This window comes from Phenylobacterium sp. CCH9-H3 (genome assembly GCF_001557235.1).
In the GTDB taxonomy this organism is placed as follows: domain Bacteria; phylum Pseudomonadota; class Alphaproteobacteria; order Caulobacterales; family Caulobacteraceae; genus Phenylobacterium.
This window is the reverse complement of sequence record NZ_LSJI01000139.1, coordinates 1-57,671: the sequence shown is the minus strand read 5'-3', so window position 1 is coordinate 57,671 and position 57,671 is coordinate 1. Positions and strand designations below refer to the sequence as shown.

General features: G+C 69.3%; 44 protein-coding genes (1 of these 44 running past the window's edge). 21 read left to right on the top strand and 23 right to left on the bottom strand.

Going from position 1 to position 57,671, the window contains the following annotated elements:
- The 3 genes from AX721_RS13325 to AX721_RS13315 form a co-directional block, all read left to right on the top strand.
- Positions 1–644: the 3' portion of a bifunctional precorrin-2 dehydrogenase/sirohydrochlorin ferrochelatase gene (locus tag AX721_RS13325; RefSeq protein WP_068876482.1), read on the top strand. 241 nt of this gene lie to the left of the window's left edge; the window shows 644 of its 885 coding nt (coding positions 242–885); its start codon lies off the left edge, out of view; the stop codon is at positions 642–644.
- Between the two features lie 159 nt (positions 645–803).
- A complete protein-coding gene (locus AX721_RS13320) occupies positions 804–3,134 on the top strand; it encodes a TonB-dependent receptor (RefSeq protein ID WP_231733447.1) in 2,331 nt (776 codons plus the stop codon).
- 45 nt (positions 3,135–3,179) lie between these two features.
- A complete protein-coding gene (locus AX721_RS13315; protein ID WP_231733448.1) occupies positions 3,180–4,535 on the top strand; it encodes a dipeptidase in 1,356 nt (451 codons plus the stop codon).
- A gap of 92 nt (positions 4,536–4,627) precedes the next feature.
- Here the strand turns inward: AX721_RS13315 and AX721_RS13310 are convergent, their stop codons facing one another.
- The 3 genes from AX721_RS13310 to AX721_RS13300 all read right to left on the bottom strand — a co-directional run bounded on the left by AX721_RS13310 (position 4,628) and on the right by AX721_RS13300 (position 8,889).
- Positions 4,628–6,283 carry an MFS transporter gene (locus AX721_RS13310; protein ID WP_068876480.1) on the bottom strand — a complete coding sequence of 552 codons (1,656 nt, stop codon included), beginning with the start codon at positions 6,281–6,283 and terminating at the stop codon, positions 4,628–4,630.
- 57 nt (positions 6,284–6,340) lie between these two features.
- Positions 6,341–8,152, bottom strand: a complete 1,812-nt coding sequence (locus AX721_RS13305; RefSeq protein ID WP_068876479.1) for a DUF885 family protein — start codon at positions 8,150–8,152, stop codon at positions 6,341–6,343.
- 77 nt (positions 8,153–8,229) lie between these two features.
- A complete protein-coding gene (locus tag AX721_RS13300) occupies positions 8,230–8,889 on the bottom strand; it encodes a PEPxxWA-CTERM sorting domain-containing protein (RefSeq protein WP_068876478.1) in 660 nt (219 codons plus the stop codon).
- Positions 8,890–9,157: 268 nt separating this feature from the next.
- On the opposite strand from AX721_RS13300, the gene AX721_RS13295 reads away from it, so the two are divergent.
- Together AX721_RS13295 and AX721_RS13290 are read left to right on the top strand one after the other, a co-directional pair.
- Positions 9,158–10,786, top strand: coding sequence for a histidine kinase (locus AX721_RS13295; RefSeq protein ID WP_156467163.1), 1,629 nt, complete (start codon positions 9,158–9,160; stop codon positions 10,784–10,786).
- Positions 10,786–11,409 carry a response regulator transcription factor gene (locus AX721_RS13290; protein ID WP_068876476.1) on the top strand — a complete coding sequence of 208 codons (624 nt, stop codon included), beginning with the start codon at positions 10,786–10,788 and terminating at the stop codon, positions 11,407–11,409. The genes AX721_RS13295 and AX721_RS13290 overlap by 1 nt, the downstream gene beginning before the upstream one ends.
- On the opposite strand, the gene AX721_RS13285 is transcribed toward AX721_RS13290, so the two are convergent.
- The 4 genes from AX721_RS13285 to AX721_RS13270 all read right to left on the bottom strand — a co-directional run bounded on the left by AX721_RS13285 (position 11,410) and on the right by AX721_RS13270 (position 18,340).
- Positions 11,410–13,764, bottom strand: a complete 2,355-nt coding sequence (locus AX721_RS13285) for a PAS domain-containing hybrid sensor histidine kinase/response regulator (protein ID WP_082765782.1) — start codon at positions 13,762–13,764, stop codon at positions 11,410–11,412.
- Positions 13,765–13,896: 132 nt separating this feature from the next.
- Entirely contained in the window at positions 13,897–15,087 is a 1,191-nt protein-coding gene (locus tag AX721_RS13280) for an acyl-CoA dehydrogenase (protein ID WP_068876474.1), read from the bottom strand.
- A 91-nt stretch (positions 15,088–15,178) separates the two neighbouring features.
- On the bottom strand, positions 15,179–15,862 hold the full coding sequence (locus AX721_RS13275) for a Fe2+-dependent dioxygenase (RefSeq protein ID WP_068876473.1): 684 nt from the start codon (positions 15,860–15,862) through the stop codon (positions 15,179–15,181).
- Between the two features lie 108 nt (positions 15,863–15,970).
- Positions 15,971–18,340, bottom strand: coding sequence for a TonB-dependent siderophore receptor (locus tag AX721_RS13270; RefSeq protein ID WP_156467162.1), 2,370 nt, complete (start codon positions 18,338–18,340; stop codon positions 15,971–15,973).
- A gap of 374 nt (positions 18,341–18,714) precedes the next feature.
- On the opposite strand from AX721_RS13270, the gene AX721_RS13265 reads away from it, so the two are divergent.
- On the top strand, positions 18,715–18,897 hold the full coding sequence (locus AX721_RS13265) for a hypothetical protein (protein WP_068876471.1): 183 nt from the start codon (positions 18,715–18,717) through the stop codon (positions 18,895–18,897).
- 108 nt (positions 18,898–19,005) lie between these two features.
- Here AX721_RS13265 and AX721_RS13260 read toward each other — a convergent pair whose 3' ends face one another.
- The 4 genes from AX721_RS13260 to AX721_RS26880 all read right to left on the bottom strand — a co-directional run bounded on the left by AX721_RS13260 (position 19,006) and on the right by AX721_RS26880 (position 21,126).
- Positions 19,006–19,425: a DUF5990 family protein gene (locus AX721_RS13260; RefSeq protein ID WP_068876470.1), complete on the bottom strand. Its 420-nt coding sequence runs from the start codon at positions 19,423–19,425 to the stop codon at positions 19,006–19,008.
- A gap of 204 nt (positions 19,426–19,629) precedes the next feature.
- The gene (locus AX721_RS13255; protein ID WP_068876469.1) at positions 19,630–20,379 is read right to left on the bottom strand and encodes a hypothetical protein; all 750 of its coding nucleotides are present in this window, start codon (positions 20,377–20,379) and stop codon (positions 19,630–19,632) included.
- 76 nt (positions 20,380–20,455) lie between these two features.
- Positions 20,456–20,767, bottom strand: coding sequence for a hypothetical protein (locus tag AX721_RS13250; protein ID WP_068876468.1), 312 nt, complete (start codon positions 20,765–20,767; stop codon positions 20,456–20,458).
- Positions 20,764–21,126, bottom strand: a complete 363-nt coding sequence (locus tag AX721_RS26880) for a hypothetical protein (RefSeq protein WP_068876467.1) — start codon at positions 21,124–21,126, stop codon at positions 20,764–20,766. Before AX721_RS26880 ends, AX721_RS13250 begins: the two co-directional genes overlap by 4 nt.
- Positions 21,127–21,261: 135 nt before the next feature.
- On the opposite strand from AX721_RS26880, the gene AX721_RS27925 reads away from it, so the two are divergent.
- Positions 21,262–21,735: a GNAT family N-acetyltransferase gene (locus AX721_RS27925; RefSeq protein WP_068876466.1), complete on the top strand. Its 474-nt coding sequence runs from the start codon at positions 21,262–21,264 to the stop codon at positions 21,733–21,735.
- A 347-nt stretch (positions 21,736–22,082) separates the two neighbouring features.
- Here the strand turns inward: AX721_RS27925 and AX721_RS13235 are convergent, their stop codons facing one another.
- The gene (locus AX721_RS13235) at positions 22,083–23,216 is read right to left on the bottom strand and encodes an AraC family transcriptional regulator (protein WP_068876465.1); all 1,134 of its coding nucleotides are present in this window, start codon (positions 23,214–23,216) and stop codon (positions 22,083–22,085) included.
- A gap of 208 nt (positions 23,217–23,424) precedes the next feature.
- Here AX721_RS13235 and AX721_RS13230 point away from each other — a divergent pair, with 208 nt between their 5' ends.
- Together AX721_RS13230 and AX721_RS13225 are read left to right on the top strand one after the other, a co-directional pair.
- Positions 23,425–25,638 (top strand): TonB-dependent receptor, encoded by a 2,214-nt coding sequence (locus tag AX721_RS13230; RefSeq protein WP_068876464.1) that lies wholly within the window; start codon positions 23,425–23,427, stop codon positions 25,636–25,638.
- An 11-nt stretch (positions 25,639–25,649) separates the two neighbouring features.
- Positions 25,650–26,864, top strand: coding sequence for a serine hydrolase domain-containing protein (locus AX721_RS13225; RefSeq protein WP_068876463.1), 1,215 nt, complete (start codon positions 25,650–25,652; stop codon positions 26,862–26,864).
- Positions 26,865–26,978: 114 nt separating this feature from the next.
- On the opposite strand, the gene AX721_RS13220 is transcribed toward AX721_RS13225, so the two are convergent.
- The 4 genes from AX721_RS13220 to AX721_RS13205 form a co-directional block, all read right to left on the bottom strand.
- Positions 26,979–27,875: an NAD(P)/FAD-dependent oxidoreductase gene (locus AX721_RS13220; protein ID WP_068876462.1), complete on the bottom strand. Its 897-nt coding sequence runs from the start codon at positions 27,873–27,875 to the stop codon at positions 26,979–26,981.
- Positions 27,868–30,972, bottom strand: a complete 3,105-nt coding sequence (locus tag AX721_RS13215; protein WP_068876461.1) for an efflux RND transporter permease subunit — start codon at positions 30,970–30,972, stop codon at positions 27,868–27,870. The genes AX721_RS13220 and AX721_RS13215 overlap by 8 nt, the downstream gene beginning before the upstream one ends.
- On the bottom strand, positions 30,969–32,030 hold the full coding sequence (locus tag AX721_RS13210; protein ID WP_068876460.1) for an efflux RND transporter periplasmic adaptor subunit: 1,062 nt from the start codon (positions 32,028–32,030) through the stop codon (positions 30,969–30,971). The genes AX721_RS13215 and AX721_RS13210 overlap by 4 nt, the downstream gene beginning before the upstream one ends.
- A gap of 86 nt (positions 32,031–32,116) precedes the next feature.
- On the bottom strand, positions 32,117–32,743 hold the full coding sequence (locus tag AX721_RS13205; RefSeq protein WP_068876459.1) for a TetR/AcrR family transcriptional regulator: 627 nt from the start codon (positions 32,741–32,743) through the stop codon (positions 32,117–32,119).
- Positions 32,744–32,790: 47 nt separating this feature from the next.
- On the opposite strand from AX721_RS13205, the gene AX721_RS13200 reads away from it, so the two are divergent.
- The gene (locus tag AX721_RS13200) at positions 32,791–34,239 is read left to right on the top strand and encodes an efflux transporter outer membrane subunit (protein WP_068876458.1); all 1,449 of its coding nucleotides are present in this window, start codon (positions 32,791–32,793) and stop codon (positions 34,237–34,239) included.
- Between the two features lie 351 nt (positions 34,240–34,590).
- Here the strand turns inward: AX721_RS13200 and AX721_RS13195 are convergent, their stop codons facing one another.
- The 3 genes from AX721_RS13195 to AX721_RS13185 are packed head-to-tail and all read right to left on the bottom strand — an operon-like array spanning position 34,591 to position 37,739.
- Positions 34,591–35,022: a GFA family protein gene (locus tag AX721_RS13195; protein WP_068876457.1), complete on the bottom strand. Its 432-nt coding sequence runs from the start codon at positions 35,020–35,022 to the stop codon at positions 34,591–34,593.
- A gap of 33 nt (positions 35,023–35,055) precedes the next feature.
- Positions 35,056–36,288 (bottom strand): acyl-CoA dehydrogenase family protein, encoded by a 1,233-nt coding sequence (locus AX721_RS13190; protein ID WP_068876456.1) that lies wholly within the window; start codon positions 36,286–36,288, stop codon positions 35,056–35,058.
- A gap of 5 nt (positions 36,289–36,293) precedes the next feature.
- Complete coding sequence (locus tag AX721_RS13185) at positions 36,294–37,739, bottom strand: aldehyde dehydrogenase family protein (RefSeq protein ID WP_068876455.1); 1,446 nt, start codon at positions 37,737–37,739, stop codon at positions 36,294–36,296.
- A 191-nt stretch (positions 37,740–37,930) separates the two neighbouring features.
- Between AX721_RS13185 and AX721_RS13180 the strand changes: the two genes are divergently transcribed.
- On the top strand, positions 37,931–38,563 hold the full coding sequence (locus AX721_RS13180; protein WP_068876454.1) for a TetR/AcrR family transcriptional regulator: 633 nt from the start codon (positions 37,931–37,933) through the stop codon (positions 38,561–38,563).
- A gap of 3 nt (positions 38,564–38,566) precedes the next feature.
- Here the strand turns inward: AX721_RS13180 and AX721_RS13175 are convergent, their stop codons facing one another.
- Positions 38,567–40,168, bottom strand: coding sequence for a GMC family oxidoreductase (locus AX721_RS13175; RefSeq protein WP_068876453.1), 1,602 nt, complete (start codon positions 40,166–40,168; stop codon positions 38,567–38,569).
- Positions 40,169–40,289: 121 nt separating this feature from the next.
- Here AX721_RS13175 and AX721_RS13170 point away from each other — a divergent pair, with 121 nt between their 5' ends.
- The 5 genes from AX721_RS13170 (at position 40,290) to AX721_RS13150 (ending at position 46,047) form a co-directional block, all read left to right on the top strand.
- Positions 40,290–41,786, top strand: coding sequence for a class I adenylate-forming enzyme family protein (locus AX721_RS13170; protein ID WP_197422563.1), 1,497 nt, complete (start codon positions 40,290–40,292; stop codon positions 41,784–41,786).
- Positions 41,787–41,811: 25 nt separating this feature from the next.
- On the top strand, positions 41,812–42,219 hold the full coding sequence (locus tag AX721_RS13165) for a Zn-ribbon domain-containing OB-fold protein (protein ID WP_156467160.1): 408 nt from the start codon (positions 41,812–41,814) through the stop codon (positions 42,217–42,219).
- On the top strand, positions 42,216–43,382 hold the full coding sequence (locus AX721_RS13160) for a transporter (RefSeq protein WP_231733245.1): 1,167 nt from the start codon (positions 42,216–42,218) through the stop codon (positions 43,380–43,382). The genes AX721_RS13165 and AX721_RS13160 overlap by 4 nt, the downstream gene beginning before the upstream one ends.
- Positions 43,383–43,607: 225 nt before the next feature.
- Positions 43,608–44,789: an SRPBCC family protein gene (locus AX721_RS13155; protein ID WP_068876450.1), complete on the top strand. Its 1,182-nt coding sequence runs from the start codon at positions 43,608–43,610 to the stop codon at positions 44,787–44,789.
- A gap of 13 nt (positions 44,790–44,802) precedes the next feature.
- Complete coding sequence (locus AX721_RS13150) at positions 44,803–46,047, top strand: cytochrome P450 (RefSeq protein ID WP_068876449.1); 1,245 nt, start codon at positions 44,803–44,805, stop codon at positions 46,045–46,047.
- On the opposite strand, the gene AX721_RS13145 is transcribed toward AX721_RS13150, so the two are convergent.
- Positions 46,044–46,664, bottom strand: coding sequence for a TetR/AcrR family transcriptional regulator (locus tag AX721_RS13145; RefSeq protein ID WP_068876448.1), 621 nt, complete (start codon positions 46,662–46,664; stop codon positions 46,044–46,046). The two genes, AX721_RS13150 and AX721_RS13145, sit on opposite strands and share 4 nt — an antisense overlap.
- A gap of 294 nt (positions 46,665–46,958) precedes the next feature.
- On the opposite strand from AX721_RS13145, the gene AX721_RS13140 reads away from it, so the two are divergent.
- From AX721_RS13140 to AX721_RS13130, 3 genes are all read left to right on the top strand, one after another.
- Complete coding sequence (locus AX721_RS13140) at positions 46,959–49,397, top strand: TonB-dependent receptor (protein WP_082765446.1); 2,439 nt, start codon at positions 46,959–46,961, stop codon at positions 49,395–49,397.
- A 347-nt stretch (positions 49,398–49,744) separates the two neighbouring features.
- Entirely contained in the window at positions 49,745–50,371 is a 627-nt protein-coding gene (locus AX721_RS13135; protein ID WP_197422562.1) for a TetR/AcrR family transcriptional regulator, read from the top strand.
- A 137-nt stretch (positions 50,372–50,508) separates the two neighbouring features.
- Complete coding sequence (locus tag AX721_RS13130; protein ID WP_068876445.1) at positions 50,509–52,278, top strand: NAD(P)/FAD-dependent oxidoreductase; 1,770 nt, start codon at positions 50,509–50,511, stop codon at positions 52,276–52,278.
- A gap of 116 nt (positions 52,279–52,394) precedes the next feature.
- Here the strand turns inward: AX721_RS13130 and AX721_RS13125 are convergent, their stop codons facing one another.
- Together AX721_RS13125 and AX721_RS13120 are read right to left on the bottom strand one after the other, a co-directional pair.
- Positions 52,395–53,204 carry an SDR family oxidoreductase gene (locus AX721_RS13125; RefSeq protein WP_197422561.1) on the bottom strand — a complete coding sequence of 270 codons (810 nt, stop codon included), beginning with the start codon at positions 53,202–53,204 and terminating at the stop codon, positions 52,395–52,397.
- Between the two features lie 197 nt (positions 53,205–53,401).
- Positions 53,402–54,574 (bottom strand): MFS transporter, encoded by a 1,173-nt coding sequence (locus tag AX721_RS13120; protein WP_156467159.1) that lies wholly within the window; start codon positions 54,572–54,574, stop codon positions 53,402–53,404.
- A gap of 146 nt (positions 54,575–54,720) precedes the next feature.
- Here AX721_RS13120 and AX721_RS13115 point away from each other — a divergent pair, with 146 nt between their 5' ends.
- Both AX721_RS13115 and AX721_RS13110 read left to right on the top strand, forming a co-directional pair.
- On the top strand, positions 54,721–55,995 hold the full coding sequence (locus tag AX721_RS13115) for an aminotransferase class III-fold pyridoxal phosphate-dependent enzyme (protein ID WP_068876442.1): 1,275 nt from the start codon (positions 54,721–54,723) through the stop codon (positions 55,993–55,995).
- Between the two features lie 76 nt (positions 55,996–56,071).
- Positions 56,072–57,671, top strand: a 1,600-nt coding sequence (locus AX721_RS13110) for a TonB-dependent receptor (protein WP_068876441.1), incomplete at its 3' end; no start/stop codon positions are given.

The following is a 57,671-nucleotide window of genomic DNA, read 5'->3' as shown; positions in this document are numbered from 1 at the left end:
CGGTGAACGTCGTCGACCGGCCGGCCCTCTGCGACTTCACGACCCCGGCGGTCATCGACCGCGGCGAGGTGGTGGCCGCCATCGGCACCGGCGGCGCCTCGCCCATGCTGGCCACCATGCTCCGCCACGACATCGAGGCGCGCGTGCCCGAGGGAACGGGCCGGATCGCCGCCCTCTTCCGCTCGATGCAGGACGAGGTGCGCGGGGCGCTCCCCGACGCCAACGCCCGCCGGCGCTTCCTGCGCGCGGCCCTGGCCGGCCCCGCCGCCGAGGCGGCCATGGAGGGCGACATGGACGGCGCGCGCGAGCGCCTCCGCGCCGCCCTGTTCGACACGCCCACCCTGGCGGGACGGGTGCAGTACGTTGACGCCCGCGGTCCCGCCGACCTTCTGACCCTGCGGGCGGTTCGGGCGCTGGCGGCCGCCGACGTGCTGGTCTGCGACCCGGAAGCCCACCCCGACGTCCTCAGCCTGGCCCGGCGCGACGCCGAGCGGTTCGAGGGGCGCACCCACGACCAGTTGGCCGGGTTCGCCGCCGAAGGCCTGACGGTCGCGCGACTGATCACCGGCTCGTCCTGGCGCACCGAACAGGCCGCCTTGCAAGCCGCCGGCGTCACGACCGAGATCCTGCCGATCGCCTCCTGAAGTCGCGGGCGCCAACGAACGCGGCGCCCGCCGGTCATCTCTTGCTCATCAGCGACCGACCGTGCCTTTTTCGGCGCGGACCGGCCGTCATGTCCTTGTCGCAATGGCGAGGCCTCACCCCTTGTCCCCTGAGACAACAAGCGCGAGGGGGCGATGGATATGACGTTCAAGGCATATGCGGCGCGGCGGCTGGTGAGCGTGGGCGCGCTGCTCGGGGCGCTGGCCGCCTCGGAGGCGACGGCTCAGACCCGCCCGCCCGAGATCGAGGAGCTGGTGGTCACCGGTTCGCGGGTGTCCGAGGCGACGGTCGCCATCGGCACGGACCACGCCACCGCCACGGTCTCGATCACCAGCGACGCCCTGCTGTCGGCGCCGGCGGGCATCACCGGCCTGAAGATGCTGGAGAGCCTGCCGGGCTTCAACGTCCAGGCCAACGACGCCCTCGGCATGTACGAGTTCGGCAACTCCGTCTCCGTCCGGGCCTTCAACTTCCAGCAGATCGGCTTCCTGCTGGACGACGTGCCCATGGGGCGTTCGGACCAGTTCGGGGGCTCGCCGATCTATCGCTACGTGGACAACGAGAACCTGGCCCGGGTGACCGCGTCGGCCGGCTCGGGCGACGTGTCGCTCGCCAGCTACGCCTCGCTGGGCCCGATCGTCAGCTACATCAGCCGCGGGCCGGCCGAAGAGTTCGGCGGTCGCGTCAGCTACAGCCGCGGCAGCGACGAGCTGCTGCGCGCCTTCGTCCGCCTCGATACCGGCGAGCACAACGGCTTCTCCGCCTTCGGCAGCTTCTCGACCGTCTCCGGCGAGCTGTGGCGCGGGCCCGGCACCATCGACCGCGACCACTACGAAGGCCAGCTCCGCTACCGGTTCGGCGAAGGCTCCGTGACCTTCCAGACCGTCCACAACAAGTACTTCGACTACGACAGCCCCTCGATCACCAAGGCCCAGTACGCCGGCACGGCAGGGGACATCTTCGGCCGCAGCGGGCGGGACTTCGCCTACCTCGGCTACATCCCGGTCCCCGGGGCGCTGGGCTCGGCGGCCACGGCCACGTCCCTGCCGATCACCGCGGCGGGGGTGCCGTACTCGAACAGCAACTACAGCCAGTACTACAAGTTCGCGATCAACAGCCGCGAGGACCACCTCTACGCCCTGACGCTGAAGACGCCGCTGGGCGAGGCGGTCGACGTCTCCGTCACGGGCTACTACGAGGACAAGGAAGGCTACGGCGTCTCGCCCGAGGCCTACGCGACCTCGCTGGCCAACCACAACGCCGAGCGCCTGATCGTGCCGGGCCTCTTCGCGCCGCGTGGCATCCAGTATGGCCTGTCCACCATCGACGGCACGCGCAAGGGCGTGACCGGCAATCTGACTTGGCGTTGGGGGATCAACACGATCCAGGCCGGCGCCTGGTACGAGGACGACGACTATCACCGCACCCAGCAGCGCTATAACGTCGAAAACGGTCACCCCGACGGCGCGCCGCTCTTCAACGAGCCGGTCCACCTGCAGCGCAACTACACCTCGAACCGCAAGACCCTGCAGGTCTTCGTCAAGGACACCATCAGCCTGTTGGACGATCGCCTGAAGGTCGACGTGGGCTTCAAGGGCCTGGACATCGACTACGAGATCAGCGGCTACCGGAACCCCGCCGACTTCATCAACCGGCGCACCCCCACCATCACCGACAGCTGGAAGGACTACTTCCTGCCCCAGGTCGGCGCGGTGTGGTCGGTCACCGACCGCGACCAGGTCTTCGCCTCCTACTCCGAGAACATGGCCCTGCCGCGCGGCGCGGACGACATCTTCTCGGCGGCCAGCCCCCTGGCGCCCGGCCCCGACGCCGAGAAGGCCAAGAACTACGAGCTGGGCGTGCGCACCAACCGGCCGACGTTCAACGCCTCGCTGGTCGCCTACTTCACCAAGTTCGACAACCGGCTGCAGTCCTTCGCCTCGCCGGTGCCCGGCAGCACCACCACCGAAACCTTCTTCCAGAACGTGGGGGCGGTGGAGGCCAAGGGCGCCGAGTTCAGCGGCCAGTGGAAGCCCGAGCTGTTCGGCGGCAAGGTCTATTTCAACGCCAACGTCTCGTACAACATCTCGGAATTCAAAGACAATTTCTCGACGTTCCTGATCGCCGGCAACAAGGTGCCCGACTTCCCGAAATGGCTGTTCCAGGGCGGCGTAACCTTCGAGCCGGTCCAGGGGGCGATCTTCAACCTGTCGGCGCGGACCATCTCCAAGCGCTACACCAACTTCACCAACACCGAGGCGACGGGCGGCTACACCATCCTGGCCGCCTACCTCGACCTGGGCGACGGGGTGGACTGGGGCTACCTCAAGAACGTCAAGGCCCGGGTCAATGTCGACAACCTGCTGGACGAGGATTACCTCGGCACGATCAGCACCACGGTGAACACGCCGGCCTTCTTCCGCCCGGGGCCGCGGCGGACGGTGCAGGTGACGTTGTCGACGGAGTTCTGATGCTCGCCGGGCCGGCCGCGCGTTGACCGGCCCGGCGACCTCTGCATGCTGGTGGTCTGGATCGAGGGGCGTATTCCGATGGCGTTGAAAAGGGCGGCGGCCTGCGGGGCCGCGATGGCGGTGCTGGCGTGGGCCGGCTCGGCGGGGGCTCAGACGGTCGATCCCAAGATCGCCGCGCGGGTCGACAGGGTGCTGGCCAGGACGCCGCTGATCGACGGCCACAACGACCTGCCGGGCGAGATCCGGGGCCGGGCCGGCGGCGACGTCGGCAAGATCGACCTGCGCTCCGACACCTCCCAGCTCAAGGGGCCCCGTCCGGGCTCCATCGGCCTGATGACCGACATCCCGCGCCTGAAGAAGGGCCGGGTCGGCGGCCAGTTCTGGTCTGTATTCATATCCCCGCAGTATGACGGCCCCATCGCCGTGCAGATGACGATGGAACAGATCGACATCGTGAAGGGTATGGCGACACGTTATCCCGACGTGTTCGAGATGGCCTACACCGCCGACGACGTGGTCCGCGTCCACAAGGCCGGCAAGGTCGCCTCGCTGATCGGCATCGAGGGCGGGCACCAGATCAACGACAGCCTGCCGGTGCTGCGCCAGATGTACGCCGCCGGGGCCCGGTACATGACGCTCACCCACGCCATCAACAACCGCTGGGCCGACAGCGCCACGGCCAATCCCACCCATAACGGCCTGACTCCCTTCGGCAAGGCGGTGGTGGCCGAGATGAACCGGCTGGGCATGCTGGTCGACCTCAGCCACGTCTCGGAGAAGACGATGAAGGACGCCCTGGCCGCCACCCAGGCGCCGGTGATCTTCTCCCACTCCGGGGCCAAGTCCGTGGCGGACCACGCCCGTAACGTCTCGGACGAGGTGCTGGCGCTGGTGAAGGCGAACCGCGGCGTGGTCATGGTCAACTTCGCCACGACCTACGTGTCCGAGGCGCGCAACCGCTGGGCCGCCGACCGCTCGGCGGAGCAGGCCCGGTACAACTCACCCCCGTTCGGCGGGCTCTACATCGGCCAGCCGGAGCGGGCCAAGGCAGCCATGGACGCCTGGGACAAGGCCAATCCCGGCCCGCCCGCCACCCTGGCCCAGGTCGCCGACCACGTGGAGCATCTGGCCAAGGTCTGTGGCGTGGATTGCGTGGGCATCGGCTCGGACTTCGACGGCATCGGCGACACGCCGGTGGGCCTGGAGGGGGTGGACAAGTTCCCCGACCTGCTGGCCGAACTGGCCCGCCGCGGCTGGTCCGACGAGGACCTGGGCAAGCTGGCCGGCGGCAACGTCCTGCGCGCCCTGCGCGAGGCTGAGGCGGTGGCGAAGAAGCTGCAGGCCACAACGCAGCCGTCCTACGCCAAGCTGGCCGACCTCGACGGTCCAGCGAAGCCCTAAGATTCAAACCGCAGAAAGCGCAGAAGACGCGGAAGAAGAGCTCGAGTCCCTTCTGCGCCTTTCTGCGGTTCCCCAAACTGGCCTGCGGCCAGCTATGAGAGCGGCTTGCCCTTGGTCTCGGGCAGGAAGATCAGGCAGACCACGATCGAGATCGCCGTGAACGCCAGCGGGTACCAGAGGCCGGAATAAAGGTCCCCCACCGTGGTCACGATGGCGAAGGCGGTGAAGGGCACGAACCCGCCGACCCAGCCGGTGCCGATGTGGTAGGGCAGGGACATGGCCGTGTAGCGCACCCGGGTCGGGAACAGCTCCACCAGGCAGGCGGCGATCGGCCCGTAGAGCGCCGTGGCGGCCGTCACGAACACCAGCAGCACCCCGAAGGCGCCGAACAGGTTCATCCGCGCGGGGTCGGCCTTGGCCGGATAGCCGGCTTGGGCCAGCGCCGTCTTCAGCCGGGTCTCGACGCTGGCCTTCACCGCCTTGGCGACCGCCGGCGACCGGCCTTCGGCGCTGGTGGACGGGATGGTCTGGGCGCCGATGCGCACCAGGGCCGGCTGGCCCGGGGCGCCGGCCTCGTTGCGATACGACACCCCCGCGTTGGCGAGCGTCGACTTGGCGATGTCGCACGAGGAGACGAAGCTGGCCTTGCCGACGGGATCGAACTGCACCGAGCAGTCCGCGGGATCGGCGATCACCACCACGGGCGTTGCGGCCTGGGCCTCGGCCAGCGCCGGGTTCAGCGTCTTCGACAACATCTGGAAGCCGGGGAAGTAGGCGGCCGTCATCAGCACCATGCCGAACAGCATCACCGCCTTGCGGCCGATCCGGTCCGAAAGCCACCCGAAGAAGACATACAGCACCGCGCTGGCCGCGGTGGCCGACAGCATCAGCAGGTTGATCGTCTCGGGCGGGACCTTCAGGAACCGCTCCATGAAGGTCTGCACGTAGAAGAAGGCCGTGTACCAGACGGCGCCTTGCGCGAACATCACGCCCACCAGGGCGATCAGCACCAGCTTCAGGTTCGGCCAGTGGCCGAAGGCTTCCTTGAACGGCGCCTTGGTCTCGTTGCCCTCGGCCTTCAGCTTGGCGAACTCGGGGCTCTCGGTCAGCTTCAGGCGCATCCAGATCGAGATCGCCAGCAGCACGCCGGAAAAGAGGAACGGGACCCGCCAGCCCCAGGCGTCGAACGCCTCGTTGCCGACCGCCAGGCGCGTCAGCAGGATCACGATCAGCGCCCCGAACAAGCCGAACGCCGCCGATGTCTGGATCCAGCTCGTCGCCCGGCCGCGACCGTTGGCCGGCGCGTGCTCGGCCACATAGATCGCCGCCCCGCCGTACTCACCGCCCAGGGCGAAGCCCTGGATGATCCGCATCAGGATCAGCAGCGCCGGCCCGATGATGCCCGCCTGGGTGTAGCTGGGCAGCAGGCCGATCGCGACCGTGGCGCCGCCCATCAGCAGCACCGTGGCCAGGAAAGCCCCCTTGCGGCCCGCCTTGTCGCCGATGCGGCCGAACACCAGCGCCCCCAAGGGCCGGAACAGAAACCCGGCCCCGAACAGCGCCAGGGCCGCGGCCAGGCCGGCCGTCTCGGGCAGTCCGGTGAAGAAGGTCTTGGAGATGACGCCGGTCAGGCTTCCGAAGACGAAGAAGTCGTACCACTCGAAGGTCGTGCCGGCGGCCGAGGCGGCCACCACGGTGCGTAGCGACGTCGGCTTGCGGCCAGCGTCCGTCGCGGCGATCTCCGCCATACTTTGTCTTCCTTCCCCAAGGACTTGTGCGATCCCGTCTAGCGCGGAACTTCGCCGTCATACCAGCGTCGTCTTCACCACCCGCTCCAGCACCACCAGCGGCATGCGCCCGCGGCGCAGAACCTCGTGGAACTGCCTGATGTCGAAGCGTTCGCCCAAGCGCGTGCGGGCGTCTTCGCGCAGCCGGACCCACTCGTTGTGGCCCACCTTGTAGCTGCAGGCCTGGCCCGGCCACACGCAGTAGCGGTCGATCTCGCGCTGCATGCCGCCCCGCGGCCGGCCCGTGGCCTCGACCATGTAGTTCGTGGCCCTCTCCCGGCTCCAGCGCTTGGCATGCAGCCCGGTGTCCACCACCAGCCGCACCGCCCGGAACAGGATCGACTGCAGATAGCCGATCCGGCCCAGCGGGTCGGCGTCGTAGCAGCCCAGCTCGTCGCCCAACTGCTCGGCGTAGAGGCCCCAGCCCTCGCCATAGGCCGAGAACCCCCCGCCCTGCCGCCGCAGCATCGGGATGTCCGTCGACTGCTGAGCGATGGCGCCCTGCCACAGGTGCCCCGGATAGGCCTCGTGGAACGCCAGGCTGGGCAGCGAATAGCGCGGCCACTCGGCCGTATCCTTGAGGTTGATGTAGAACCGCCCCGGCCGCTTGCCGTCCAGCGAAGCGCCCTGGGCGTAGCCGTTGGCCGCGCCGTCCTCGATTGCGGGCGGCACCCGCACGATCTCCATCGGGGCGTTCGGGATGGTGGCGAACACCTGGGGCAACCGCGTCTCGATGTCGGCGACCCGGGTGTTTAGATAGGCCAGCAGTTCGGCGCGGCCGGCGTCGGTATTGGCATAAAGCTGGTCCGGCCGGTGGTTTAGCGCCACCAGCCGCTCGGTGACCGTGCCGCCGGTCAGCCCCTCGGCGCGCAGCAGGGTGTCGATCTGGGCGGTCAGCGCCTTCACCTGCTCGAGGCCGAGCTGATGGATCTCCTCGGGCTTGAGCGCGGTGGTGGTCTGGTAGGCCACCGCGCCGGCATAGTAGGCCTCGCCGTCGGGGATCTTCCAGATGCCGGCATCGTCGCTGGCCGTCTTGCGCAGCGCGTCCACGGCCGCCTTCTGGCGCTCGACGGCGGGCCGCACGGCCTTGGCCAGGATGTCGTCGGCGCGGGACTTCCAGTCCCCCGCGATCCCCGCCGCGGCCGCCTTCTTCGCAAACGCCGTGGACAGGCCGTCCGACGCCGCCAGCTTGCCGAGCTGGGCGCTCGTCTGCTCCAGCAGGAACCCGGGCGTCAGCACGCCGCGCGCCGCGTCGGCCTTCAGGCTGGCGGTGGTGGCGTCCAGAGCCGCCGCAAAGCCCCGCAGGCGCTGCAGATAGGCGTCGGCGTCGGCCGCCGTGGCCACGGGATGCTTGGAATCCAGGAAGTCCGGCAGCGCCTGGTACGGCCCGGAAAGCTGGCTCACCACATAGGGCGAGTAGGGCGCGTACGAGAAGCTCGCCGATGCGCCTTCGCCAAAGCGGAACCGCTCGCCGCCGTTCACCGCCGTCTCGTACTGGTAGCGCACGACGTCGTAGTCGATCTGCGCGGCGGGACCGAGGCGGGCGCGGTCGATGGCCTTCAGCCGCGTCAGCCGCCCCTTGGTCCGCTGGAACATCGCGTCCCGCCCGGCCGGCGAATAATCGCTCAGCCTGGCCCGCAAGCCCGCCCGGGCGCCCACGTCCAGGCCCAGGCTGGTGGCGGCTTCGGGGGCCTCGTCGATCTGCTCCTCCCAGAACCGGTCCAGCAGCGCCCGTAGCTTCTGGTCCTCGGCCTGGCCCTGCGCCTGCGCCGGCAGGGCGGTGACGAGCGCCGCCCCGGCGGCGCCCTGGAGGAAGAGCCTGCGATCCATGGTGGTCCCCAACGCAACGAAGCGCGGGACCCTACCGGACGCGTGGAGGGTGGCAAGACGGCGCGCGCCGCGGCCGGTCAGGCCAGGTGGGCCGCCTGCTGACGGCGTCGGAGCATCGCGCCCGAGCCAAGGAAACCGAAGATCATCAGGGCCCAGCTAGCCGGTTCGGGAACGGGCGCCGCCTGAAATGCGCCGGCCAGATCGTCGAACTCCAGCGAATTGCGGGCCGATGCGAACACGACCTGCGTCACGCCGAAGCTGCCGAAGTCGTAGGTCAGCCGCCGGCCCCAAGCCGGGTCGCCCAGCGTCGCCGAGAGCGGCTGCCAAAGCTGTGAGCCCTGCAGGGTGAAATCGTAGCCCTCGCCGATGAACCGGATGGAATTGTAGCTGTCGGGCGAGCCCATGTAGAGGCTGAGCTTCCTCAGCGGCTTGACCGACGTGAGGGTCGCCGACTTGCCGCCCAGGATCGTCACGTACTTGGTGAGATCGCCGGGCGGGGGGACGGACACATTCGTCTGCGTTCCCTGCGAACCCAGGCGGATCATCCCGCCTGTGAACGTGAACCCGGCCGTGATCGGCGCATCGAAGTTGTCGATCATGAACATGTCGGCCGGCAGCGGCGTGCTGGCCGTCTGCCAGGACAGCGTCGGCTTGAGGGGCGTGGCGGCCAAGACGGGCGTCGCCACGATGGCGATCGCGGCGGAAAGGGCCGTCAGGGCGGTGCGCAGGAACGTCATGCTCGAACTCCGTGCCGGCGCGTGAGAACGGTCCGCCGGTGGTCCGAAACTAGGCCGTTGCGGTGCAGTGCAACAATCCGGGCTGACGGTAGGGGGGCGCCCCTATCCTTTGGTCAGGTGTCGCCGCTCGGCTCGATCCGGAATATTGGGTTCAAGGGATGGGCTCCGCGTTCGACGCACGCGCCCTGGAAACGGCGGAACAGGGCCTTTGAACGGCGGCCATCTCTTCTCGGTGCGCAGCGGTCGCGTGGTGGCCACGGGCCGCGCCGTGCTGGCGCTGTTCATGCTGGCGTCGTTCCTGCTCGGCGACAGGGCCTCGCAGTTCGGCGACCGGATCGTCGTCCTGTTGCTGTTCGCCAACCTCGCCTGGAGCCTGCTGGTGCTGGGCGCCAGCCGCAACCGCCTGCTGGTCTATCGGCTCGCGCAGGCCGCGATCTTTCTGGCGGCTGTGGACTTCGCCCTGATCACCGTACTGCTGTATCTCACCAGCGGCGCGGACAGCCCGTTCTTCAGCCCGTTCATCATTCTCATTCTGGGCGCGACAATCCAATGGGGGTCGCGGGGCGCCCTGACGGCCGGACTCCTTACCCTGCTCGCCTTCGCGCCCGCAGGGTGGCAGGTGATGTTCGGGCACGACCGGTCGGTGGGCGCCGCTCAGGTCTTCGTGCTGCGTCTCGGCTACACAATGGTGGTCTTCGTCATGCTGATGGCGTTCGGACGGCACGTCGAAAGGGTGGTGGACGAACTCTCGCGCCTCTCCGATCCGCTTGCGGAGGTCGACCCGGAGCCGGACGGCGGGCCGCCGATCCGCGAGTGCCTGCGCCACGCACTGTGGGTGTTCGGAGCCGAGCGCGGCATGTTCCTCTGGGAGGAGCAGGACGAGCCCAACGCGACCTTGACGCTGCTGAACCGCGAACACTTCGAAACCAGGGACCTCAAGCCCGGCGGCGAAGACTGGGTGGCGCCCGAGGCGGCGGACAGGGTCTTCCTCTTCCATCGGGCCAGCGGAACCACACTGATGCGCAAAGGCGGGCGCGTCGTGACCGGCCCTTCCAGGCCGATCGCCGAGGCCCTGGTCTCGCAGGCCACCTTCGACCGCGCGCTGGTCGTCCCGGCCTTCACGCCGAACCTGTCGGGGTGGGTCCTGATCTTCGATCATGACGAACCTGCCAACGAGGACCTCGCGGTTGGGGCCATGGTGAGCGCCCAGGTATCGGTGGCGCTGGAGCGCTGGGACACTCAGCGCACCCTCCGCCTGGCTGCGGCGGCCGAGGACCGGGTCCGCCTCGCCCGGGATCTGCACGATGGCGTGCTTCAGTTCCTCGCGGGCGCCGGTCTGCAGATCGACGGCCTGACCCGCATGGATCTGCCCGAGGAAGCGCGGGCCCGGATCGCGACCCTGCGGCAGGCGATCGCCGACGAGCAGCACGAACTGCGCGGCTTCATTTCCACGCTGCGGCCCTCGCGCAGCGAGCGGCTGGCGCCCGACCAGCTCCTCGGCCCGGAGCTGGGCCAGTTGGCTGACCGCCTGTCGCGATACTGGACGATCGAGGTATCCGCTGCGGTCGAGCCTCCTGACCTCACCGTGCCACGCCGGCTCGCCTATGATCTGGGCCGCATCGTCCGGGAATCGGTGGCCAATGCGGTCCGCCACGGCGGAGCCGGGCGCGTGCGCGTGCTCGCCGAAGCGGGCGGGACACGCCTCGGCTTGCGCATCGAGGACGACGGCCGCGGCTTTGAGTTCCAGGGCGTGATGCCGGCGGAGCAGATCGAGCGGTCGGGCGGCGCCCCCAGCTCGCTCCACGAGCGCGTCCGGGCGCTGCAGGGGCGCCTGGAGTTGCGGTCGAGTCCCAATGGGGCGACCGTTGCGATCGACATGCCGTTGGGGACCGCCTGATGACGACCGTGGTGGTGGCCGACGATCATCCCCTGATGCTCGACGCCGTGGCCGGCCTTTTCCGCCCGCCGGCCTTCGCGGTCCTCGCGCGTTGCCAGGATGGCCTTCAGGCCAGACACGCGATCCAGGAGCACGCGCCGGACCTGGCGGTGCTGGACGTGCATATGCCGCGCGTGACGGGACTGGAGTTGCTCGCCCAGGCGCGGGCCGAAGGATGGCCCACCAAGATCCTGTTGCTGACGGCGGGTCTGGAGCCGGAGCCGATCGTCGAGGCGATCCGTCTCAAGGTCGACGGCCTGATCCTCAAGGGCGCCGGGGCGGACATCCTGGTGCGTGCGGCCGAAGCGGTTGCGTCCGGCTCGCAGTGGATCGACAAGGAGGCCATGGCGCAGGTCATCGGCATACTGGCCGAGCCGCCCAAGGCCGAACCGATCGCCCTGACCCCGCGCGAGACCGACGTCGTGCGGCACGTGGCGCAGGGGCGCCGCAACAAGGAGATCGCGCGCAATCTGGGAATCTCGGAAGGCACGGTGAAGATGCACCTGCACAACATCTACGAGAAGCTGGCGGTGTCATCCCGCACCGAGCTTGCGATCCTGGCCCGGGAGCGCAAGCTAGGCTGACTACGCCGCCGCGGTGTCCGCCTCGCCGTCCGGCACGTCGCGGTTGGCGGCGGCCTGGGCGATCTCGGCCAGCAGCAGTCCGGGCGCGATGGGCTTGCCCACGACACCGTCCATGCCGGCGTCCAGATAGGCCTGTCGTTGGTGGGCGAGCACGTTGGCGGTCAGGGCCACGATCGGCGTGGCGGCCGGGGCGCCGCCCAGGGCGCGGATGCGGCGCGCGGCCTCAACCCCGTCGATGCCGGGCATCTGGATGTCCATGAGGATCAGGTCGAAGCCGCCCTGCGCCGCGGCCTCCACCCCCGCATAGCCGTCGGGGGCCGTCTCCACCGCCGCGCCCAGGTTTTCCAGGAGCTTGGTGGCGATCAGCCGGTTGGTGGGATTGTCTTCGACGACCAGCACGCGCACGCCGTCCAGCAGGGTGTCCAGGGCCTCGGCCGCCTCGACCTGGGCTTCGGCGACCTCGGCGCGCACCTCGATCCAGAAGGTGGAGCCCTGGCCTTCGAGGGACGTGAAGCCCACGTCGCCGTCCATCATCTCGGCCAGCCGCCGCGTGATCGCCAGTCCCAGGCCAGAGCCCCCGAACCTGCGGGTCGTGGATGCGTCGGCCTGGTTGAACCGCTCGAACAGCCGCTCCTGAGCGGCTTCCGGGATGCCCACCCCGGTGTCTTCGACCTCGAAGCGCAGCACGCCAGGCTCGGGACGCCGACAGCGCACCACCACGCGGCCGGCTTCCGTGAACTTCACGGCGTTGCCCACCAGGTTGAACAGGGCCTGGCGCAGGCGGACGGGATCGGACCTGACCCACCCGAGCGCCGGGTCGGCGTCGACCAGCAGCTGCAGGTTCTTGGCCTTGGCCTGGGGTTCCAGCAGGCGCACCACGCCTTCGACCAGCATCGCCGGATCCACCGGCTCGCAGGCCAGCTCCAGGCGCCCGGCCTCGATCTTCGAGAAGTCGATGACGTCGTTCAGCAGTTCGGCCAGCATCTGGCCGCAGGACAGGGCCTCGCGGAGCAGGCCGCGCCCGTCGTCGGTCAGCCGCTCGTTCTTCAGGAGGTGCAGCACGCCCATCACGCCGTTCATGGGCGTGCGGATCTCGTGGCTCATATTGGCCAGGAAGGCGGCCTTGGCCTCGGCGGCGGCTTCGGCGGCGGCCTGGGCCTCCTTCAGCGCGATCTCCTGGCGCTTGAGTGTGTCGCAATCCTGCACCAGGCCCACGGCCTTCAGCCAGCGGCCGTTCCGCGACGTGACCAGGTGGTGGAACACCCGCACCCAGCGCTCGCTGCCGTCCGGCCGCACGATCCGAGCCTCGAAGCTTTCGCCTGAGTTCTTGTCCCCGCGGTGCAGGGCGCGGAACGAGGCGCGCACGTGCGGCAGGTCGTCCACGTGGAAGCCGGGATAGCGAAGCTGGGTGGCCTCCTCGTAGTTCGAGTTCTTGCGGCCGGTGATCCGTTCGAACTCCGGCGAGCACCAGAAGGTCTTGCCGATGTGATCGATCTCGTAGACGCCGGCCTCGGCGGCTTCCAGCGCCAGGTTCAGGCGTCCGGCCAGGGCCTGGGCCTCGCGACGGGCCTTGCGGGCCGTCTGCTCGCCCTTCCGGGCCGCGTCCCGCGCCTGCGCCAGCTCGGTGATGTCCTCCGAAATCCCCTTCAGGGCGTGGAGCCCCGGCGCGATCCTTTCGGTGCGGACCGTGACCCGCATTGTCAACCAGCGGTCGCGGGCGCGAATGCGGTGCTCGATGCGGAGGTCGCCGCCGTTTTCCACGGCGTCGGTCATGATCTGCGCCATCTTCGCCCGGTCGCGGGGATGGACGATCTGGTAGAAGCGCTCGGCGGTCCATTCGGCGGGGTCCAGGCCGACCAACTCGATGATCTCGTCCGACCACCAGATCACGCCCTTGCGCGGGTCGAACTCCCAGACGCCGATGCCGGCGGCGGCGCCCAGCGCCTTGCGCGTCCGCCGGGCCTCCTCGCTCTCCTCGCGATAGGCCCGCTCGTCGGTGACGTCGCGCATGCTGCCGATGTGGGCGCCGTTCTCCATGACCTGGCGCCGGGCGGCGACCCAGCGCCACCTGCCGTGCCGGTCCTTGAGGCGCACCTCCGCCTCGCTCACGTCGCCGGGATGGGCGACGTCGGCGCGGGAGCGGATTCCCGCGATCTCGTCGGGATGGCAGAAGTCGAAGACCGACCGGCCGACCAGCTCGTCCTGGCTCAGGCCGGTGAAGTCGGCCCAGGCCTGGTTGACCTGCAGCAGGGTTCCATCCGGCGCGACGACCTGCATGAGGTCGCGGCTGTTGTCGAACAGCCACTGCGCCATACGGGCCCTGTCGGCGGCGCCTTGAGCGCTCTTCCGAGCCATGCGTTCTCCCCGCGCCTGTCGCCGGTCGGCGGCTAAGCTGGCGCAGGGGTACGCCGGGAGTGTAAATTTAACGTTGTGCCAAAAATCGACGTTTTGTCGCGTAGTCGACGTTATCGCTGATAAGTCAGGAACTTAGAACGCGCTCTCGCCTGTGATGGCCCGACCCAGGATGAGCGCGTGCACATCGTGGGCGCCCTCGTAGGTGTTCACCGTCTCCAGGTTCGAGGCGTGCCGCATCACGTGGTACTCACCCGAGATGCCGTTGCCGCCGTGCATGTCGCGCGCGACGCGGGCGATATCCAGCGCCTTGCCGCAGTTGTTGCGCTTCAGCATCGAGATGGCTTCCGGCACCCACGCGCCCTCGTCGATCAGCCGGCCCAGCGCCAGGGCCCCTTCGAAGCCGAGGGCGATCTCGGTGGACATGTCGGCCAGCTTCTTCTGCACCAGCTGGCGCGAGGCCAGGGTGCGGCCGAACAGGCTGCGGCTGGACACATAGTCGCGGCTGGCGTGCAGGCAGAACTCCGCCGCCCCCATGGCCCCCCAGGCGATGCCGTAGCGGGCCTTGTTCAGGCACGAGAACGGCCCGCGCAGCCCTTCCACGCCCGGCAGCATGGCGTCTTCCGGCACGTGCACGTCGCTGAGCGAGATCTCGCCCGTGACCGAAGCGCGCAGGGACAGCTTGTTCTTGATCTGGGGCGTCTCGAAGCCCTTGGTCCCGCGTTCCACCAGGAAGCCGCGGATCTTGCCGTCCAGCTTGGCCCAGACCAGGGCCACGTCGCTGACCGGGCTGTTCGTGATCCACATCTTGGCCCCGTTCAGCACGTAGCCGTCCGAGACCTTCTTCGCCACGGTGCGCATCGAGGCCGGGTCCGAGCCGCCGTCCGGCTCGGTCAGGCCGAAGCAGCCGATGATGCGGCCGGCGGCCATGCCGGGCAGGTATTTGCGCTTCTGCTCTTCCGAGCCGAACGCGTAGATCGGGTACATGACCAGCGAGCTCTGCACGCTCATGGCCGAGCGGTAGCCGCTATCGATCGCCTCGATCTCGCGGGCGATCAGGCCATAGGCCACGTGGTTCACGCCGGCGCAGCCGTACTCCTCGGGCAGCGTCGGGCCTAGGAAGCCCAGCTCGCCCATTTCGGTCATGATCTCGCGGTCGAACCGCTCCTCGGCATAGGCCGAGACCACCCGGGGCAAGAGCTTCTCGCGGGCGTACTGGCGGGCGGCCTCCCAGACCATCCGCTCCTCTTCCGACAGGCGCGAGGACAGGTCGAGCGGGTCATCCCAGCGGTAGGTCTTCTGGGGCGCGCCAGAGTCGAGCGGCATGGGAGGTCTCCGTGGCGTTAGGTCGGGGGCGGGATAACGGCTTTTCCCGCGGCCGGGTAGGCGCCTTCGCGTTTCGCGGCCGCACCTTCCCCTAGAGCTCGGCCCACATCCGCAGCAGATTCTGGTAGGTCCCGGTCAGGGAGACGATGGCGGGCGCCCCCAGGCCGGCGTCCTGGGCCAGGGTCTGGATGGCCACGTCCAGGTCGAACAGCAGGGTCCGTTTCGCGTCGTCGCGGACCAGGCTCTGGATCCAGAAGAAGCTCGCCACCCGCTCGCCTCGGGTGACGGGCATGACCCGGTGCAGGCTGGAGGCCGGATAGAGGATCAGGTCCCCCGCCGGCAGCTTCACCTCGTGCGCGCCGTAGGTGTCCTCCACCACCAGTTCGCCACCGTCGTAGTCGTCGGGCGCCGCCAGGAAGAGGGTCGCCGACAGGTCCGTGCGCACGCGGATGCCCTGGTCGCGCTGGAAGCGCATGGCATTGTCCACGTGGTCGCCGAAAGTCTGGCCGGGCCCATAGCGGTTGAACAGCGGCGGATAGACCGTGTGGGGCAGGGCGGCGGCCATGAACAGCGGGCTGCGGGTGACGGCCTCGCGCACCTTGGCGCCGGCCTGTCGCGCCGTGTCCGAGACCTCGGGCAGCTGTCGGTTCGCCTTGGCCAGCGCCGACTGCTTGCCGGACGTGGCGTTGCCGTCTTCCCAGGCGGCGGCGTCGATGACGGCGCGCAGCTCGCGCACCTCGTCGGGCGACAGCACGCCCGGAACATGCAGCATCATGCGGACACCCTAGAACGAATGGCGCCCCGCCTGCGAGCAGCAGAGGCGGGGCGCTCTACGCGCCGGCCAGCCGAAGCCGGGCGGCGCCTGCCGGTCCTGTGGGGGGAGTCAGAACCGGTAGTTGGCGGTGAGCGTCGCGTTGCGGCGATCGCCCGGCATGGCCCAGCCGTTGTTGCGGACCCGCGTGTAGTACTCCTTGTCGAACAGGTTGTTGACGTTGAGGCGCAGCTCTAGCGCCTCGGTCGGCGACCAGGCCACCGTGGCGCGATGGACAAAATAGTCCTGGGCCTTCACCCGCGGGATCGTCGTGCGGGTGTTCGTGGAGCCGGCCACGAGGCCGTGCTGGGTGAGGTAGTACTCGCCCTGATACGTCACGCCGTAGCCGACCTGGACGTCGTGCGGCAGATCGTAGGTGGTGAACAGGCTGAACGCGTGGTCCGGCACCTGAACCAGATCGTCGCCCCGGGTGAAGTCCAGCCCCTGGCCGGCGCTGAAATCGCTCACGCCCTGGAGCACCTTGGACTTCAGGTAGGTGTAGTTGGCGAAGACCGACCAGGCGTCGGTGATCCGGCCGGAGGCGCCTAGCGTCACGCCCTGCACCCGGGCGCTGCCGTCCAGTTGTTGATCGGCGATTCCAGGCTCGTTCGACGCGACCTTGTAGTTCGTGCGCTCGTTGCGGAAGATCGCCGCGGTCAGCGACAGCCGGCCCTGGATGTCCCACTTGCCACCGATCTCGATGTTCTCGGATTTCTCCGGATCCACCGTGCAGGTCGCATCGTTGCAGGCGCCCTGGCCGTTGACCGTCGCCTGGCTGGGGGTCTCGGAGTTGGCGTACGAGACATAGAGGCTGGCGTTGGGGATCGGCTTGTAGACCACCCCGATCCGGTAGGTGAACAGGTTGTCGTCGACCTTGAAGCTGCGGCCCGGCGTGACGGTCCCCAGTGTCGGCCCCACCACCGTCGAATAGGTGTCGGTGGAGTTGGAGCCCTCGTTGTGCTCCCACCGGACGCCGCCGTTGATCGACCACTGCTCGTTGATGACGATGTTGTCGAACAGATAGACGGCCTGGTTCTTGCGGTCGCCGTCCTGGGCGCTGGCCTGGATGAAGTTGATCGGGCCCGTGTAGATGTTGTTCGGATTGGCGATGTTCATCGGCGGCAGGGCCACGGTCGCGCCGGTGGCGGTGCGCAGGACGTTGCCCGTGTCGAGATGGAAGTCCTCGTCCAGGAACGCGGCGCCGAACACCAGCGTGTGGCGCATGCCGCCAAGTTCGCCGTCCCAGGTCAGGTCGGTCTGGTTGTACAGCAGCGTGTTCTCGGTATCGCGCAGGTTCCCGCGCGGCCCGCTGGGCGCGTAGAAGCCCGGCGCCGGATCGGTGGGAAGGCAGGCGGTGTAGCCGGTGATGTTGGTGGCCGTGGTCGACTGGCTCCAGGCCACCGGCTTCTGGCCGTTGGCCAGGCAGTAGGTCCCCTGCGGCGGATCCACCACCGTCAGCTGGGTCACCTTCTGATAGCGCGACAGGTTCCGCAGCTTCAGCCCATTGCCGAAGTCGTGGTCGATGATGCCGGTCAGGATGTCGACGTCGGAGTCCTGCTTATCGATGTTGGAATAGCCGTAATAGTTTTCCGGATCGACGCCCGGCACGGCCCGCCCGTTGTAGAACGGCACGCCATAGGTCGGCAGGTTCCGGTCTTCCTGGTGGAAGTACATGGCCGTGAACTGGGTCGGACCGTTCAGGCCGATGGTGATCGACGGCGCGACGCCCCACCGCTTGAACTCTTCCACGTCCCGGCCCGGGGCGTCGTTCCGGTGGACCATGGCGTTCAGGCGCACCGCCACGTTGTCGCCGAGGGTGTGGTTGGCGTCGACCGTGCCGCGCCAGTAGTTCTCCGTCCCGACGCCGCCGCTGACGACGGTCGCGTTCCGGCCCGTGGGGCGCTTGGACACGATGTTGATGGTGCCGCCCACCGAGCCCGCGCCGGAGTAGACCGAGTTGGCGCCGTTGGTGACCTCGATCTGCTCGAGGTTGAAGGGGTCGGAGCGGGTGTACTGCGCACTGTCGCGGACGTTGTCGACCGTGATGTCGTTGTTGGCCGAGTAGCCGCGCAGGTTGATGGAATCGCCGAAGCCGCCGCCGCCCTCGCCGGCGCCGAAGGTGATGCCGGGCACGGTCGACAGGATGTCGCGCAGCGACAGCAGGTTCTGGGCCTCGATCACGCCGCGGGGGACCACGGTCACCGTCTGCGGGTTGTCCAGCGGCTTGGCGGTCACCTTGGGATTGTTCTGCTTGGTGAGCTTGCCTTCGACCTCGATGCCCGAGACCGTGCCCGCCGAGTCCGCGTCGGCCGTGGCCATCGCCGCACCGTCGGCCTCCACCGCCTGCGCCGCCCCGCCCAACGACAGACCCGCCAGCCCTGCGATCGCGCAGGTCATCGCCAGCTTCTTCCGCGCGGCGATGCCGCCTCCAACTCTCACCATATCCCCCGCGCCCCTCGGCGTACTGCGACTAAGAATGCGAGGCGTTCTTAAGTCCCGGGGTGGCGCGGCGCAATGAGAATCGTTCGCAACTTCGAAAAAGCTTCGCCGGGCGCGGGCCGCTTGCGCCGCGTCAATGCGCCGGCGTGAAACCGGAGGCCTCCTGGCGCCGTACCTGCAGGCAGGAACCTTACGGTCAAGCTGACCGCGGCAGACGAAGGATGGAGCCCGTGACGCTCAACGTCGGCGATGCGATCGCAACACCCGGGTTCGCGCGGCGAGCCTCGCGAAAACAATGGCGAGCGGCGCCGCAACCGTCCCCGTGGGCGCCCGTTCAACCTGAGGCAACCGGCCATAGGGAGCCTGCGGTCAGCCTGATGAACGACGTGCTCAAGCCCTACTTCGTCCTGGCCTGCGTCGCCTTCTTCGTGGGCTTCGCGAGCTATCTGGCGCTTGGCCGGATGCTGGCCCCGCCCGCCCTGGTCGCCGACGATTGGCAGGCGTCGATCTCCGCCCCCGCGGTTTCAGACCAGCCCCTGGCGCGCGCGAAACACATCTAGCCGCGGCCGGCGCCGAGGGCGTGGGAGGGGGTATCGGGCCAAACGCGGTCGGCCCGGGCCTCACCTGTAAGCTCCCACGCCCTCAGCCCCGTCCGCGGCGGAAAAGCTCTAGGCCACGACGCGCCACCCGCCGACAGGCTTCAAGGTCCCGCAGGATGGCCCGCCGTCCTTGGCGCGCCCCGGCAAGCGGCCTTCTAGGATGTCTCCCGCGAGAGCCTTCTCCAGAAGAGCTCCGGGCAGATCGTGGATGTCGAGTTTGATGCGCCGGCTCCAGGGCGAGGCGTGATCGCCGGCTTGACCCCCGATGGCGATATAGACGAAGCGGCGCGCCGGCCCTTCCCGGCGAACGAACTCTCCCAGGAACTTCGGGCCGGGCGCGAGTCTCACCGGCACATCGAACGAGAGCGGCGCGTCCGTCGCGACCATCGGGCCCACCGGCGCGCTCTTGCCGTTCTGCAGGCTGTAGGTGACCCCCGGGACCGGGTCTTCGAGGGTGATCCTGAGTGTGATCGCCTGGCCTGCCGCCATGGTGTTCCGCCTCCCGCCCAGGGTCGTACCGGACCACCTTCGGGCCAGACGCCGAGGCTCTCAAGCCCGTGGTTGAATCGGAGGCCGGAACGAAGGCGGCCCCGGCGGCCATCTAAGGCGCCAGGGCCGCACACCCGTCGCTCGCTGTCCGAGGGGGAACGGACGCCAGCGCGATCGGAACCTATTTGGGGTCGCCCGGGCGATTTACAAGGATCCGAGCTTGCCCAGCGCCACCGTCGCCGCCGCCTCCTCCAGCCTGGGCCGATCCTGCCGATAGGACGCCTCGGCGGCCTGGTAGCGGGCGCCCACGGCCTCGATGTTCTGCACCAGCAGGGCCTGTTCCGTGGTGAGCGCCACGCATCCCTGATACGCCGTCGGGTCGGTCAGGGCGGGCCCAGCGGGCCCGGTGACCGGGGCGCCGGGCAGCGGCGTCTTCACGGGCGGCGGCGGCGGTGTCACGGGGCCGGCGGTCGCGCCGGGCGCCGGGGCGGCGGGCCCGCACAGCGCCAGGGCCGCCGTCACCGCCGCCTGCTGCTCGGCCGCCGCCGTGCGGAAGGCCGCGAGGCTGTCGGCCAGGCCGCGGTGCGTCGCCTCCGCATCGTTGCGCGCCGCTGTCACCCGGCCCGCGTCGCCGCGCCGCGCCGCCTCCAGCGCCCGGCCGGCCAGGTCGCGGATGCGCCTTTCCGCCCGCTCGATGGCGGCCAGGTCGGTCAGGGCCTTGGCGTTGAAAGCCTGGACCGCGGCGAGGGCGGCGTCGATGGCGTCGGCGCCCTCCGGACGCACGGGCGCGATGGGCGTGGCGGCGGTTGGCGCCACCGCCACGGGCGCCGACGCCGCCTCGGGCGCGGCCTTGGCAGGGGGCGTCGTCTCGCCCGAGCACGCTGCTAGCAGCAGCAAGGCGCCGGCCGCGCCCAGCGCGATCCTCGGCCGCCGCCTGTCGGTCATGGTCCGCATGGCCTAGCTTCCCTCTCGCAACACGCCCCCGACTGATTGCGGGAACCCGAGGCCGCGCGCAAGCGGATCGGGATTCTCAGGCCGCGTCGCCCGGACGCGGATAGACCCGGATCGCGCAGCCGTGGGCCAGGGCGTGCTCGGCCGGCGCGCGGTCCTCCGCCGACAGGTGCGGGCCCAACTCGACGATGCCCGCCTTTTCGAACCCCGGCTCGCCCCAGCCCTGTTCGGCCAGCCCGGCCGTCGCCACCGCCAGCGCCTGGTCGTGCGAGGCGGCTCGGGCGAACACCAGAATCCGGCGTCGCTCGCCGGTCGGATACCGCGTGGTCGGCCCCGCCGCGGCGGTGGCCAGGATCAGGTACAGCTCTTCCGCGCCGCCAGGGTCGCTCATCGCCGCCCCCCGCCCTTGCGTCGGGCCAAGGCGAACGGAGCCAGCGCCGCCGCCACCCCGCCCGTATTGGACACCAGGTCCCGCCACTGGAACGTGCCCGACACCAGGCCCCAGATCTGGGTCACCTCGAACCCGGCGCCCACGCCGAGATAGGCGGCGCCGATCAGCCACGGGTTCACCCGCGGCAACGAGGCGATGGTCAGAAGGGTCAGGAGGTAGCCATAGGCCACATGCTCGATGACGTCGGGGGTGGGCACGTTGCGCGCCGCGTTGTGGTGCGGATCCAGCGCGCCGGCCAGCGCCACGCCGAGGACCAGCACCAGGGCGGCCCGCCCGGCCCAGGTGATGAGGGTCTGCATCCCCGCCTCATAGGCGATCCCACCGCCCCCGCGCTATGGCTTGCGCATGGCCGTGCTGACCATCCCTACCCTGCGCACCGAACGCCTGGTCCTGGAGCCGCTGGCGCCGGTCCATTCGGCGGGCATGTTCGCCCTGTGGTCGCAGGAGGCGGTCTGCCGCTATTCCGGGACGGCGCACGACGTGCACGGCGATCGATCCTGCTTCCCGCCGCCACGCCCGCCGACAGCGATCGCATCCTCGACTTCTTCGTCCGGCGTGCGGTGCAGGGCGACGGCTTCCGCTGGGCGCTGCTGGAGGCGGATGGCGGCGCCTTCGTCGGCGCCCTCGGCTTCAACCACCTCGCCCCCGTGAGCGAGCTCGCCTGGCATCTGCGCCCGGATCACTGGGGCAGGGGGCTGGCCGCCGAAGCCGCGCGCGCCGCCCTGGCCTGGCTCGCCGCCGAGCGTCCTGGCGCAGCCGTCCAGGCCTTCATCGACCCCGCCAACACCGCCTCCATCCGCCTCGCGCGCCGCCTGGGGTTCGCGCCGGCGGACGACCCGGAGCGATGGGTCTGGACGCGAGACGATCATGATGTTCGCTTAATGCTCCGATTTCGGCGTTGCCGATGATGGTCTTTGATGATGGCCAGCTATGACCTCGCCTACCGCGAGAAAATCTCGGGCGAGATTTTCGTGCGCCTCGCCAACGGCGAAAACTCGATCAGATCGCCGCCACGCCGGGCTGGCCCAGCCGCCGCACCCTGGGCGCCGCCCGCAAGACCCTCGGCCAACTCAACCCGAACCCGGGCGCGAGGCGGTTAGGGGCGGCTGGGAGCGCGAAGAAGCGCAGGCGGCCAATCGCTTTGGCTGGTGGCGGCGCACCTGCGAGGTGAACGACTCGCAGCCGCTCGCCTGCAGACTGTGTCGAGAGGCCGATCTTCGGGGTCGCCGGCGTAGATTGCGCCTCGGGGGCCCCACTACGTCTGCCGCTCCTTCTCGAACTTGAGGCGCGCGAGGACACTGGGCGCTGGACCGGTGGACGTCAGGTCGATCCGTCGCAGGTCTGCGATGCCGAGACCGGTCGCCGCCTTCAGGGCCCGTCGAAAGCTGCGGCCGTCGGAATAGCCTAGGGCGTCGGCCACGTCGTCCAAGCCGGATCCGGCGCGCAACGCCGGTCCGGCGCGCTCGATCAGTGCGGCGCGGCGCAGCAGGCGGAAGCTGGCGCCCTCATTCGCGAGGCGCTGTCGGAGCTCGGCGGCGCCGATGGCGAGCTCGCGGCAGCATGCGTCGAAGCCCAGGTCGCGGACGAGCAGCCGGCGAAACACCTCGGCGCTGGCGGTGTCCGCCTCACGGGCATGAAAGCGGCCATCCCGGCGCTCCGTATGGTGCGAGATCCAGGCCAGCTCGCCCTCCAGCAGCGGGTTGATGTCGGGCCGCGCGCGGCAGGGGAAGGCGAGGTACTTCGCCGGAAAGACGAGCGCCGTGGCGTTCGAAGAGGTCACCGGGGCGAGGAAATATGGATGTCGCCGGCCCTGCAGAGGATGATCCGGCGAGGTTGTGCCGAACCGTGTGATCGGCAGCAGGAAGCCCAGCATGTGCGACAGCTGGATGTGCAGGTAGGTCCCGAACATCTCCTCCACCACCTGCTGTAAGCGCATGTCGCCGCTGTCCGAGCGAATCCGCAAATGCGCCTCGCCGTCACTGACGCTGAGCTCGATGCGGCAGTAGGCGCCAGCGATGACGAAGAACCTGACGGCCGTTTCGATCGCCCCCTGCAAGGTGCGGTTGGCTGCCATCGCCTGCACCACCAGGTTCGCCGTGCCGCGCAGCATCCGCGTGCGCGCCGCACCGTGCATCTCGTCGTCCACGGCGTTGATGACCAGGGCGCACATGAGGAGGTACTCGGCGGGGTCGACGGGTGAGGCGTCCTGGAGCGGACCATCGCCGGCGCCGACGCCGGCGTCGGCCAGGCCGGGCAGCACGTCGACTCCGGCCTCGGCCGCCAGCCTCGCCGTGCGCCCGATCCATCCAAAGGGCATGACGGCCGGATCGGAGTATGTGGCGGGGCGGCTCTGCATCATCGCGTGAAGCGCCTCATCTGCGTCGCCCATTGGGGAGCAAATTCAAGGACCCATGGTCCCCGTCACGGGCGCGACGGTGAAACGCCTTCCGGGTCGCGTCAAGGTCGCGGCCCTTCGGACCGGGCCGCCAGAGAAACTGTCCCCAGGCGCCCAGAACCTGTCCTCGACGCCTCGGTCGATCCCTCCGAGAACCTCGCAAGACACGCGACGCAGTGCGCGGCAGACGAGGGGGGAGACCATGAACTTGCAGCTATGGACGACGGCGTCCGGTGTGGCGCTCCTGGGCGCGCTGGGGTCGACCGCAGCCGCCCAGACAAGCCCGCCGCCCACCGCCTCGGAGATTCAGATCCAGGAGATCGTTGTCACCGCCGCCCGGCGCGAGACGACGCTTCAGAGCATCCCGCAGTCCGTCGCGGTGCTGAGCGGGGAGGTGCAGCGCGAGCGGGGCCAACAGCGGCTGGAGGATCTCCAGACTGCCGTCCCGAATGTCAGTTTCACCAATACGAGCAATTCGTCCCAGCTCTACATCCGCGGGATCGGCAATACCTTCATCAATGCCGGTGGCGACCCGGGCGTGGCCTTCTATCAGGACAGCGCCTACGTCTCGGACCAGCGCTCAATGAACACCAGCATGTTCGACGTGGAGCGCATCGAGATCCTGCGCGGCCCACAAGGCGCCCTATATGGGCGGAACGCCGTGGGCGGGGCGATCAACGTCATCTCGGCGCGGCCGACCCGGGCCCCGGAAGGCCGGGTCGATGCGGTGGCCGGCGATTTCGGGCGGCTGGAGAGCGAGGGCTATCTCTCGGGGCCACTGGGATCCGGTCCGGTTCTGGGGCGGCTGTCCTATCAACTGCGCCATCTCGACGGGTACACCAAGAACCTGCTGGCGGATAAGCCCGGCGCGCCGGACCGCTTCGACGACCTGAAGAGCCACGCGGTGCGGGGTCAGCTGGAGCTCGACCTGCCGGGTGAGGGACGGCTCAACCTGCTCGCCTCGTGGTACCGGGAGGACGAGGCGGGGCCGGCGCTGTCCGTGGTGAACGTGCCGGGCGTCGTCTATCCCGCGGAGGCCCTCTTCGGCGAGCGGCCGACCAATCAGGCCCGCCGCATCAAGGCCACCGTCGGGTCCACGGAGCTGGAGGTCGCGACGGTCAACGTGGGGCTCGTCCAGCCGGTCGGGCGCAACACCCTGACCGCGACCCTGAACTATCGCGACGGCCTGCAGGACTTCCTGAACGACTGCGACGGGGTCGAGGCCGAGGCCTGCCGCTATTCGACCCACACCAGCAGCCACGACTACTACGCAGAGGCCTATCTCGCCTCGCCGGGAGAAGACCGGCTGCGGTGGATCGTCGGCGCGTCGTACGTGCGGCTCAACCAGTCGCAGAACATCGAAGTGCCCTGGCTGTCCCTGTTGGCCTACCTGGCGCCGGGTGCGCCCACGAACGTCGCGTTCCCCATCCACTACGACGCCGGCGGCAAGCTCGAGACCGAGTCTTTCGCCGTCTATGCGGACGTCCGCTTCGAGCTGAACGAGACGTGGGCGGTATCCGGCCAGGTCCGCTACAGCGAGACCACCAAGGCCGCGCGGGAGTACCAGTTTATCCCGCAATTCGGGGTCAACGTGACCGGCTTCGGGAGCCGCCTAAACAACACCCATACGCCGTTCAAGCTGGCGCTCGAGGGGCAGCTTACGCCCGACATTCTCGTCTATGGCAGCTATGCGACCGCCAACAAGGACGGCGCGATCAACATCGGAGCGCTGCAGACGTCGCCGGTGAGGTCGGAGGAAGTCCGTAGCTGGGAGCTGGGCCAGAAGGCGACCTTCTTCGATCGGCGTCTGCAGGTGAACGGCGCGGTCTTCAGCAGCCGCTACGAGGACCTCCAGATCACCCAGGTCGTGCAGACCATCGCGGTCCTGGCCAACGTGCCGAAATCGACCATCAAGGGTGCGGAGCTGGACCTGGCGCTGCTCCCCGCGCGCGGGCTCCGGCTGGGCGCGGGCGTCGGCTACCTCGACGGGACCTTCGAGGAGTTCAGCAACAGCCGCACGATCCCTGGCCCCGCGCCCGCGCCGCCCACCGACCTGTCCGGCAACCAGCTGCCGAACATCTCCAAGTGGTCGGTCAACCTCGACGTCCGATACGAGTTCTCGCCGGTCGCGGGCTTCGACGTCGCATTGGGGGCCCAGTACGCCTGGCGCTCGCGGATCTACTTCAACGAGTTCAACGAGCCCGGCAATTCACAGGGGCCCGGCGGCGTCGTAAACCTCTCGGCCTCGCTGGCGCCGCAGGAAGGCCCGTGGCGGGTCTATGGCTACGTCAACAACCTGTTCGACCGCACCTACCAGATGGGCACGACCGTCTACTCCGGCCTGCTCGGCGCGGAGAAGGCCGTCAACTACGCACCGCCCCGGCACTTCGCCGTCGGCCTATCCTACAGCTTCTGAGGGGACGTCCCGTGGCCCAGCCGGTCCATATCCACGGCCACTGCGCGCCGGCCTTCGATGGCGTGCGCCTGGCTTTCGAACAAAACTTCCGCCAGCACGGCGAGCGCGGCGCCGCGGTCGCGATCCGCCACGAGGGGGAGCTGGTCGTCGATCTCTGGGGGGGCTTCGCGGACGCCAGCGGCCGGCCTTGGGAGGAGGACACGATCGCGGTGGTGTTCTCGACGACCAAGGGCCTGGCCGCCCTCTGCCTGCACATGCTGGCCGATCGCGGCGAGATCGACTTCGACGCCCCGGTGGCGCGCTACTGGCCGGAGTTCGGCCAGGCCGGCAAGGCCGCCACCACGGTGGCGATGGTGCTCGCCCATCAGGCAGGGCTTCCGGTATGGCAGGCTGCGCTGCCCGACGACGCGCTATTCAATTGGGACCTCGCCGCTCGCCGCCTGGCGGACGAAGCACCGCTCTGGGAGCCCGGGACCGCTCACGGCTACCACGGGATCACAATCGGTTGGCTCGAGGGCGAGCTGGTCCGGCGCGTCACCGGCAGGAGCATCGGCGCCTTCTTCCGAGAGGAGGTGGCTGAGCCGCTGGACGCCGACGCCTGGATCGGCCTTCCGGAGGCGGAGCATCACCGCGTCGCCGAGGTAGAGCTGCCCGAGCCAGACATGAGTTCGGCGTACTTCCGGAAGATCGCGGAGGAACCCGATTGGTTCGGCGCGAAGCTCTCCGGCAACGATGGCGGTGATCTGCGACCGCACACGGTGAACTCGGCGCGGCGGCGCGGCATGGAGCATCCCTCGGCCGGCGGGATCACCAATGCGCGGGCGCTGGCGCGCATCTATGCGCCGCTCTCGCTGGATGGCTCGGTCGAACGGGTGCGCCTGATCGGCGAGCGCATGCTGCCGGGGATGCGGACGGCCAGGTCAGCGTCGGCGTGCGACCTCGTGCTGCGGCTGCCCACCACCTTCACCTTGGGGTTCTCGAAGACCTGGGGCGCTCGCGCGCTCGGACCGGGCAGCCATGTCATCATCGGAGAGCAAGCGTTCGGCACGCCAGGCTACGGCGGCAGTATCGGCTTCGCCGACGGCGAAGCCCGGATGTCGTTCGGCTATGTGATGAACCGACTGGGCGGCGGCGTCGGCCTCAATGAACGCGGCCAGGCGCTTGTGGACGCAGCGTACCGGGCGGCGGGTTTCAGAACCTCAGCGCCCGGCTTCTGGGTCCGCTAGCGACGGAGGTCGTCCGGCGGCCGATAGCCGCTATACCCCGGCGCTCAGCGGACCTTGTCGCCGGCTCACGCGGGCGATGCGGGCCCTCGCGCCGGAGTCAGGCGGTCATCGCCCTCAAACCAGCATCGACTGCTGGGCGAAGATGCCCGCCATCGCGCCATGCGATGACGCCAGGGTGACCGATGGCGGCGTGATGGGGTTGGCGAGGTCGCCGGCGGCGTAGACGCCGGGCATGCTGGTTTCGCGGCGCTCGTCGACCTTGAGGATGACGCCGAGGGGCGTAGCGACCGTGGCGAGGCCTAGCGATTCATGCAGGCTTGCGGACGGCTTGTTGCGCGGATGCGCGAACAGGATGTCCACCGCGACATCGCCGCCGGCATCGAGCTTGACGGTGGCGCCATGGCCCCCGTGTTGGGCAATCCCAGTGATCCGGCCATCGACGACAGCGACGTTGCGGCGCGCCAGATCGGCCCGGACATCGGGCGGAATGTCGTGACCATCGGCGAAGACCGTCAGCCTGTCGGTCCAGTCGTGGAACAGCCTGACCTGATTGTGCGACGGCGGGCCGGACCAGGCGAGGCCCCAATGCTGGTCGGCGACTTCAAAGCCGTCGCAATAGGGGCAGGGGACGATGGACGTGCCCCAGCCTTCGGCAAACCCCGGAACATCAGGCATCTGGTCGACGACGCCATAGCTCAGGATCAGGCGGCGCGCGGCAAGGCTTTGGCCGTCGGCCGTGAGGACGGAGAACTCGTCGATGGCGCCGGAGACGCTGTCGGCCCGGGCGTTGACCAGCCTGATGGCGGGATAGCGCGCCAGCTGCCGCCGCGCCTCGGCCAGGATGTCCAGCGGCGGCTTGTGATCGTGGCCCAGCAGGCCATGCGAACGGCCGGCGAAGCGGTTGCGCGGCAGTCCGGTGTCGAGAACGGTGACCTTGCGGCGGGCGCGGCCGAGCTGCAGCGCGGCGGCGAGACCGGCAAAGCTGCCGCCGACGATGATGACGTCATCCATGGTGATGGGTTCCGTGTTGTAGGTGGGCACTGACGGTGGGTTGGGGTCGCCGTCCGACGCCGAACCACAGGGCGTAGAGCGCCGGCAGGAAGAAGAGCGTCAGCGCCGTTCCGACCAGCGTGCCGCCGATGAGTACGATCGCCAGCGGTCCCCAGAAGCTGGAGAGGGTGAGCGGCAGGAAGGCGAGGACGGCGGCCATCGCCGTGAGCAGCACGGGACGAGCCCGCCGCACGGTCGCCTCCACCACGGCCGCGCGGTCGTCGAGGCCGCGTGCGCGCTCCGCCTCGATCTGGTCCACCAGGATCAGCGTGTTGCGCATCAGGATCCCCGCCAGGCCGATCAGTCCGAGGATGGCGTTGAAGCCGAACGAGCTTCCGGTCAGCAACAGGGCCGGCACGGCCCCGACCAGTCCCAGGGGCGCTGTCGCGAAGACCAGGCCGGTCATCCGGAACGAACGGGTCTGGAACATGATCACCGTGAGCATCAGGGCGATCATGATCGGGAAGATCGGCGCGAGCGCGGCATTGGCCTTGCCCGACTCCTCGACCGTCCCCGCGGTCGTGATCGCATAGCCCGCGGGCAGCCGCGCCTGCAGGTCCCGCAGCTTGGGCACGATCTCCGCGGTGACGTCGGGCGGCTGGACACCCCGTACGATATCGGCGCGCACGGTGATGGTCGGCGTGCGGTCGCGTCGGATCAGGATGGGGTCCTCGAACTCCGGCACGAGGCGCGCGACGCCGGCGAGCGGGACCGAGCGGCCGTCAGCGGTGGTGATCGCGAGGTTGGTCAGGTCGGAAAGCCCGCGGCGCTCGCCGTCCGGCGCGCGGACCACCACGTCGACCGTGCGGTCGCCCACCCGCATCTGCGAAACCGTGACGCCTGAGACCAGAGCCCCGACCTGGCGGGCGACGCTCGAGGGATCGAGCCCCAGGAGCCGGAGCCGCTCCTGGTCGAACCGCAGCCTCACCGCCGGCGCGCGCTCACCCCAGTCGAGATTGACGTCGCGGGTCTTAGGGTTGGCGCGGACGATCTGCGCCGTCTCCGCCGCCAGCGCGCGAAGTCGGTTCGCGTCCGGCCCCGAGACCCGGAAGGCGACCGGGTAGGGCACTGGCGGGCCGAACAGCAGGCCGGTGACGCGCACGCGCGCCTCCGGGTAGGCGCCGTTCGCGATCTCCGCCTTCAGCGCCTCGCGCAGCGCGTCACGCTCGCGGTGACCCGCGGTCAGGACGACCAGCTTGGCGAAGGAGGGGTCGGGCAGTTCGGGGTTCAGCGACAGGAAGAAGCGGGGCGCTCCGGCGCCGACATAGGCGTCGACGAATCGGGTCTGCGGCAGCCGCCGCACGTCGGCTTCCAGCCGCCGGACCACCGCTTCGGTCGCCTCGATGCTGGAGCCCTTGGGCATATAGACCTCGACCAGCACCTCGGGGCGGTCGGAGGAGGGGAAGAACTGCTTCGGCACGACCAGCGCCAGCAGCGCTCCCGCCACGAGGAAGGCCGCCACGACGGCGAGCGTCACGCGCCCGCGATGGGCCACGCACCGATCGACCCAGGACCGCAGGCGTGCGTAGCGTGACGTCGCATAGATCGCGTCGTGACCGCCGGGGACCGGCTTGATCGCGGGCAGCAGCTTCACGCCGAGATAGGGCGTGAAGTAGACGGCGACCGCCCACGACACCAGCAGTGCGAACGCCACGATCCAGAAGATGTTGCCGGCGTACTCCCCGGCGCTGGACTGGGCGAAGCCGACCGGGAGGAAGCCGATCACCGTGACCAGGGTGCCGGTGAGCATGGGGCTGGCGGTCGCGCCCCAGGCGAAGGTGGCGGCGGCCAGGCGGTCGAGGCCCTCCTCCATCTTCACCACCATCATTTCGATGGCGATGATGGCGTCGTCGACGAGCAGGCCGAGGGAAAGGATCAGCGCGCCGAGGGTGATGCGGTCGAAATCCCGCCCGGTGGCCAGCATGATCACGAACACCGCCGCCAGCGTCAGCGGCACCGCAGCGGCCACGACGAGGCCGACGCGGAAGCCCAGCGTCACGAGGCTGACCACCATCACCACGGCCAGCGCGACGGCGAACTTCAACATGAACTCGCCGTAGGCCTCCTCGATGTTCTTGGACTGGTCCGCCACCTGGGTGAGCGTCAGGCCGGCCGGCAGCTCGGCGCGGATGTCGCTCGTGGCTTTCGACAGGGCCTCGCCCAGCACGGTGCCGTTCCAGCGCTCGCGCATGACGACGCCGAGGACCAGCGCCGGGGCGCCGTCGTGGCGGACGAGGTAGGCGGGCGGGTCCTCGTAGCCGCGGCGAACCTCGGCGATGTCCCCCAGACGGAAGCTTCGCCCGCCTGCGGCGATGGCGGTGGCGCGCACCGCGTCCAGGTCGTCGAAGGCGCCGTCCACGCGGATGTTCACCGACTGGGCGCCGGTCTGCACCTCGCCGGCGGGGGTGAGCAGGTTCTGCTGGGAAAGCACGGTGATGAGCTGGTCGGGCGTCAGCCCCAGCGTCGCCAGGCGGCGATAGGACAGCTCGACGAAGATGCGCTGCCGTCGCTCGCCGATGATGTTGACCTTCTTGACGCCGGGCACGTGCAGCAGCCGCGCGCGCAGGGCTTCGGCCTCGGCGACGAGCTGGCGCTGGGGCATCCCGCGGGCCTGGAGTGCGAAGAGGGAGAAGTAGACGTCGGAATACTCGTCGTTGACGACCGGCCCGATGACGCCGCGCGGCAGGTTGACCGCCTCGTCGGCCAGCTTCTTCCGCGCCTGGTAGAACTCGTCCGGGACGGCGGCCGGTGGGGTGGTGTCCTTCAGGAGGACCGTCATGGAGACCACGCCGGGGCGGGCCTGCGTCTCGACCCGGTCGTAGTAGCGCAGCTCCTGCAGCCGCTTCTCGAGCCGGTCCGCCACCTGGTCCTGCATCTCCTGCGCCGTGGCGCCCGGCCAGAATGCGTTCACCGTCAGGACCTTGAGCGTGAAGCTCGGGTCCTCGGCGCGGCCCAGCTTCAGGAAGGCGAAGGCGCCCGCCGCCACGATCGCGATGATCAGGAACAGCGTGACCGAGCGGTGGCGCACGCCGATGGCGGAAAGGTTGGGGCCTCTCATCGGGGCGCCGCCCCGGCCGCGACGCGCACGGACTGGCCCTCCCGCAGGAGGTGCGCGCCGAGCGCGACGATCCGTTCGCCGGGCGCCAGGGCCCCCGGCGCGATCGACGCGGTCTCCTCGCCGAGCTCCGCGACCTGGACCCGGCGCAGGGTGACCCGTCCGGATCGGACGACCCAGACGCCGGGACCGCCGCCGCCGTCGTGAAGCGACGACAGGGGCACGGACAGCCGCGAAGCCCCGGTCCGGGGAAGCTCGACCGTCACCGTCGCGCCCAGCGGAAGGCCGGCGTCGGCCAGGGCGAAGCGCGCCGCGTAGGTGCGAGTCAGCGGATCGGCGGCGCCCGCGACCTCCCGCAGCCAGGCGGCGAGTGGCCTGTCCGATCCGTAGAGGAGCGCGTGGCCGACCCGCGGCAGCATGGCGACCTGGGTTTCGGGCACGGCGACGGCGGCTTCGCGGTCTCCCGCCCTGGCAAGGCGCACGATCGGCGCGCCGGCGCTGACGACCTGGCCCGGCTGCGCCAGCACGTCGGTCACCACGCCGTCGGCGTCCGCGATGAGGGTTGCATATCCGCGCTGGTTGGCGGCCTCGTCGGCGCCGGCGCGCGCCGCCGACAGGTTGGCCGTAGCGGACTGCGCGGCGGCCAGCGCGACCTCGTAGGCGGACCGCGAAACTGCGCCCGCCTCTACGAGCCGACGAAGCCGCGCCTCCTCGGCGCCGGCGCGTGTGGCCTCCGCCTGCGCCGCCCGTAACCGGTCGGCGGCTGCGGACGCGGCCAGCCCGAGGTCGGTGACGTCCAGGCGCATCAGGGCCTGGCCGCGGCGAACGCGCTGGCCGGGGTCGACCAGGCGCTCGACGATCTTTCCGCCGACGCGGAACCCGAGATCGCTCTCGATGCGGGCGCGAACCACGCCCGTGTAGCGGAGTGGGGCGGCTTCACCCTGACCTACGACGAGAGTGCGTACGAGCGGCGCCGGTGGGGCATCTGTCGCGCCCGAGCTGCACGCGGCGAGCATCAGGAAGATCAGGGGCGCGGCGGAGCCGGGTCGGACGAGGCGCATCGAGCGCTCCTGCGGATCAAGTCGATACCGCAGAGTTAGGTTCAGGGCCGCAGGTTGGAAAGATGAAAAATGAGCAGAACAGTTATTTAATTTCGCAGACCCTCGACCAGAAGGTCGCAAATGCGGTCGCTCATGGCCTCCAGGTCGTCGCGGATGAACACCTCGATCATGTAGGGATGCCAAACCCGGGTCAGGGCCGCGGTTATCGTGTCGGCCAGGAGCTCAGGGTCGGCCTTGCGGAATGCCCCGGAGCGCTGACCTTCCATGATCACGTGACGCAGGGCGCCTCTCAGGCTGTCGAGGTAGGCCTCGACGACGGGCCACCGCTCGCGCCCGGCCACGGCGCACAGAGGACGCATGCGCTGCTCGGGCAGCAGGATACGCTGCGTCTCCCGCAGCACGACCAGGCTGAACTGCTTGAGCACCTCGGCTGAGTCGCCGCTGCTGCGGGCCACCGCCCAGGCGGCGTCCTCGATGGCCGACAGCTGACGGCGAGCGACCGCTTCGTCGATCGCGCGCCGGTTCGGGAAGCTGCGATACAGGTTCGCCGGCGACATGCCGAGTTCGCGCGCGACGTCTCCGATCGTCGTCTTCTCGAAGCCGATGGAGTCGTAGAGCCGCTCGGCCGCGTCCAGGATCTCCTCGCGGCGATCGACGGTGGGACGGCCAGGACGCCGCGCGCCGGTCGCTTCAGCTGCTGGCTTGCTTTCCATGAAAGATGATCTATCTCATCACATTATTGTCGACAAGGAGTCAGGCCATGATCCCGCGTTTGCCTCTGGTCCTGGCCGGCTCCTTATCGCTCGTCGCCTGCGCCAGCCAAAGCCCTTACGCGCCACCGCTCACCGAGCTTCCGTCCGCCTACCGCAACACCACCGCGCTGACGCCGCCGCGCACGGTCGCGCCGGCCGATGACCGCTGGTGGGCGGCGTTCGGCGATCCCATCCTCGACCGCCTCGTCCAGGAGTCCCTGGCCGGGAGCCTGGACGTGGAGGCGGCGAGCGCCCGCCTCCAGCAAGCGGCGGCGGCTTCGAGGGTGGCTCGGTCCGCCGCGCTTCCGACGGGCGTCGTCGGCGGCTCGGCAGGCCGGCAGCGACAGTCCCTGAACGAGCCGATCGCCCGCATCGCCTCGGCCTTCCCGGGCTACGACCGGACCAGCGAGGCTTACGGCCTCAACGCCGCGGCGTCCTGGGAAGTCGACCTCTTCGGCCGCCTGGCCGCGGCGCGGCGGGCCGCCAGCGCCGACGAGGCTTCCGCCGCGGCGGGCGTCGCCGGCGCACGCCTCACCGTCGCCGCCGAGGTCGCCACGGCCTACATCGGCGCCCGCGAACTGCAGCGCCGGATCGAGATCGCCACGGCGCGGACGCGGACGCTCGCCGAACTGGACCGCCTCGTCCGCCTGAGCGTCCAGAACGGCGCGGCCGCGCAGCTCGAAGCGGAACAGGTTCAGGCCGACCTTGCGGCGACCCGGGCGAGGATCCCCGCGCTCGAAGCCGCATTGGAGGCCACGTTCAACCGCATCGACGTGCTCGCCGGGCGTGCGCCCGGCCGCGCCGAGGCGGAGCTCGGGCGGGGCCACTTGCCGGCGGCGCTGGGCGTGGATGTCTCGGAAGGACCGGCCGACCTGCTCCGGCGGCGTCCCGACATCATCGCCGCCGAGCGTCGGGTCGCGGCCGCCGACGCCCGCACGGCGCAGGCCCTGGCCGACTACTACCCACGCGTGAATGTCGGGGGACTGGTCGGGCTGCTTTCCACTGGCGGGGCGGGGCTCTTCACGAGCGAGGCCCTGCAAGCCTCGGGCAGCGCCGGATTCTCCGGACGGCTGTTCGATTTCGGCGCCGCCCGGGGCGGTGTAGAGGCCGCGCGAGGACGCACTCGCGAGGCTGTCGCCGACTACCGGGGGACCGTGCTTCGGGCCGTCGCCGAGGTCGAGGACAGCCTTTCGCTGCTGAGCCGCCGAAGCCGCCAGGCGCAGGACCTGGAGGCGAGCGAGGCCGCCCTAGGTCGGGCCCGCGACCTCTCCAAATTGGCCTACGAGGGCGGTGCGGCCAGCCTGTTCGAGGCGCTCGACGCGGAGCGGCGCCTGCTCGAGGTCCAGGACGCCGCGACGACCGCCCGCGCCGACGCGGCCCGGGCCACGGTCGCGCTCTCCCGGGCGCTGGGCGGAGGCTGGCAGGCGTCGCCGGCCGTCGTCGTGGCGCGCTCATGATGGGCTCGCGTCATGCCGCCCGGCGATCGCCGCCGTGAGCCGGGAAGAGCCTGACGCCGCGCTCACGCGCACTGCGATGGTCATGGTGCTGGGTGGCGTTTCCGTTGGGCTGAGTCTTGGTGACTGGGCCGAACGCGGGGGGCGTGGTCGCCCGAGGTCTCCTGGTCGGCGGCTGGATTCTCATCGCGGGCGCGATCGTTGCGACGCTGGGGAAGCTCTACCGGCAATGGAAGGACGGGAGGCGGTGAAGGCCACCTGAGGCTCGGGCCCGTCGTCTTCCATGCCGGAATGTCTGCTTCGAGGGCTGAGCCAAGGTCCGCATGTGCGGCGAGCGGCCTGCCGGACCGGCGACTAGCGGGGCAGGCGTTCGAAGGTGGGCAAGCCCTCGGCGATGCAGTGAAACGCCTGCCTGTCGATTGTGTAGATCGCCATCTGCGGGCCGCCGTACTGAGCCGGATCGTCGAGAGTCCCGATCTTCAGCACCAGCATGGGCATGCGTGGCGGGCGGGTGACGAGGTGGGTCCCGCAAGAGGAGCAGAACTCGCGGGTGACCGGCCGCTCCAGGTCTGATCGGGTGACCGGCCGCTCCAGGTCTGATCGGGTGAACTGCGCCGGCGAACCCTGATCGTACCGAAAGCCGGCTGTCGGCATCATCATGAAGTAGTTGGGGCCGCCGCCGGTTATGTACTGGCACTCGCGACAGTGGCATTGCGCCCTGAAAGCGGGTTCGCCCTCGGCCGTGTAGCGGACCTTCCCGCAATAGCATCCGCCACGGAAGACCATCGTCACCGAACTCCATTGTCGCGCTTTGTGGCCCTATAGTCCGAGCACGGCCTTCGCCATGATGTTGCGCTGGATCTCGTTCGAGCCGGCGTAGATCGAGCCCGCGCGGTCGTTGAGGTACTTGGCGGCGACCGGCCAGGCGTAGTCGGGGCCCACTCCGGCGCCGTCGTTTGGCGGGACGTGGCCGGGCGAGGGGCCGCCCGGCGAGACCATGTGCGGCTGGTGGACGGCGGCGAACAGGCCGGCGGCGGCCAGGGCGATCTCGGTGAGGCGCTGGGAGAGCTCGGTCCCCACCGTCTTCTGCATCGAGGACTCCGCGCCCGGCGCGTCCCCGGCGGCGAGCCGGGAGAGCAGGCGCAACTCCATCCCCTCCAGCGCCGCGATCTGGATGTCCGCGTCGGCGACCTGGCGGCGGAGCGCCTTGGCCTCCTCGGCCAGGTCGGGCCGCCCGGCCGTCTCGACCTCGATCGTCGCCTCGATCCTGCGCAGGCGGGTCTTCAGGCCCGGGGTATTGACGCCGCCGCCCCGCTCGAACTGCATCAGGTACTTGGCCACACTCCAGCCTTCGCCGACCCGGCCCACCACATTGGCCTTGGGCGCGCGCACGTCGGTGAAGAAGACGTGGTTCTGGATGTGCTCGCCCGAGAGCGAGATGATCGGCTGCACCTCCACGCCCGGCGTCGTCATGTCGATGAGCAGGAAGGTGATGCCCCGCTGCGGGATCGCCTCTCTCGAGGTGCGCACCAGGCAGAAGATCCAGTTGGCGACGTTGGCATGGGTCGTCCACAGCTTGTGGCCGTTGCAGACGAAGTCGTCGCCATCCTCCACCGCGCTCATCTGCAGCGAGGCCAGGTCGGATCCGGACGCGGGTTCGGAGTAGCCCTGGCACCAGAAGTCTTCACCCTTCAGCATGCGGGGCAGGAAATGCGCCTTCTGCTCCGGCGTGCCGTGGCCGATCAGCACTGGGCCGCACATGCCCAGGCCCATGGGCGACAAGGGCGGCGCATGGGCCGCCGCCAGCTCGCTGGCGAAGATGTAGCGCTGGCTGAGCGACCAGGCGCAGCCTCCGTACTCTTTCGGCCAGGCCGGCGCGACCCAGCCCTTGCGATAGAGGATCTTCTGCCAGGCCAGGCTGACGTGGCGCTCGGCGTAGACGCTGGTCAGGGTCTTGCCGACGTGGCGCAGGTCAGGCGTCAGCTCGACGTCCAGGAACCCCCGCACCTCATCGCGGAACCGGCGGTCGGCGTCGCTCCAGCTCAGGTCCATGGGGTTCAGGCCTTGGGGATGTAGATGGCCTTAGGCTGCGTGAATTCGAGCAGACCGGGAAGGCCGTTCTCCACCCCGAACCCGGATTGCTTGTGGCCCGCCAGCGGCGTGAGGGGCGTGGCCTGGAGATTCTGGTTGATCCAGACCGTCCCGGTCTCCAGGCGGCCCGCAATATCGAGCGCCTTGTCGACATCCCTGGACCAGACCGCGCCGGCCAAGCCGTAGTCGGTGTCGTTGGCGCGGGCGACCACGTCGTCGACATCGCGGAACTTGAGCAGCGGCAGCACGGGGCCGAAGGCTTCCTCGGTGACCACGCGGGCGCTGTCGGGCGGATTGTCGACCAGGGTGATCGGAACGAAGTAACCGGCCTCGGGAATCGGCCCGCCCTGGAGCAGGGTCAGGCCGCTGGCCCGGGCGTCGTCGATCAGCTCCAGCACGCGGCGGTGTTGCGGGGCGTTCTGGACCGGGCCCAGGACCGAGCCCTGATCGGCGCCGTCGCCGATCGTGACGGCCTTGGCCAGAGCGTGCAGGCGGTCGCGCAAGGCGTCGTAGATGTCCTCGTGAATGTAGAGACGCTTCGTGGCGACGCAGATCTGGGCGGTGTTGAAGAAGGCGCCGAAGAAGAGTTGCTGGGCGATGGCGTCGACGTCCACGTCGGGCAGGACGATGGCCGCGTCGTTGCCGCCGAGCTCGAGGGTCAGTCGCTTGAGGTCGCGCGAGGCCGCTTCCATCACCTTCTTGCCGGTCGCCGTCGAGCCGGTGAACGAGATCTTGGCGAAGCCCGGGTGGGCGGTCATCAGCGGACCCAGCGCGTCGTCGCCGCAGATCACGTTGAACACGCCCGGCGGGAAGACGTCGCGCAACAGCTCGCCGAGCTTGAGGGTGCAGAGCGGCGTGTAGGGCGACGGCTTCAGGACCAGCGTGTTGCCGGCTAGGAGCGCGGGCGCGATCTTCCAGACCGCGAGGGTGATGGGGAAGTTCCAGGGGACGATGCCACAAACCACGCCCAGGGGTTCATGGCGCACCTCGATGCGGCGGCCGGGCGTGTCCTCGGTCACCTCGACCGGCAGGTCGAGGTCGGCGGTTGCGCGCATCCAGTAAGCCGCCTGCTGGATCTCGCCCTTTGCGCCGTCGACGGGACGGCCCTGTTCCCGCGTGAAGAGCCGCGCAAGGGCGTCGCGGTGCGCGTCGATGAGGTCGGCGGCCGCCTTGAGGCAGGCCCGTCGCGCGGCGATCGGGCGGGCGCGCCAGGCCGGGAACGCGGCGCGAGCGGCCGCGACGGCGGCCTCCAGCTCCCCGGCGCCGGCGGCCGGGGCCTTGGCGAAGGCTTCGCCGTTGGCGGGATTGATGACGCTCAAAGCAGCGTCCGTCCGCACGGCGCGGCCGCCGATCGTCATGCTGAAATCGGTCTCGAAGTCGACCCCGGGAACCTGAGAACCGTCGCTGGGCATGGCTGCTCCTCCTCGCGGACCGGTGTGGTCCCCGTCCTCGCCGGCGATTTAATCGAATGACGATAGATTTGTCGACGACCTAATCGGGCCATGGAGCCCTCGACGCGAGCGAGGCGGCGGAAAACGGACCGCTTGCATCGGGATGATAAAACCGATGTATCGAAGGGCACGAAGCTGGACAGGATGTGCGAATGGCCCGGCCGCGGAGCCCCCTCATTTCCCGAGAGACTGCTGTCCGCGCCGGTCTCGAGGTTTTGGACGAGGTGGGGCTGGAAGCGTTCAGCCTGCCCATGCTGGCCAAGAAGCTCGATGTGAAGGCGCCGTCGCTCTACCACCACTTTCGCGACAAGTCAGAGGTGCTGGCCGAGATCGCGCGGCAGATCATGCTGGACGCCGAGGAGCCGCGGCGACTGTCGAACGAAGACTGGCAGGAGGCGATCGTCAGCCTCTCGATCTCGGCCCGACGCTCGATTCTGCGCCATCCGCACGCCGCGCCGCTCCTGCTGCTCTACCCGCCGCGACATCAGGTGCTGAGCGCCTACGAGCGAGCTCTGCGACGGTTCGAGAAGCGCGGCGTGCCGCCTGAGCTGCGGATGCTGATCTCGCTGGGCCTGGACAACATCCTGATGGGGTCGGCGCTGACTGCAGCCTACGCCAAGTCGCGGGGACTGCCGGCCTTCCCGGTCTATGACCCGGCGGCCTACCCGAGCCTCGCCGAGGCGGCGAAGGCCAATCCATTCGACGAGGAGCAGATGTTCGTGGCGACCGTGCGGGCGTTCCTGGCGGGCGTCACCAACCCCACCTCGAACCTGCTGCCCAAGTAGGCCTCAGGCCGCGTCGGCGCGGATCAGGTCGGCGGCGCGCCAGGCCATCGCCATCGTGGGTCCGTTGGTGTTGCCCGACAGGATGAAGGGCATCACCGAGGTGTCCATCACCCGCAGCCCCTCGACGCCGCGCACCTGCGCCTGAGGATCGACCACCGAGGCGGCGTCGGCGCCCATCCGGCACGTGCCCACCGTGTGGTAGCCGCAGGTGCCGAAGCGGTCGTAGGCCTCGAGGATCTCGGCGTCGCTGTCGTAAGCCGGCCCGGGCATCGTCTCGATGTCGATGAAGTCGGCCAGCGGCGCCTGGGCTGCATAGCGCCGCATGGTCCGCACCGCGGCGATCATCACCGCGCAATCCTCCTCGGTGGCCCGGTAGTTGGGGTTGAGCTCCGGGGACGCCTCAGGGTCGGTCGAGACGATGTGCAGGCTGCCGCGCGAGGTGGGGCGGAGGGGATAGGTCACCGCATTGATCCCCTGGTGGGCCTCGAGCTTCGTGCGGCCGCTGGCGAAATCAAAGCTGAAGGGGGCGATCAGGAACTGGGCGTCGGGGCGGTTGGCGCCCGGTCGGCTCTTGAACCAGGCGCCGATCTCGTAGGCGGCGGCCGACATCGGGCCGTCCTTGGCCAGGTAGTAGCGCAGGGTCGAGCGCAGCAGCCGCCAGCCGCTGAACTCAGGGTTCTGCGAGCCGCGTCCCTTGAGCTTCCACTGCAGGATCAGGCCGCGATGCTCGCTGAGGTTCTCCCCGACCTCGGAGCTGGCGTGAACCAGCGGAATGTCCAGCGCCGCGAGCCGCGCCGGATCGCCGATCCCCGAGCGTTCCAGGATGCCGGGGCTGGCCATTGCGCCGCCGGCAAGGATCACCTCGCGGCGCGCGAGGATGTCCGTCGCCCGCCCGGCGATCGCCGCGCGCACGCCCTGGGCGCGCTTCCCCTCGAACAGCACTCGTTCGACCACGGCGTGGGTGAGGATCGTCAGGTTGGGGCGGCTCTTGACCGGGTGCAGGAAGGCTGCGGCGGCGCTCTGGCGGCGGCCCCGGTGGATGGTGCGCGGCGCGTAACCGACAGCCTCGTCGTCGTCCGGATGGTTGACGTCGGCCTTCTGCGGCCAGCCCAGGGCGGCGCCGGCGGCGACCATGGCCTCGGTCAGCGCGTCGCGGTGTTCGGGCAGGGTGATCTTTAGCGGTCCGTGGGCCCCCCGCGTAGCGTCGGCGCCGAGTTCATGCGCCTCGAGCGCTGCATAGGCCGCGCCGATGTGCGACCAGGCCCAGTCGGGTCCGGCCAGCTCGGCCAGCGCTTCGAAATCGGCAGGCTGGCCGCGGACGTACATCATCCCGTTGACCGAGGTGGAGCCGCCCAGCACCCGCCCGCGCACCCAGGTCTCGGACGCCCCGCCCGTCGCCGCCTCGGGCGCGCTGGGGTAGACCCAGAGGTGCTTGGGGTCGGCCATGACCTTGGCCAGGCCCTTGGGCATGTGGATGAAGGGATGGGTGTCCGGCGGGCCGGCTTCGAGCAGCGCCACCTGGACGTTCGGGTCCTCGGAAAGCCGGTTGGCCAGGACGCACCCCGCCGCACCCGCGCCGACGATCACATAGTCGAAGGTGTGCACGTTCCGCTCCCTCTAGATCGCGCTTCTGGTCGGCGCCCACGCCCCATCGGGGCTGGACGCCAAATATCTAATGTGCATAGATTTAGTCAAGGACGCGCGACCGCCGACGTCCGGAGGAAACATGAAGACGCTGAGCAGCGCCCTGGCCTGGTGGGCGCGGATGCAGGGCGACGCCGTCGCCCTCGACGTGGCGGGTGACACCGTCACCTATGCCCAACTGCACGCCTGGTCGAACCGGCTGGCCGTGTGGCTCGGCGATCTGGGCGTCGCGCCGGGCGACCGCGTGGCGATCTGTGCGGCCAACTCACTCGGCTACTGTGCGCTGATCATGGGCGTGCTTCGGGCCGGTGGGATCGTCGCGCCGATGAACGCGCGCTTCACCCGCCACGAGGTCTCCGAGATCTTGGGCGACGTCGGTCCGCGCCTCGTCTTCGCGGACGCCCCGCGCGCGGACCTTGTCGCCGAACTCGGCTCACAAGTTCTCGACCTTGCCGACGTCGACAGGTTCCGCGAAGGCGTGGCGGCCGACCCTTCCGTCGACCCCCAGCCCGAATGGCCGGTGGTGATCATCAGCACCAGCGGGTCCACGGCCCGGCCCAAGGGCGTGGTGTTCACGAACAGGTCGATGGTGGACTACGCCGCCGAATTCCACCTGCAGGAGCCCACCATCGGCAAGGGCGCGCGGGTGCTGGCGATCGCGCCGCTCAGCACCTCGGCCGGCTTCGTCCAACTGATGCACTACACGACGCTGGGCTGCACCCTCTACATGGAGCCCGCCTTCGAGCCCGCCGCCGGCCTGGAACTCCTGGTCCGCGAGCAGATCAACGCCTTCGGCGGCGTACCCCTGCTGTTCGAACGGATCGCCGCCCAGCCCGCCTTCGCCACCGCTGACCTGTCGGCGCTGCGGCTGGTCACCGTCGGGGGAGCGCGCGTGACCCGGACGCTGCTCGAGACCTGGTTGGCCAAGGGGATCGTGATCCGCCAGATCTATGGCCAGACCGAGTGCGGCGGGAACGCCACCATCATGCCCGCGGCGCTCGCTGCCGAAGCGCCGGAGAAGTGCGGCTGGGGTGGGCCCTTCACCACCCTGATCACCGTGCGGCCCGACGGCAGCCGGTGCGCCCCCGATGAAGTCGGCGAGATCCTCATCCGTGGGCCCGGCCAGATGCTGGGCTATTGGAACAACCCGGCGGCGACCGCCGAAGCCCTTCGCGACGGCTGGCTGCATACAGGCGACCTGGGGATGCTGGACGCGCGCGGCCTGCTGACATTCGTCGATCGGATGAAGGACATCATCATTTCGGGCGGGCTGAACATCTCGGCGGCCGAGGTGGAGCGCGCGGTCGGCGACTATCCCGGCGTCGAGGAAGTGGTGGTGATCGCCGCGCCCGACCCCAAGTTCGCCGAGACGCCGATGGCGGTGCTGTACGCCAACGCGGCCATCGACGTGCCGGCGCTGATCGCCCACTGCAACGGCCGCCTCGCCGACTACAAGGTGCCGCGGTACGTGGTGGTGGAGCCCGAGCCTTTGCCACGGCTGGCGACCGGCAAGCTCTCGAAGCCGGCTGTGCGCGCCAAATACAAGGACCAGATTGCGGACCTGCCCCGTGTCCGGTGAAGGGGTGTCCGCGGATCCGCGCCGGGTGATCAGCACCGGCGCCGACCAGCCCTACTGGGATGGCCTGCTGGAGGGGCGGCTCACCATGCCGGCCTGCGCGGGCTGCGGCCGCTGGCATTGGCCGGCGGTCTGGCGCTGCGGCGAGTGCGGGAGCTGGGATCACGCCTGGCGGACGGTCGAGCCGGTCGGCGCGATCTATACCTGGAGCCGCACCTGGCACGGCTTCCCCGGCATCGAGAGCCTGGGCTCTCCCTTTGTCAGCGTCGTGGTGACGATCGACGGGACCGACGGACGCCGCCTCACCGGCATCCTGGAGGGCGATGAGGCGGCGGTGCGGATCGGCGCGCGTGTCCGCGGCCGTATCGCCGAGGTGGAGGCCGCGGGCCGAGTGGTCCCGGCTTTCCGATGGCGCATCGAGGAGGCCGGGCGTTGAACGGGCTCAACTGCGGGGTCGCCGTCGCCGGCGTTGGGTTGAAACAGCACCGCCGCGGCCAGGCGCCGCTGCCTGAGCGCGGTGTGCTGGTGCAGGCGATCGTCGAGGCCTGCGCCGACGCCGGGATCGACCCGGCTGATGTCGACGGCTTCGTCTCATATGGCGACGACAAGAACGAGCCGGTGCGGCTGATGCCCGACCTGGGCACGCGCGAACTGCGCTGGTCCAGCCAGGTCTGGGGCGGCGGGGGCGGCGGGATCGCCGCGGCGTTCGCGCAGGCCGCCGCCGCCATCCTTACCGGCCAGGCGCGCGTGGTGGTGGTGTTCCGAGCGCTTGTGGAGGGCGTCAGCGGGCGGCTCTCGGCGGCGGTGATGGCCCATCACCTGAACGAGCACATGCTGGGCGCGGGCGTGATCTCGCCGGCCCAGGCCTGTGCGCTCAGGGCCCAGCGGATGTTCGAGCATCATGGCGTGCCGCAGCAGGTCAGCGAGGAACTGGTGCGCGCCAGCTATTTCCACGGCGCGCGCAATCCTGAGGCGGTGGCCTATGGCAAGGCCTTGACGGTGGAGGAGTACCGCACCGCGCGCTGGATCAGCGAGCCCTTCCGCCTGTTCGACTGCTCTCGGGAGAACGACGGGGCCGGTGCGCTGGTGCTCGTTGCAGCCGATCATGCCGCCCACCTGGCCAAGCGGCCCATCTATTTGGCGGGCGTGGCCCAGGGCGCCGCCAAGGGTTGGGGCGACCTGCTGGAGAACGATGACGACGACCAGTACGTGACCTCGGGCTTCCGCCAAACGGCCCGCGATCTATGGGGCCGCACAGGGCTCGCACCCGCTGACATCGACGTAGTGCAGATCTACGAGAACTTCAGCGCCCAGGGGATCGCCGCGCTCATCGACCACGGCTTCTGCACCTACGAGAACGTGGCCGAGGTGGTGCGCTTCGATAACCTGATCGCGCCGGGCGGTAAGCTGCCGGTCAACACTTCTGGCGGCAACTTCGCCCAGGGCTTCATCCACGGCATCGGCATGCCGATCGAGGCCGTGCGCCAGCTACGTGGCGAGTCGGCCAACCCCGTGCCGGGCGCGCGGACCTGCCTGCTCACCGGCGGCCCCGGCGCGCCGACTGTCAGCTCGGCGATCTTCTCCAACGTGCGGTTATGAACGCGCCGGTCCGCATCACCGTCCCGCGCGCGGGGGCGCTCCCGATCGCCTCGTTCCGCACGCCGAGTTCGTCGAGGTCGCCGGCGCGGCGGACATGGTCGCGGGGGACGAGAACACCGCCTTCGGCGACGCAGTGCCGGGATTCGTGACGCGGACCGTTCCAGTTATCTATTGACGATAGATTATTGGCCTCTAGGATATCGCTCAGATCAGAAGGCGCATCCGATGGCTGTCACCGACGTGAAAACTCCGGCCCGCCCGCGGCTCGCGAAGCTGGACGACCTGAGCGAGAGCCAGATCCGTGCGATCCGCAGCATCCCGCACCACGACCAGGCGATCCCCGACGCCATCGAGGCCTCGCGCCCGGCTTCGATTTTCACCGATCCCCGTCGTTATGAGCTCGAGCAGGCCCAGGTGTTCCGCCGCCTCCCGGTTCCGGTGAGCCTGTCGGCGCGCCTGCCCGAGCCGGGGTCAGTGCTGGCCCATGACGGCTACGGTGTGCCGCTCGTCCTGACTCGCGACAAGGACGGCGTGGTCCGCGCTTTTCTCAACGCCTGCCAGCACAAGGGCTCGAAGGTCGTCGAGACGTGCGAGCCTCACAAGGCGGGCCGCCTCGTCTGTCCCTACCACGCCTGGACCTACAAGCTGGACGGCCAGCTCATGGGCGTTCCGCGGCAGGAGACGTTCGCCGGTCTCGACAAGTCCGCTCGGCCGCTGGCGCAGCTGCCATGCCAGGAATCCGGGGGCTTGATCTGGGTGATCCTCGACCGCCATGCGCCGGCCGACTTCAGTTCCCTCTCGGACCAGCTGGCGATCGATTTCACTGCGATGGGCATCCCTGAAGCGCACGTCTACGGCCATAGGCGGTTCGATCTGAAAGCCAACTGGAAGCTGGTCCTGGAGCCATTCCTGGAGGGCTACCACGTGCAGCGGCTGCACGCTCAGAGCATCGGCGACATGTTCGCCGACGTGCCCAACGTCTACGACCGCTTCGGCCGCCATACGCGCCAGATTTCCGGCAAGATGAACTTCACGCCCGATCTGCTCGCGGGAGAGGTCAAGAACATCCATGACCTCGTCACACACGCCTACCTGGCGTTCCCGAGCACGGTCGTCGTGACCAGCCCATACTACATCAGCGTGATGATCATCATGCCGCGCGCCACCGGCCGTTCGGTCGTCGACTACTACATGCTGACCCGCGGCCCGCCTGACAATCCGAAGGCCGAGAATCTCTATGCCCGCTCCTACGAACTGATCCTGAAGGTGTTCGGGACCGAGGATTTCCGGGCTGCGGAGATTTCGCAGGACGGGCTCGAGTCGGGCGCGCTGGATACGGTCGTCTACGGCGGCCTCGAACACGCGATCCCCGAGTTCTACGAGACACTCGAAGCCGCGTTCGTCTGAAGAGGGGAAGCCGATGTCGTCCGAGCCGCACGCCGTACCTGCGCATGTGCCGCCCCATCTGGTCTTCGACTTCGACATCTACGCCGACCCTCGGGTGAGTGACGACGTCCAGGCCTCGTACGCCGCCGCGATCGAGTCCGCGCCGGACGTCTTCTATACGCCGCGCAACGGCGGCCACTGGATGGTGAAACGGATCGAGGCGATCTCCGAGATCGTGCGCGATCCCGAACACTTCTCCGCGCGCGAGATGCAGATCCCGCGGGTGCCGAACCCGCCCATGTTCATCCCGCTCAGTCTCGACCCGCCGGACAACCAGCTCTACCGGACCGTGCTGATGCCCCGGTTCTCCGCCAAGGCGATCCGCGAGCTGGAGCCCCGGATCCGCGAGTGGGCGGTGCGGATCGTGGACGACGTGGCGGGGCAGGGGCGCTGCGATTTCGTCGTCGACGTCGCCTCGCGTTTCCCTGTGTCGGTGTTCATGGAGTTGATGGGCCTGCCGTTGGCGCGCCTGCGCGAGTTTCGGGACCTCGCGGACGAGTTCTTCAACGCCCATGATCCCACCGGGATCGAGGCGACCTCGGCCCGCATCCTCGGACTGCTGGGCGAGCTCATCGCCCTGCGCCGCGCCGAGCCCGCCGATGACCTCGTCACGGAACTCGTCTCAGTGTCGCCGGAGGGCCGCAAGCTCTCAGACGACGAGGTTCTGGCCATGTGCTTCGTCCTGTTCCTGGGCGGCATGGACACTGTCACCAACGTCAGCGGCTTCGCTTTCCGGCAACTGGCCCACGACCCCGCCCTACAGGCGCGGCTGGCGGCCAATCCGGGCGACATCCCCAAGTTCGTGGACGAGGCGCTGCGCGCGTTCGGCGTGATCAACACCCCGCGCCTGGTGGTCAAGGACTGCGAGCGCTTCGGCGCGCCGTTCCGCGCCGGGGACATGGTGCTCTGCCTGCTCTCGGTGTCCGGGCGCGACGATCAGCGCAATCCTGATCCCGCCGTGTTCGACATCGACCGCGCGCAGCCGGCGCACCTGACGTTCTCGACCGGTCCGCACCTCTGCATCGGCCACATCCTGGCCCGCGCCGAGATACGCGTGCTCACGGAGGAATGGCTGAAGCGCGCTCCGGCTTTCGGGGTCGAGCCCGGCGCGCGGAGCGGGTACCGGATCGGCACGGTCACGGCCATCCAGTCGCTGCCGCTCCGCTGGAACGCGGCCGACGGCGCGGCCAGCCAAGTCGCCGCCCAGGCCGCCTCCTAAGCGTCGCCCGGCCGAACCCGGAAGCCCGCCAGGAAGGTGCGGATGGTCTGCTCGAACAGGCCCTCTGCGTCGTAGGGGTTGGCGGCCTGTGCGAGGGCGAGGTGCGGCAGCCGTTCCGGATCGACACTCGGCATAGCCGGCACGCCGCGCACTTGAGCAGCGGCCTCGAACAGGGCCGAGGCGTAGGTGAGCTTCTCCGTGCCCTCGAGCAGCGTCATGCGCACATCGGGCGGGTAGGGGCAGTTGGCGATCCAATGATCGTAGCCGCGCAAGGTGATGTGGCGCGGGAAGAACTGCAGCAGGAGGGGCGCGGCGTTGGGGTGTTTCAGCAGTGTTCGCCGGGTCGCCAGGCACACCCCGACCATCGCCTCGTTCCAGTCCTGCGCCACCGCCTCGCCGCCGACGGCGGGGCCGAGGTCCAGCAGGACATGGCGGGCGACTTCCGCCAGCAGCTCGGCCTTGTCGCGGAAATGGTAGTAGAGCGACGGCGCTTTGACGCCGAGCGCGCCGGCGACGAGTTCCAGGCTCAGCGCGTCCAGCCCGTCGCGGTCGATGATCTCCAGGGCGGCGACAGTCGCGCCGTCGCGCGTGATCCGATTCCGGCTCGGTCGACCCAATTTGAACCCCTCATGACGCCCGAAGCGCAATGTGCGCGCCGCTTAAACTACGGCAGATGGATAACGGTGCTTTGAAGTCAGGCGATATAACCAACGGAAAATGCGTAAATAAATGACATGCATCAAGCTAGTGGCGGCGACGACCTGGCTCACACCCTACGCAAGCCACCCGCTTTTGCCTATTGACATTAGATTTATGGAGCGAGACTGTCCTCAGACGAGACCAAAAGGTCCGGGCGCCGCGGCTCCTCATGAAGAGGGGTGAGCAGCCCAAGGAAACTAGGGGGAGGTTCTATGTCACGCTCGCTCGGTCTTGCGTTCCTGGCGCTGTCCACGACGGCGCTCTCACCGCTGAGCGCCCAGGCGCAGGGGACGACGCCTTCCGCTGACAGGGCGGTTATGCCCGCCGCGGACCAGGCGGTTACGCTCGAGGACATCGTGGTGACGGCGCGCCGCCGCGACGAGCGCCTGATCGACGCCCCGGTGGCGATCACCGCCGTGACCGGCAAGAAGCTTGAAGCCTACAACGTGACCAATTTCACCGACATCGCCACTCTGGTGCCGTCGATGATCGCCGGCCGCGCCGCCTCCGGATCCTCGGCGAGCATCTTCCTGCGCGGCGTCGGTTCGACGGCGCTCAGCGCGGGATTCGACCAGTCGGTGTCCTTCGTGATCGACGGCGTTCCGATGAGCCGGGGCCGCGAGATCAACCTCAGCCAGTACGATGTCCAGCACGTCGAGGTGCTGAAGGGGCCGCAGGCCCTGTTCTACGGCAAGAACGCCACAGGCGGCCTGATCAGCGTGGTCACCAACGGCCCGACGGACGACTTTCAGCTCGGCGCCAAGGCCGGCTACGGCTTCGAGGCTGCCGAGAAGTATGGCGAAGGCTTCGTATCGGGTCCGATCGTCGACACCCTGCGCGCCCGCTTCGCCTTCCGCCTCTCCGACAGCGACGGCGCCTTCAAGAACAGCGCGGCGGAAACCTACCTCGATCCGCTGGGCATGCAGCGACATCGCAACGCCAAGCACCGGGGCGGAAGCAAGACCGAGAGCGGCCGCCTGACCCTGGATTGGACACCGAACTCGGTCTTCGACGTCGAGCTCAAGCTGGGCGCGACGCACCAGAAGGACGGCGGTCCGACCGACGTGGTCGAGCGGATCTGCGGCGGGGGGCGCACCACGCCGTTCGCCGCCAATGGGATTCCGCCGAGCCCCAACGCGGACTGTCGGATCAACGGCGTGGCCGACAGCTCCAGCATCCCGAGCCAGGTGGCGGGCGCCAACTATCGTTGGGCGCGCGACGGGCGGATGTACGCCGACCTGAAGTCACAGTTCGCGACCCTCACGGCCAAGGCCACGCTGGACAAGGTCGACGTCACCTCGATCACGTCGCATTACACCTTCAAGCAGACGGACCTGAACAACGTCTCGGGTGAGGCCTATCCAGCGTCCTTCTCGCAACTGGCGGACTACGAGCAGACATCGGAGGAACTTCGATTTCAGACCAAGTTCGGGGGGCCGTTCAACGCCCTGGTCGGCTTCTTCGTCTCCGACAGCCGGTTCGTCTTTAACACGGACGCCTACATCTTCCCGGTGCCGCTGGACCCGAGCTCAGGCACATTCACGACCTTCAAGCGCGACAACGGCTTCGACGGCGAGTCCGTCTCGGCCTTCGCGGAACTCACCTACAATTTCAGTGAGCAATGGGAACTGGCGGGCGGCGCCCGCTGGAGCCAGGAGAAGCGCGACTCCTACCAGCGCTCCCTCCCGGCCCACATTGCTTTCGCCGCGGCGTTCCCGGGCGCCATCTCGCTGCAGGACCGCTTCAAGGACGAAAACGTCTCGCCCCAGGCGACCCTGCGCTACAAGCCGGACCGGAATACGACGTACTATGCGGCCTACAAGGAAGGCTTCAAATCCGGCGGCTTCAACATCTCCCAGTCGCTGACCCCCGGGGCCTCCGTCGCCGCCGGCGAATTCGACAGCGAGACGGCCAAGGGCTTTGAAGCGGGTCTCCGCCTGATCCGCCTCGGGGGCGCCCTCAGCTTCAATGCGACAGCGTACGCCTACGAATACATCGACCTCCAGGTGCAGAGCTTCGACCCGGTGACCATCGGCCAGGTGGCCGACAACGCCGGGAAGCTCAAGACCCGCGGTGTGGAAGCCGATTTCGAGTGGCTCCCCGACGCGGTCGTGGGGCTCAGTCTCCGCGGCGCGGTCGCCTACAACCACGCCAAGTTCTCCGACTATGTGGGCCAGTGCTACGCGGGCCAGACGATCGCGGCGGGCTGCGACCTGGTGCCGAACCCGACCAATGGCATTTTCACCAGCCAGGACTATGACGGCCGCACTCCGCCCAAGGCCCCCAAGTTCGCCGGCCGCATCGGCTTCGGCTACGACGTGGACCTCACTCAGGATCTGAAGCTGCAACTGACCGGCGATGTCAGCCATACCTCGAGGTACAACTTCACCGACACCCTGCGGCCGGACGCCTATCAGAAAGCCTACGCGAAGCTTGACGCCTCGATCCGACTGGTGGGGCCCGACGACCGCTGGCGGGTGTCCCTAATCGGCCGCAACCTCACGAACGAGCGCGTGGTGACCGCGGCCAACGACATCCCGTTCGCGGGCGGGACGGGCACGGGCGCGAACGGCCCCGGCGTCCTGGCCGACATGTCCGCCTTCGTCGAGAATCCGCGCGAGATCTTTCTGGAGTTCGGGGTCCGATTCTAACCGCGCTTGTGGTCGGTCGGTCGAGCGGGGTGTACTTCGGCCCAGAGGGAGATATTTATCCATTAAGCTGAACTTCGGAGCCTTGATCCCCTTGGCGGCGCGCCGCATCCCGTCCGTCGGCCGCGCGCGGCCGGCCCCCTGCGCCGCTGTCCGCGTCGCCTTGGCCAAATCGCCGTGGCGCCGCTAGTAAGTCAGGCGCGCCGCCGATCCGGCGTCGTCTCCGAGGTCGCCCACCGATGAGCCCGGCGAAGGTTAAGACAGCCCAGAAGGCGCCGAAGGCTCCCCGGTCGAAGTCGGCGCCGCGGCGACCGTCGCGGGGCCCGGGCATCCTCCGGTATAATTCGCTCGTGGACGCCACCGAGCGGCTGCTCACCGAGCACAGCCCGGACGACATCGGGCTCTACCAGATCGGCGAGGCGGCTGGCGCGCCTATGGCCTCGGTCTATCATTTCTTCCCGACGCGGGACGCCGCCTTCCTGGCGCTCGCGGAGCGCTACCTGGAGGGCTTCATAGCGCTGGGCCTGCGGCCGGTGGACGCCGCGGCGCTGCGGTCCTGGCAGGACCTGGTGGCGATCGATCAGCGCCTGGCCATGGACTTCTACAACAGCCATCCGCCGGCCCTGAAGATCTTCTATGGCGGCTACGGGGGCCTGGAGACCCGGCAGGCGGACATCCGCTACACGCGCGGCATCGCCGAGTCCCTGTACCATCGCCTGGACGCCGCCTTCCACATGCCGCCGCTTCGCGACGCGGCCACCAAGTTCCACATCGCGCTGGCGCTGATGGATGCGGTGTTCGCGATCTCCTACGAGGCCAACGGGGAGATCACCGAGGCGTATTACCAGGAGGCCCACGCGGCCTTCGTCGCCTATTGCGGCCTCTTCCTGCCGCCCCGCCTCGAGCCGCGCGAGGCCTGCCTCGAGGCGGCGGCGCGCGGCGAGCAGATTCAGCTTCCCCAACTCTTCGTCGCCTGACGGAGAACCGGCGCGGCTGTGCCCGTGCACCCTCGGCTGATGCTGGACGCCCTCTTTGTTAATAGATAATAATACAGCAATATGTGGTTTGCGCCCGGCGCGCTGCACCCGGCAGCCGCGGGCGGGGGGATCGACACATGACCATCAAAGCCTGGCTCGAAGCCTTCGCCGGCGCGCTCTCTCGCCGTAAGCCCGATGCCGCTGCGGCCCTCTTCGCCGAGGGCGGCCTGTGGCGCGACATGGTCGCCTTCACCTGGGACATCCGCACGCTCGAGGGGCGCGAAGCGATCCGCGCCCTTGTCGAGGAGACGCCCGAGACGGCCGACGCCCGGTGGGCCGCCGAGACGCCCGAGGCCGGGGAGGCGGAGGAGGGATTCATCACCTTCGAGACCACCGTCGGGCGCGGGCGCGGCTACGTGCGGCTCAAGGACGGCCTCTGCCAGACCCTGCTGACGGCGCTCGACGACCTCAAGGGTCACGAGGCGGCCCGCGGGCGCAGCCGGCCGCAGGGCGCGGCGGTCGATCCGGACCGTCCGCTCGCCAACTGGAAGGACCAGCTGGAGACCGAGGCCGCGACGCTTGGCGTCGAGGTCCAGCCCTATGTCCTGATCGTCGGCGGCGGGCAGGGTGGGCTCGCGCTCGCCGCGCGGCTGCGCCAGCTCGGGGTGCCGAACCTGGTGATCGACCGCCAGGCCCGGCCGGGCGACCAGTGGCGCTCGCGCTACCATTCGCTCAGCCTGCACGACCCGGTCTGGTACGACCACATGCCGTACCTGCCGTTCCCCGAGAGCTGGCCGGTGTTCACGCCCAAGGACAAGATGGGCGACTGGCTGGAAGCCTACGCCAAGATCATGGAGATCAACTTCTGGGGCTCCACGGAGTGCGTCCGCGCCGCCTATGACGAGGCCGAGCAGGCCTGGCGGGTGGAGGTCCGGCGCGAAGGCGACACGCTTCTTCTGCGGCCGAAACATCTGGTGCTGGCGACCGGAAACGCCGGCAAGCCGAATACCCCGGCCTTCCCGGGCATGGAGACCTTCGCCGGGGTGCAGACCCATTCGAGCGGCCATGTCACCGGCGCCCCCTATCGTGGCAAACGCGTCGCGGTGATCGGCTCGAACAATTCCGCTCACGACATCTGCGCAGACCTCGTGCAGCACGGCGCGGATGTGACCATGGTCCAGCGCGATCCGACCCACGTCACGCGACAGGAAGCGGCCCTGTCGTTGCTGCTGGCGCCGCTCTATTCGGAAGCCGCGGTGGCGGCCGGGATCACCACCGAGCGGGCCGACCTGCTGGTGGCCTCCATGCCGCTGCGCACCCTGCCGGACATCTACCGCCCGGCCTACGAGGAGATCGCGCGCCTCGACGCCGACTTCTACGCCCGGCTGGAGGCCGCTGGCTTCATGCACAGCTTCGGCGAGGACGGCACGGGCATGCCGCTGCTCTACCTGCGACGGGCGTCGGGCTACTACATCGACGTCGGCGCATCGGAGATGATCGCCTCGGGCGTGATCAAGCTGCGCTCGCGGGTCGGAATCGACCGGATTGAGCCGGACGGTCTGATCCTCACGGACGGCAGCAAGTTGGAGGCGGACGCGATCATCTACGCCACCGGCTTCGGGACCATGGACCAGTGGGCGGCGGAACTGATCTCGCCCGAGGTGGCGCAGCGCGTCGGCAAGGTCTGGGGCTACGGCTCTGGGACGGCCGGGGATCCGGGCCCTTGGGAGGGCGAGTTGCGCAACATGTGGAAGCCCACCGCCCAGCCGGGCCTGTGGTTCCACGGCGGCAACCTGGCCCAGTCGCGGTTCTACTCGCAAATCCTGGCGCTGCAGCTGAAGGCCCGTCACGTCGGGCTGAACATCAACGTGTACCAACCGCCGGCGCCGGACGCCGTGCCCGCCTAAATCCAATAAGGCCGGGCGCGCCTAGGTGGGATGCGCCCGTTCCGGCCATCCGGCCGAGCGCCCCTGAAAGGCGATACGCGCGCCGGTCACTGGAGGCCGGTGCGCGCGTCCTCGGGTTAGGGGAGGAAATGGTCGGCGATCATGTCCTCGAGGTCGTCTGGGCTGAGATCGCGTTTTGCGGTTTCGACGCCTTCCTGCCTGGGCCCCACAACTGCGCGGCGCACCGGCGGCCTGGGATCCTCCAGCACCTCGCGGACGACCGGGCCGATCATGGCGGGGTCGGCGCCGTCGCGTTCGTCCTTGTCGATGATGGCCATCGCTCTGTCGAAGGCCGCCTTGTAGAGCGAGCCCTCGCCGCTCGCCGCCACCTTCTGGCGCGACGAGGTGAAGCCGGTGGCGAAGTCGCCGGGCTCGAGCACCGTGGCGCGGACGGGTGAGCCGCGCAGTTCGAGGCGGAGGGACTCGACATAGCCCTCCACGGCGAACTTGCTGGCGGCATACATGCCCTGGAACGGGATGCCGACGAGGCCGGCGAGCGAGCCCACGATCACGATGTGGGCGATCTGCTGTTGGCGCAGGTGTGGCAGGGCGGCGCGGACCAGGCGGTGGTTGCCGAAGAAGTTGGTCTGGAACTGCGCCAGGCCCTCCTCGCAGGTGGTGTCCTCCAGGGCGCCGGCGATGCCCATGCCGGCGTTGCCGACGACGGCGTCGAGGCGGCCCTCGCGGGCGATTACCTCGGCGACGCCCGCGGCGACCGAGGCGTCGCTGTCGACGTCCATGGCGATCATGGGGAAGGGCCCGCCGGCCTGAGGCCGCCGCGACGTGCCGTAGACGTTGTAGCCGTTGGCGACCAGGTGTTCGGCGATGCAGCGGCCGAAGCCCGTGCTCGCCCCGGTGACCAGCACCACGCGTGCTTCAGATGACATGATGGATCCCATTTGCAGGTTGATGAGGACGGAAGACCGAAGAACGGGGACGCCGGTCGCCGCCGTAGGCCGCGTCGACCTTCAGTCGAACACCTCGACTGAATTGCAGGCCGAGGGCCGCGGCGAACGCCGCTGCGCTCAGGATTGCCGCAGTTAATAGATAAAAATACATCAAAGGCAAGTCGGGGGCTCCCGCCCTATGAGGCGGTCCGCGCTCGCGCGCGGAGTAGCGGACCGAGGGCGTAGAACCCGCCGGCCGCGGCGAGCAGGACGGCCGCGCCGACGAAGCTGCCGCGCACGTCGCCCGGGCGCGCGGCGAACGAAACCACCAGCGGGCCTAGACTGAGACCGGCGAGGGCCACCGGCGTCATCACCATGGCCACGCGACGCGAGGGGTCCAGTGCGATCAGCTCGCTGATCAGGAAGGGCTGCAGGGCAAGCCAGCAGAGGCCGAAGAGGCAGACGGCGGCGATGTAGCCGGCGTCGGAGTGGGCGAGCATGGCGACCACCACGCCGGCCTGCACGAGCGCGCCCACCGCGAGAATCAATCGGGCCGGCAGCCGCCAGCACAGCCACGCCGCCAGCAGCGCCCCCACGAACTGCAGGGTGAGGCTGCCGGCGATGGCGGCGCCGATCACCGACGGCGCGAGGCCGTGCTGGGCGCCGAGGCGCTCCACGTAGTTCCAGGCCGCGCCGATCCCGGCGTTCTGCGCCAGGCCGCCGAGCAAGCTGAGCAGCAGGGCGGGTGACCAGGCGACGCCGCCCGCCTGCGCCTCGGGGTGGACCTCGACCCGGTCGACCACGAAGGGGGCGGCGCAGGCCGCGGCGATCGCGCTGGCGGCCAGCAGCGCGAACCCGGCGTTGAGACCGAACCGGGGAATGACGAGGGCGGGCAGGAGGTAGGCGAGCGCGATCTGCGGCGCCGTTGTGATCCCGAGGAAGAGGCCGTTCATCCGATCCGGCCGACGCGCATGGGTGACGACCACCACGGCGGCGCCGATCAGCAAGCCCTCCAAGAGGCCCGCGACGCCCCGCAGCGCAAGGATGGCCGTGGATGAGGGGGCGGCGGATAGCCCGAGGTCGACCGCCGCCAGCAGCAGCGCGGTGGCGGCGACCTTCAGGCGCATCGCGCCAGCGTTCATCAGGTAGGGGCCGATCGCCGCGCCGATCGCCAGGGCGAAGACCTCGATCATCGCAACCCGCCCGAGGCCGGCCTCGGTCAGCCGCCCCGTCTCGATCAGCCCGCCCAGCAGAATCGGCTGCACGCCCAGGACCAGCAGGGCGGCGGTCCCCACGACCATCGTCGCACTGACGGCGGTGAGCGTTTCGTGGGCAGGAACGGACCCCAGTGATGCGCGGATAGCCGTCATGCCCTCGATCTCCTCCTAATAGAATTGAGTACAGCAACAACGCCACTACGCCATTTGACAGCCTCCGGGAATGCGTGTTGATAGATATTTATGTAGGAAATGTAGCGGCGGGCTGACGCCCCGCCGGCGGTCGAGGGGAGAGTCTTATGGCGTGGACCAACAAGCGTGCGCTGGAGCTGCGCGATCGCGCTGAGCAGGTGATCCCCGGCGGTATGTACGGGCACGAGGCGACGACGCTGATGCCGGCGGAGTTCCCGCAGTTCTTCAGCCGCGGGAAGGGCGCGCGCCTCTGGGACGCCGACGACAACGAGTACGTCGACTTCCTCTGCGCCTGGGGCCCCAACTTGCTGGGCTACGGCTTCGAGCCGGTGGAAGCGGCCGCCGCGGCGCAGCAGGCGCGTGGCGACACCCTGACCGGCCCCTCCGAGGTGATGATCGACCTGGCCGAGGCCTTCACCGGCATGGTGAGCCATGCCGACTGGGCGATGTTCTGCAAGAACGGCACGGACGCCACCTCGATGGCGATGGTGACCGCCCGGGCCCACACGGGTCGCAAGACCATCCTGGTGGCGCGCGGCGCCTACCATGGCGCGGCGCCGTGGTGCACGCCGAGGACCGCGGGGATCCTGCCGGAGGACCGCGCCCACGTCGTCCACTACGACTACAACGACGCCGACAGCCTGGCCGACGCGTTCAAGGCGCACGAGGGCGACGTGGCCGGCGTCTTCGCCACGCCGTTCCGCCACGAGGTCCTGGCCGACCAGCACGACGCGCTGCTCGAATACGCGCTGGCCGCGCGCGCGCTGTGCGACCAGACCGGCGCGCTGCTGATCGTCGACGAAGTCCGCGCCGGCTTCCGGCTGGCCCGCGACAGCAGCTGGTCGACGCTCGGGGTGAAGCCCGACCTGAGCACGTGGGGCAAGTGCTTCGCCAATGGCTATCCGATCTCGGCCCTGCTCGGCGCCAACGTGGCGCGCGAGGCGGCGAAGCAGATCTTCGTCACCGGCTCGTTCTGGTTCTCGGCCACGCCCATGGCGGCCGCGGTCGAGACCCTGCGCCAGATCCGGGAGACCGACTACCTGGAGCGCCTGATCGGCGCGGGCCGCCGCTTCCGCGAAGGGCTGCAGCAGCAGGCGGCCAGCCATGGCTTCGGCCTGCGCCAGACGGGCCCGGTGCAGATGCCGCAGATCCTGTTCGAGGACGATCCGGACTTCCGCATCGGCTACGGCTGGGTGAGCGAGTGCCTCAAGCGCGGCGTCTACCTCAGCCCCTACCACAACATGTTCCTGTCCTCGGCGCACAGCGAGGCGGACATCGCCCAGACGCTGGCCGCCACCGACGAGGCCTTCGAGGCGCTGAAGACGCGGGTGGGGCGCCTGGAGCCACACCCGGCGCTCATCGCGCTGATGGCCGGTCACTGACGACGGGCGCGGGGGCGTCCAGGGAAGTCGGGGGCCGCTCTCAGCCCCCGAGCACAGCTCAAAGGGGAAGAGCGCAATGCGATCCAACACCTATACGAACGGAACCTGTCGGCGGGGGCTCGGCGCGGTCTCGATCGTCGCCCTGCTGGCGGCGGCCGGGCCGGCCCTGGCCGGTCAGGCAGAGGCCATTCAGGTGGAGGAGCTGGTCGTCACCGCCCAACACCGGTCCGAAAACATCCAGGACGTGCCGATCAGCATCCAGGCGTTCAGCGCCGAGAAGCTGCAGGACCTGGGGGTGAAGACCACGGCGGACTTGGCGCAGTTCACGCCCAATGTCTCGATCGCGCTGCCGGCCGGCGCCGGCAACCAGCCGATCATCACCATCCGCGGCATCGGCCTGAACGACTACAACACCGACAACGCCGGCCCGAACGGCGTCTACCTGGACGAGGTCTACCTCAGCTCGCCATCCAGCCAGACCTTCCAGACCTTCGATCTGGAGCGGGTCGAGGTGCTCAAGGGGCCGCAGGGAACGCTGTACGGCCGCAACACGAGCGGGGGCGCGATCAACCTCGTCAGCGCCAAGCCGACCGACACCTTCACGGCCCAGGCGCACGCCGAGTACAGCTCCTTCAACACCTTCAACGTCGAAGGCGCGATCGGAGGCCCGATCACCGACAGCTTGAGCGGCCGCTTCGCCGCCACCTGGACCACGTCCGATGGCTGGGCGAACAACCTCAACACCGGCAAGGACGAGAACGGCCAGAACGCCGTCGCCATCCGCGCCAAGCTGCTCTGGAAGCCGACCGACGACCTGAAGGTGCAGCTGGGCGTCAACGGCGGCTACGTCGACGTCCGACCCACCCAGTACCGGCACTTCGGCGCGCTGGACGCGACCGGCGCGCTCTGCTCGCCGGCGGATGTCAACGCGGGCCTCTGCGCCGACCTCTACGGGTTCGGGACGCCGGCCAAGTTCCGGGACGTGTCCAGCAACCGCGATGAGCACCTGCGGGTGAAGGACTTCGGGCTGAACCTGCGCACGGACTATGCGGCGGGCGACGTCGACCTGGTGTCGATCACCTCCTTCAACCGCAACAAGAAGCGCCATCCCGAGGACAGCGACGCCTCGCCGGGCCGGCTGCTCGAGATCACCTTCGGCGCCAAGTCGATGGCCTTCACCCAGGAGATCAGAGCGTCGCAGACGACCGACCGCTACACCTGGGTGGCGGGCGCCTACTATCTCCACGAGATCATCAAGCAGGACCAGCCGATCGACGTGTTGCTGGGCATCGACAGCGCCTTCGGCATTCCGGGCGTCGGCGACGGCCTGGCCTTCACGGGCTACGGGATCAACCGCCAGAAGACCGAGAGCGGGGCGGTGTTCGGCCAGGGCGAATACAAGGTCACCGACCGGCTGAAACTGGTGGTGGGCGGCCGCTACACCACCGAACGCAAGGACTTCGAAACCAACAGCTCGGTGCGCTACCAGCAGGGCGGAGAGGGCAGCTACGGCCCGGTCATGCCGATCCTGGCCACCGACCAGCACCAGTCGGACTCGGCCATCTCCTGGCGCGTCGGCGCCAACTATGACGTCGCGCCGGACGTGATGGCGTTCGCCAGCATCGCGACCGGCTTCAAGAGCGGCGGCTTCAACGGCGGCTTCCTGAGCCAGGTCC

What these genes read in the sequence shown, in the direction of transcription:
- AX721_RS13220 (WP_068876462.1), bottom strand. Translation starts at nt 27,875, where the DNA reads ATGGATGACGTCATCATCGTCGGCGGCAGCTTTGCCGGTCTCGCCGCC.
- AX721_RS26880 (WP_068876467.1), bottom strand. Translation starts at nt 21,126, where the DNA reads ATGCAGACCCTCATCACCTGGGCCGGGCGGGCCGCCCTGGTGCTGGTC.
- AX721_RS13150 (WP_068876449.1), top strand. Translation starts at nt 44,803, where the DNA reads ATGTCGTCCGAGCCGCACGCCGTACCTGCGCATGTGCCGCCCCATCTG.
- AX721_RS13255 (WP_068876469.1), bottom strand. Translation starts at nt 20,379, where the DNA reads ATGCGGACCATGACCGACAGGCGGCGGCCGAGGATCGCGCTGGGCGCG.
- AX721_RS13205 (WP_068876459.1), bottom strand. Translation starts at nt 32,743, where the DNA reads ATGGAAAGCAAGCCAGCAGCTGAAGCGACCGGCGCGCGGCGTCCTGGC.
- AX721_RS13265 (WP_068876471.1), top strand. Translation starts at nt 18,715, where the DNA reads ATGAACGACGTGCTCAAGCCCTACTTCGTCCTGGCCTGCGTCGCCTTC.
- AX721_RS13185 (WP_068876455.1), bottom strand. Translation starts at nt 37,739, where the DNA reads ATGCCCAGCGACGGTTCTCAGGTTCCCGGGGTCGACTTCGAGACCGAT.
- AX721_RS13320 (WP_231733447.1), top strand. Translation starts at nt 804, where the DNA reads ATGACGTTCAAGGCATATGCGGCGCGGCGGCTGGTGAGCGTGGGCGCG.
- AX721_RS13120 (WP_156467159.1), bottom strand. Translation starts at nt 54,574, where the DNA reads ATGACGGCTATCCGCGCATCACTGGGGTCCGTTCCTGCCCACGAAACG.
- AX721_RS13285 (WP_082765782.1), bottom strand. Translation starts at nt 13,764, where the DNA reads ATGGCTCGGAAGAGCGCTCAAGGCGCCGCCGACAGGGCCCGTATGGCG.
- AX721_RS13270 (WP_156467162.1), bottom strand. Translation starts at nt 18,340, where the DNA reads ATGGTGAGAGTTGGAGGCGGCATCGCCGCGCGGAAGAAGCTGGCGATG.
- AX721_RS13280 (WP_068876474.1), bottom strand. Translation starts at nt 15,087, where the DNA reads ATGCCGCTCGACTCTGGCGCGCCCCAGAAGACCTACCGCTGGGATGAC.
- AX721_RS13210 (WP_068876460.1), bottom strand. Translation starts at nt 32,030, where the DNA reads ATGCGCCTCGTCCGACCCGGCTCCGCCGCGCCCCTGATCTTCCTGATG.
- AX721_RS13190 (WP_068876456.1), bottom strand. Translation starts at nt 36,288, where the DNA reads ATGGACCTGAGCTGGAGCGACGCCGACCGCCGGTTCCGCGATGAGGTG.
- AX721_RS13250 (WP_068876468.1), bottom strand. Translation starts at nt 20,767, where the DNA reads ATGAGCGACCCTGGCGGCGCGGAAGAGCTGTACCTGATCCTGGCCACC.
- AX721_RS13310 (WP_068876480.1), bottom strand. Translation starts at nt 6,283, where the DNA reads ATGGCGGAGATCGCCGCGACGGACGCTGGCCGCAAGCCGACGTCGCTA.
- AX721_RS13300 (WP_068876478.1), bottom strand. Translation starts at nt 8,889, where the DNA reads ATGACGTTCCTGCGCACCGCCCTGACGGCCCTTTCCGCCGCGATCGCC.
- AX721_RS13155 (WP_068876450.1), top strand. Translation starts at nt 43,608, where the DNA reads ATGGCTGTCACCGACGTGAAAACTCCGGCCCGCCCGCGGCTCGCGAAG.
- AX721_RS13260 (WP_068876470.1), bottom strand. Translation starts at nt 19,425, where the DNA reads ATGGCGGCAGGCCAGGCGATCACACTCAGGATCACCCTCGAAGACCCG.
- AX721_RS13130 (WP_068876445.1), top strand. Translation starts at nt 50,509, where the DNA reads ATGACCATCAAAGCCTGGCTCGAAGCCTTCGCCGGCGCGCTCTCTCGC.
- AX721_RS13305 (WP_068876479.1), bottom strand. Translation starts at nt 8,152, where the DNA reads ATGGATCGCAGGCTCTTCCTCCAGGGCGCCGCCGGGGCGGCGCTCGTC.
- AX721_RS13275 (WP_068876473.1), bottom strand. Translation starts at nt 15,862, where the DNA reads ATGATGCTGCATGTTCCGGGCGTGCTGTCGCCCGACGAGGTGCGCGAG.
- AX721_RS13315 (WP_231733448.1), top strand. Translation starts at nt 3,180, where the DNA reads ATGCTGGTGGTCTGGATCGAGGGGCGTATTCCGATGGCGTTGAAAAGG.
- AX721_RS13200 (WP_068876458.1), top strand. Translation starts at nt 32,791, where the DNA reads ATGATCCCGCGTTTGCCTCTGGTCCTGGCCGGCTCCTTATCGCTCGTC.
- AX721_RS13215 (WP_068876461.1), bottom strand. Translation starts at nt 30,972, where the DNA reads ATGAGAGGCCCCAACCTTTCCGCCATCGGCGTGCGCCACCGCTCGGTC.
- AX721_RS13235 (WP_068876465.1), bottom strand. Translation starts at nt 23,216, where the DNA reads ATGGGCGACGCAGATGAGGCGCTTCACGCGATGATGCAGAGCCGCCCC.
- AX721_RS13125 (WP_197422561.1), bottom strand. Translation starts at nt 53,204, where the DNA reads ATGTCATCTGAAGCACGCGTGGTGCTGGTCACCGGGGCGAGCACGGGC.
- AX721_RS13230 (WP_068876464.1), top strand. Translation starts at nt 23,425, where the DNA reads ATGAACTTGCAGCTATGGACGACGGCGTCCGGTGTGGCGCTCCTGGGC.
- AX721_RS13140 (WP_082765446.1), top strand. Translation starts at nt 46,959, where the DNA reads ATGTCACGCTCGCTCGGTCTTGCGTTCCTGGCGCTGTCCACGACGGCG.
- AX721_RS13195 (WP_068876457.1), bottom strand. Translation starts at nt 35,022, where the DNA reads ATGGTCTTCCGTGGCGGATGCTATTGCGGGAAGGTCCGCTACACGGCC.
- AX721_RS13290 (WP_068876476.1), top strand. Translation starts at nt 10,786, where the DNA reads ATGACGACCGTGGTGGTGGCCGACGATCATCCCCTGATGCTCGACGCC.
- AX721_RS13115 (WP_068876442.1), top strand. Translation starts at nt 54,721, where the DNA reads ATGGCGTGGACCAACAAGCGTGCGCTGGAGCTGCGCGATCGCGCTGAG.
- AX721_RS13180 (WP_068876454.1), top strand. Translation starts at nt 37,931, where the DNA reads ATGGCCCGGCCGCGGAGCCCCCTCATTTCCCGAGAGACTGCTGTCCGC.
- AX721_RS13170 (WP_197422563.1), top strand. Translation starts at nt 40,290, where the DNA reads ATGAAGACGCTGAGCAGCGCCCTGGCCTGGTGGGCGCGGATGCAGGGC.